This is a genomic window from Staphylococcus sp. LKG3-1, from assembly GCF_048568385.1.
Classification (GTDB): Bacteria; Bacillota; Bacilli; order Staphylococcales; family Staphylococcaceae; genus Staphylococcus; species Staphylococcus saprophyticus.
In genome coordinates, this window is the sequence record NZ_CP183796.1 from 2,306,857 (window position 1) to 2,364,527 (window position 57,671).

The following is a 57,671-nucleotide window of genomic DNA, read 5'->3' on the forward strand; positions in this document are numbered from 1 at the left end:
CCGTTTGGAATTGTAGGCACAAACACACCTTTTAAAATACCAACAATATCTGGTTGAATTACTATCATCGTGGTAATAAAGATAATGCCCATGATAACCATAAGCACAAGCATAATTTTTTCTAAAAAACGATAGTTTCCAAATAACCCAATGAGTAAAATGATGATACCGATGACAGGTGCTACCCAATGCTCTGGTAAATTTAATAAATAAGAAGCACCTAACGAAGTCCCGATTAAGTCACCACTGATATAGGCAGCACAACCAATTGTAACTGCTATTAATGTAAACCATACAATGATAAGTTTACCGATTCTATGTTTAAATAAATCTTGTATTGCTTCACCTAAACCTTCACGTGTGACGAGAGATAAGCGAATGATCATTTCCTGCAGCACAATTGTGGCTACAATAGAAAATACAACGGCCCACAATAAACTATAACCGAAACCGGCACCACCTTGTGTCATTGTGGTCACTGTACCTGGACCGATAAATGAGGCAGTGATAATCATTCCTGGACCGATTGATCTTAAAATCTTCCTAGCTTCTTTAAACAATAGCACCACTCCTCAAATTATTTTGTTTGATTTAAATAAGCGACGTGGCCAGCAAGTACATATAACACTGCTGTAGAGACAAAATGAGCTGAGTTTTGATTGGCATCCATCATAGGATATACTTCCACGTAATCCATGCCACAAAGGCCTAGTTTTCCGAATTCATGAATCATCGTAAGAAGTTCATAAGAAGATAAGCCATTACCATCGACAGGACCACCAGGATTAAAGGCGAAGTCAAGTACATCACTACAGATAGTTAGGTAGACAACATCCACATCCTTGCTCGCTTGCTCGTAGATTTCTTGTGCATATGCTTTCAAGTCTTTAGCCGCTCGAATATCATTAATAGTTAAAGTTACTGCACCAGCTTCTTGAGCAAAGCGACCAGTTTCAGGCTTATTTCTAGGACCGTGTATACCAGTGTGAATAATGCTTTCGTTGCGTATACCATCCGTTTCATAAAGTCTCATAAAAGGGGTGTTACGCGCATAAGGTTCACCTTCGTAATCAGGCATGTTGTCATAGTGCGCATCTAAATGAATGATGCCTACTTTTTTGCCTGTTTCCGTTAGTGCTTTCAGTATTGGATATGTCACACCATGCTCTCCACCAAAGCCAACTAAGAATTTACCACTATCCCAAAGCTTTTTAGCAAAATCACTAATATTGTCGTAACTTTGCTTATTATCGTGTGCTACAAAGGGCACATCACCAACGTCTCCCATCGTTAGGTGTTCACTGATATCAATGTGATTGAGCTCAGGTAGATATTGACTATAGCGAGCTGAGCAAACACGAATTTGTTTCGGACCCAGTTCTACACCCGTATAGTCGCCCCAAGTACTTTCACCTTCAAATGGTGCGCCATAAACGATGACGTCTGTATCTAATGTATTTGTCTGATTGAGATTCTTACTATTTAAAAAACACGGTACATTACCATAAATATTGTTCTTCATAATTGTACATCCTCCCTTTTGTTGTAAATAAGTATATAGATTATTAATTTGTATTTCAAATAAATCAGAAAATTCTAATTTTTGAAAAGCGAAGGTATGCACTAGTATTAAGGAGGTAGAAAGGAAGGTGTGATGGAGCAGCTTAAAATAAAAAAGTGAGCCTCAGATATAACAATGAAGCGCAATATAAAACAGCGGATATGTAAAACGCTTAGATGCTATAACTAAAAAAGCTATGAAGTCCTCTCGTGTCATAGATGACTTCATAGCTAAGTTAAGTATATTATGAAAATTTGATTGATAACAATACATCATTTGATTATTCGTCGGATATAGTCCCTTAATTTATAGGAATTACGCCCAACCACGGAAACGAGATGCTTCAGCAGTTCGTTTGATACCTAAGACATAGGCAGCTAAACGCATATCCATTTTTCTATCTTCTGCTAAATCATATATCGTATTAAACGCTTCAACCATTTTATCGCGTAATTTTGTGTTTACTTCTTCTTCTGACCAATAATAACCTTGATTATTTTGTACCCATTCGAAATAAGATACTGTCACACCACCAGCACTCGCAAGCACATCTGGAATAATTAAGACGCCTCGCTCAGTTAAAATACGTGTTGCTTCTGGTGTTGTTGGGCCATTTGCGGCTTCTGCTATAATTTTTGCTTTAATATGATGTGCATTCACTTCGTTAATTTGATTTGAAAGTGCGGCAGGGACCAAAATATCGCAATCGACTTCAAATAATTGTTCATTAGGAATAACGTTGTCATACAAATGTGTAACGCGACCGTGTTGTTCCTTTAGTTCAACGAGTCGGTCTACATCTAACCCATTAGGATCATGTAATGCACCAAAACTTTCAGAAATAGCTACAATTTTAGCGCCCATATCATGTAAAATTTTTGCGATAAAGCTACCCGCATTACCGAAACCTTGAATTGCTACGCGAGAGCCTTTAATGTCAATGTTTTTACGCTTGGTCGCTTCTTCAATTGTGATTACTGCACCTAATGCAGTTGCACGATTTCGTCCTTGTGAACCGCCTAATGAAAGTGGTTTACCTGTAATAAATGCAAACGCGTTTGAGCGATTAATCTTACTATATTCATCCATCATCCAAGACATAATTTGGGGGTTTGTATAAACGTCTGGTGCTGGAATGTCACTTTCGGGACCAACAAATTGAGAAATTGCACGAACATAGCCACGAGATAAACGCTCTAGTTCTTGGTTACTCATTTGTCGTGGATCGCAAATAATACCCCCTTTACCGCCACCAAATGGGAGGTTAGTGATACCACATTTCATAGTCATCCACATAGATAGTGCTTTGACTTCTTCCTTATTAACATCAGGATGGAAACGAATACCCCCTTTAGTAGGACCCACAGCATGATTGTGTTGGGCACGATAGCCCGTAAAAGTTTTTACAGTACCGTCATCCATGCGAATAGGGATGCGGACTTCTAAAAATCTTAAAGGTTCTTTTATAAGTTCATACATACCTTCATCAAAACCTAATTTATGTAAAGCTTCTTTGGTAATCTCTTGAGTAGAAGTTACTAAGTCATTATATTCTGTCATTATAAAACTCCTCTATTTATTACTTAGATATTTTAAGTGATACATAGTTTATGTTAATAGCGTTGAGAATGAAAAGCAATATAAAAACTGAATTTTTATAAAAGTTTGAAAATTCAGTTAATATGATAGCGCTTTCTTTTAAGCTAGATGAATAAACCCAATTAATAATTTAGCAGTGGGATATCAAAGATACTATAACTTACTATTGACTAAATTTTCAGAAATCAATAAAATGTTTAATTATATCAAAAATCTATATTGAGTACTTAAAGATAAGGAGCACATTCAATGGAACAAACATCATTTAAACGTGCCATGAAACAGCGCCATCTCATGTTATTAAGCTTTGGCGGTGTTATTGGTACAGGATTATTTTTAAGTTCTGGGTATACTTTACAACAAGCTGGACCTCTAGGGACTGTCTTATCTTATATAGTAGGTTCAATACTTGTTTATCTCGTCATGCTTTGTTTAGGACAATTGGCTATTAAGCACCCTGTGACAGGTGGTTTTCATACATATGCGAGTAAATATATACATCCATCTATTGGCTACATTGTTGCGTGGTTTTATTGGTTGACCTGGACAGTAGCATTAGGTTCTGAATTTACAGCAGTGGGTATTTTGATGCAAAGGTGGTTTCCAGAAATACCTGAATATATCTTTGCTGCAAGTGCAATTATATTAGTATTAATTTTTAATATCATATCGACACGCTTTTATGCAGAAGTTGAATTTTATTTTTCTTTAGTTAAAGTGGTTACTATTATTGTATTTATTATCTTAGGCATATGCGTCATTTTAGGTTTGATACATTACAATGGTTATGAAGGAATACATACAGTGACTAACAGATATACGAATCCTACTTTTCCTAACGGTATAGGTGCGGTGTTCTTAACGATGTTAGCAGTTAATTACGCATTTAGTGGTACGGAATTGATCGGTATTGCTGCGGGAGAAACTGAAAATCCTAAACAAGTCATTCCTAAAGCGATACGTGCAACTTTATGGCGCTTAATTATCTTTTTTATCGGTACAATGGTTATTATTTCTATTTTAATTCCAAGTTATCAAGGGAAATCTTTGGAAAGTCCATTTGTAGTCATCTTTCAAAAAATGGGGATACCTTACGCTGGAGATATCATGAATCTAGTCATTATCACAGCCTTATTATCTGCCGCTAATTCTGGATTATATGCAGCAAGTAGAATGGTATGGAGTTTAGCCAATGAAGGGGTATTTCCAAAATGGTTCGGACAGTTGAATAAATATCGCATGCCTATCAACGCAACATTATTTAGTATGGTAGGTGGTCTGTTGGCTTTATTATCAAGCATCTATGCAGCGGATTCACTCTATGTTGTGCTGGTGTCCATTGCAGGACTCGCTGTAGTCATCGTGTGGATGAGTATATGTGTTGCTTATTTCAATGCTAAAAGGTATGATCCTAGCCTTAAAATTCATCAATCTATACCTATTATAGGATTTATTTTATGTTTAGTTTCATGTATAGGAATGGTTTTTGATTCTAATCAGGCACCTGCACTTTATTTCGGTGTACCATTCGCTGTCATAGCACTCATATATTATTTCATTAAGTATCATAAGAAAAGAGGTAATTAAATGCGGTTATTAGAAAAATTGAAAGCTCAATCGCCATTGGTACTAGATGGCGGTTTGGCAACAACATTAGAACAAGCAGGCTGTAGTTTGAAAACTTCATTATGGTCCAGTGAAGTTTTAAAAAATAACCCTACACAAATTAAACAAGCACATCAAGCATTTACGGATGTGGGGGCAGACATATTGCTTACAAGTACGTATCAAGCGAGTTACCAAACTTTTTCTGATATTGGGATGAAGGCAACTGAAATAGATCAGCTATATAATACTGCAGTAAATCAAATTATGGAAGCCACGACGGATACACAAGTTATCGTGGGTAGCTTAGGGCCATACGGTGCCTATTTAAGTGATGGTTCTGAGTACACAGGTGCATACGATTTAAGTAAGGAGGATTATTTTCAATTCCATAAAAAGCGTATAGAAGCATTGGTTAAAAGAGGTATCAATGATTTTGTATTTGAGACCGTGCCTAATTTCGAGGAAATTAAAGCGATTGTTGAATATATTGTGCCACATTATACAAATCAGACATTTTGGTTATCTGTCACAGTTAATGAAGACGGTGATTTATCTGATGACACAGAATTTGAAAAGTTATGTGCTTATATTAAGCAATATGCTGAACGCATACCGGTGTTTGGTATTAATTGTTCATCCGTCGCGGGTATAAATAAAGCTATAAGCAAAGGACTGAAAAATGTACCTCAAACAATAGCGCTTTATCCTAATGGCGGTGCACAGTACAATGCAGTGGAGAAAGAATGGGAAAGTGTAGGTAATCAAGGTTTAATTGTTGAACAAATACCTGATTGGTTAGACCAAGGCGTCAAGATTATTGGAGGGTGTTGTCAAACAACACCAGAGAACATTAAATCTATTAAAGAGGCTATAGAAACGCAATAAGTGCTTATAAAATATTTGTTCAAAGGTACGTTCATCGTATGTGAAATCAGAGCACACTTTTTATTTTAACGATGTCGTTAAGTAATAAAAGTGTGCATTTTTTATTTCATCAAGGCACATGATATTTAATGGTTAAAAAAGAAATTCAAATATTAAAAATGAGATTATAGTTTATTGTTTTAATCAATTAAAGAGTTAAAAAATCAAAAATGTAAAAATACAAAATTATCAAAAACGATTTATAGCATTAGTTGTAATTTTCAGAAAAAAAGAATATTATACAACCAAGCATTATTGAGATATATGCATGTAATCATTACATTAGTTTATTAATTGATAACAAAGGGGTTAATAAGCTAAGGCGATATATTAATGATGCTTTAAAAACAATTGGAATTGGGGCAAGATTTATGACAAATACTTTGAACAGAGAGTTGAGTAATAGACATATTCAACTTATTGCGATTGGTGGAGCTATTGGAACTGGCTTATTTTTAGGGGCTGGTCAGTCCATTAGTTTAACGGGGCCATCGATTTTACTCACGTATATTATTGTCGGTTTTGTATTGTTTATGTTTATGCGTGCAATGGGTGAGATGTTACTTTCTAATAAAGAATATAAAACATTTGCAGATATTGCGCACGATCAGATTGGTCCGTTTGCAGGATTTGTAACCGGATGGACGTATTGGCTAACTTGGATTACTTCAGGGATGGCAGAAATTACTGCAGTTGCAAAATATGTAGAATTTTGGGTACCCGATTTACCAAATTGGATCACATCTTTGTCTTGTATTTTGATTCTTATGGCCTTTAATTTAACAAGTACAAAAATGTTTGGTGAATTAGAATTTTGGTTTGCAATTATAAAAGTTGTAACAATCATTGCATTGATAGTTATTGGTATTGTCATGATTGTATTTGCAATTCAAACACCTTTTGGTAAGACGGGGGTCTCTAATGTTTATAATAATGGTGGTTGGTTCCCTCATGGTGCATCTGGCTTTTTCATGTCATTCCAAATGGTTGTCTTTTCATTTACAGGTATTGAAATATTAGGTATAACAGCTGGAGAAACAAAAAATCCTGAAAAAACGATACCGAAAGCAATTAACAGTGTACCAATCAGAATATTATTATTTTATGTTGGTGCATTAGCGGTGATGATGTCCATTATTCCATGGCAAGATATTGATCCAAATAATAGTCCATTTGTAAGTTTATTTGCACTTATTGGTGTGCCATTTGCAGCGGGGTTAATAAACTTTGTGGTATTAACTGCAGCATCATCGGCATGTAATAGTGGTATATTTGCAAATAGTAGAATCTTATTTGGGTTATCTGAGAAAAAACAAACACATCATTTATTAATGAAAACAAATAAAAAAGGTGTGCCTTATATAGCAATATTGGTAACATGCGCTTTGTTATCTATTACGGTGTTATTAAATTATTTAATACCGAACGCAACACAAGTGTTCTTTTATGTCACAGCAATTTCAACAATTTTATTAGTCGCTGTATGGATGTTTATTGTTCATGCCTATGCAAAATACGTTAAAACACATCCTGAATTACATAAAAAGAGTGACTTTAAATTGCCCGGTGGTATTCATATGGCAAGAATGGTACAGCTATTCTTTGTATTCGTATTGATTATCTTACTTGTTGTACCAGAAACAAGAATGGGTGTTGTATTATCACCACTGTGGTTTATCTTACTTGGCTTGATTTATTTAAGATATACAAGAAAAGCGCGAAAATTAGAAGTGAATAACCAATCAGACCTAGGATTAAAATAAAATAAGATGGGAATAGCAGTACTATCAATTCATATGTGTTTCAAAATGAGGCGATTGTAAATCGAAAGGGGCATATTCATATGGAAGCTGTATATTCTAAAGATGAACAAGGTGCATATCAAACATTAAAAATAATCATTGAACAAGATGTAGCAACAGTGTTTAAACTTTTAAGCACAACAGAAGGTATTCAACAATGGTTTCCACAATTATCATTTGAAGACCGTCAAGTTGGTGGTAAGATGAAATTCCAAATGGATGGGCAAGACGACGAAGAAATGGAAATTACAGCCTTTGAAGAAAATGAAACAATTGGCTATACATGGGATATTGGTACAGTAAGGTTTGATTTACATGATACTGGTAAAGAAACGGTATTGATTTTCGATGAATGTTTACCGTTTGCATTTCCACATATTATACTTGATTTTGCAGGCTGGCAGTTCCAAATGGAAAACATTAAGCAGGTTGCTGAAACTGGATCATCTATAGATCAACAAGCATTAGACTTTGATAGTAAAAAGCAAGAAATTGCAGAAAAATTAAATTTAAAATAATTCTTAAATATAAATAAAAGCATCTGTCAGTACAATTAATGTACTGACAGATGCTTTTATTTATATTCAAGATAATTTAGAAAGCTTAAAATTTATCTTTTAAGTCTTTTGCTTTATCTTGAGCTTGATCTTTAACTTCTTTTTGTTTATCTTTGTCGTTTTTCACTTCGTCTACTTTGTCTTTTGCTTGGTCTTTAAAATCATCAAATTTACTCATTATAAAAGCCTCCTTTATGATTTGTGACACAAGTACTTTTCCACTTATATCATTAAATAAACATTTTTCTGATTATTTTTTGGGAATTTAAAAAATAAAAATAAAAATTGAATTTGAATTTATTTTTAGAATGAAATAAGCTTTGTAGCGGTTGTGGATGGCTGAAGAAAAAATAAAAAAACAGAACAAACTTTAATAAAAAAAGTGGAGAAAATAGAGTTTATATTTTATAATATGGTAGATTATCAGCTAAATAATAACTTATCGGAGGTTTAATTATGGAATATACTTTACCTAATTGCCCAAAATGTGAATCTAGTTACACATATGAAGATGGTAACCTACTTGTTTGCCCAATGTGTGGTCACGAATGGTCTGAAACTGAAAATAAAGAAAATATGGAAGCGCAAATTACAAGAGATGTGAATGGTCATGAACTAGTAGATGGTGATTCGGTCACTGTGATTAAAGATTTGAAAGTAAAAGGCACTTCATTTGTCATAAAACAAGGTACTAAAGTGAAAAGTATCCGTATCGTAGAACCTGAAGATGGTCACGATATTGATGCTAAAGTGGATAAGATTGGTCTAGTTGGATTGAAATCGTCACTTGTTAAAAAATTAAAAAACTAATATTGGATAAAAATAGGGAGTGCCGCAGAAATGTTATTTTGTGGCACTCCATTGTTATATGTTACTTTTAATCATTTGATTTCTGTTGGATGTATTAATGATTATAAGTTTATCAATTGCTGGTGCTTGTGTAATGTATCGCTTTTCTACCATGCATAAAGTAGTAAAGGATAATGGATGCAATGACTACAATAGCCATCGTGATATATAGATAACGATATCCCATGATTGGCACCATGATGCCTAATACGAATGGACCAATACCAGCGCCAAAGTCAGCAAACATGTAGAATGTTGAGGTTGCTAAACCAATTTTATCAACAGGTGATTGTTGAATGGCAATGGCTTGCGCACTTGGGACAATCGTTCCATAACCGATACCTACAAATATAGCTGAAATAAGTAACAATAGACTTGTGTGTGTGATTGCTAACAGTACTAAGCCAATTGCAAAGCTACATAAGACAGGGTACATGACTTTATTTTCACCATAGGCATCATAAATTTTTCCTGTAAATGGACGTGTAACAAAGGTACTGACTGCATAAACAATAAAGAAGAAACTAGATGCAGTCGCTAAATATATTTGTTCCGTATAAACAGTTAAGAAAGACAATACACTTGAATAAGCAATGCCGACGAATATAACGACAAATGAAATAGGTAGTGCTTCTTTTTGAATATATGCACGAATTCCTTTATTTTCTCTTTCATTGTTGTTCTCAACAGGTGGTTTTGGTAGTCCTTTAATAAATAGTGCAGCAATGAATGCAATGATGATGATAACTAAACTAACAATGAAAATAGATTCGAAACCGAATCGTTGGTTTAATACAATGCCACAAAAAGGACCAATTGCTGATGCTGTGGTAACACTGAGGGCGTAGTAACCGATGCCCTCGCCTTTACGTTTTTCAGGAATAATTCTTGATGAAATTGTTCCAGTTGCTGTCGAAGCCAAACCAAACGCTATCCCATGTAAGAGACGGACAAGCATTAATAAAAATAGACTGCTAATAAGGAAATATAAGCCAACAGTAATAATTGAAAAGATAATGCCGAAGAGCAATACTTTTTTAGGTTGTAGATTGTCAATTACGCGCCCGGATGCTAAACGACCGAAAAGCATACCGATGATAAAGATACCTGCAGCTAAGCCACCCATACTTTCGGATGCATGGAATTTATCAATGGTAAATATAGTTACGGTAACAATTAATGTATAATGAATTAAATACATTAAAAAATTCACAAAGGTAATAGAGATAAAATCTTTAGACCAGAGTTTATCATACATAAGAAGACCGTCCTTTAATTAATTTTTTCATGCACTATTTATTATAATGATTAATGTGTGCTAATGTAAAATTAGTATTTTTAATATTTATATAAGAAACACTTATGTAAAAAGGGGTGAAGGTATGAATTTTGAACAATTAGCTTATGTTAAAAAAATTTATGAAACGGAATCCATCGTTCATGCTTCGGAAGCGATGCATATTAGTCAATCTGCAATGAGTCAATCGATCGCAAATTTAGAAGCAGAACTTGGCTATAAACTGTTTGATCGATCTCGAAAAGGCACGTTGCCAACTGAGGTAGGTAAAAAATTAATCCCTTTAATCATTGATATTTTAGAAGCAAAAGCACATTTAATATCAGAGGTTGATGTCATGCATTCAAATATTGTAGGCTCACTTAAAATTGCGACGATACCGACATTATTTAACAAAATCATACCGAAAGCATTGTCTACCTTTAAAAAGGATTATCCACACATTGAGGTTGAAGTGATTGAAAGTGACAGAGACAAAATTATGAAAATGGTAAAGGACAATGAGGTGGATATTGGCTTGATTGGGAAGACTGAAAGTGAAACATTCGGGCAGACCATCGTCTCTAATTCGCTTAATATATCTACAAATTTCAGATTGATTGTACCTAAAAAATCTAAATTATCATTACAAGATACGGTTGAAATGGAAGCTATTCAACAATATCCATTTGTATTATATGACCGCAATTTTTATCATCATAATTTTAAGCAATTTGAAGATGAAAATGGTCCGCTGAAAATTGTTTTTCGTACAAATAATCCTAGCGTTTTGATAAAAACAGTATCTGAAGGGTTAGGTGTCAGTATTGTTTCTAGTTTGATGCTTGAAGATGATCCGTTTCTTTTAAATGGTCTTATTGAAATGTTACCTATTGGCGCGCCTTTTGACTATTATATTTATTTTACTGCTATCACCCATTCAGATAGAACAAATGAACAAACGATTCGAACGTTTATTGATTATTTAAGAAAGTGAGTATGGAGGCCTAATAAAAACTGACTTTGTCGGCAGTTTTTTGTGCACGCTTTCCACAGGCACCGCCTTAGCCTGTAATCTTCGGTTAGCGTTTTTTCCAGAAGTCGTCCCTAAAAACTACCTTTATGATATGAAAAACATGATACGCCATAAATTAAAAGGTATTGATAGTTAATTTAAGTAATAACATAAATATAACAATAGACAAATCTGCCACAAATGAATAGGTGGGGTTGTCTATATCAAAAAAAGGCCCTAATAATAGGGCCCGTTTTTGGTTTATTGAATCTTATTCAAAAAATGATGGAAGTGCGATAAATCGGATATTTGGTGATTACATAAGGTGCTATCAAAACAAATGTAGTCACCTTTTTTGGTATATTGACCATCATTGCCAGTACGTGTTTTTCGCATAAATAGAGCAACACGGGATTCTTTATTGCAAATAGAGCAGAAACCTTTGACAGTTTGGTTAGAAATGTCTCCGTATACACCGTTTAATTTTCCAAAGTTATCATAATAAATGATGAATTTTCTATTTGAAGCAATATCATTCCAACCGATATACGTACTTGTTTGTAGCACTTCATCACTGATAAGTGGTGTTTTTAGCTTTTTAACTTTTTTAAAAAGGTTAGTGACTTGTTTATTACTCGGATGTTCAAATGGCTTAACATACATTTGTATGGTCGTTAAAATTTTTTGAGCTTGTTCTTTGGTAAGTTGTACATTCATGAGCTTTTCAACGTTTGAACGAATGGTAGTGTCTCTTGAGTTAAATGTACTAAGTATTTCATCACGTGTGACATCTTTGATTGAAGCGATTGTATTGGGATCGTTGACCGAATTATAAGCATTGACTAAATGTGCAACGCGTTCTTTTATATAGTTAAATTGATAAGGGTAAAGTTGTTTTTCCATTTTTATTAGTTCCTCTCACATAAATATAGCTTACATGCATAAGTTAGATGCCTTGTGATAAGGAATTAAATTACAAAGCATCGACTACGTTAATCGAACACTTTGTATTAATAATGTAGCATTTTTGTGCAACATATCATCATCTCCATATATGTTTAATAATTATCTTATAACAGGCTATCGTTTATGTGTCAAATCCGGTTTAATAATATAATATTGAAATCGCAATCAATTATTGTGTGGACTATATATTTTTAAAATAAATGTTCTTTCGATATATACAATAAAGCGTTTTTATAATATAATATAGGTGAAAATAAGGTTATTGTCCACTAGGGAAATACATTACAGTTTCTGTAATATACAAGGGAGATAGAAATATGAAAAAAATTATGATTACTGGTGCATTAGGACAAATTGGAACTGAGTTAGTTGTAAAATGTAGAACATTATATGGAAATGACAATGTCTTAGCCACTGACATTAGAGAACCTGAAGAAGGCTCTGCATTGAAAGATGGTCCATTTGAAATTTTAGATGTAACAGACAAAGCACGTATGGATGAATTAGTCGAATCATTCAAACCAGACACAATGATGCATATGGCTGCATTATTATCAGCAACTGCTGAAAAAAATCCATTATTTGCGTGGGACTTAAATATGGGTGGTTTAATGAATGCATTAGAAGTAGCACGTGAATATAAATTACAATTCTTCACACCAAGTTCTATTGGTGCTTTTGGTCCATCAACACCTAAAGTTAATACACCCCAAGTAACGATTCAACGTCCTACATCAATGTATGGTGTGAATAAAGTTGCTGGAGAATTACTATGCCAATATTACTTTGAAAAATTTGGTGTAGATACACGCAGCGTTAGATTCCCAGGTTTGATTTCACATATTAAAGAACCAGGTGGCGGTACGACAGATTATGCTGTAGATATTTATTTTAAAGCAGTTAGAGAAGGGCAATACTCAAGCTTTATCGCGAAAGATACATTTATGGATATGATGTTTATGGAAGATGCCATTAATGCGATTATCCAACTAATGGAAGCAGACGGCGTTAAATTAATTAATCGAAATGCTTATAATTTAAGTGCGATGAGTATTGAACCAGAAATGGTTAAAGAAGCGATTCAAGAATATTATCCAGACTTTAAATTAGACTACGATGTAGATCCAGTTAGACAATCCATCGCAGATAGTTGGCCTAATAGTATTGATGTAAGTTGTGCGAGAGCAGAATGGGGCTTCAATCCTCAATATGACTTAAGTGCAATGACTAAAGTGATGCTAGATGCTATTGAAGGCAAAGAGAAAGCAGAAGTAAAATAAATCATCTATTTTTTGAAGATAGAACTTCGTTCGATATACGGTTGTTAAGCATTTCACTATTTTAGGTGATGACATTAACGAAGTGTATGTCGACTATAGGTTCGGCTTCTTTTTTGTTTAAATAACAGCGATTTTAATACAAAATGCGAGCAATTAAACCATAAATTAATGTACGAACAGTGGTTTGATTATCCAAGATACATATTGTTGGTTTATTTGAAATTTTTTGAAAATTATTGAACACAGACTAGTGGATTGGTATAATTTAATATAATACTTAAGAATAAACATTGGGAGGAAGCAATCATGTCAGAAAAAATTAAATTTGTACAGCGTGAAACACTTAAAGAAAAACCGGATCCAAGTGAATTAGGTTTCGGGAAATACTTCACTGATTATATGTTGAGTTTCGACTATGATATCGATCAAGGATGGCATGATTTAAAAATTGTACCTTATGGTCCAATAGAAATTTCTCCAGCAGCACAAGGTATTCATTATGGTCAATCTGTATTTGAAGGCTTAAAAGCTTATAAACATAATGGAGAAGTTGATTTATTCCGTCCATCAGAGAACTTCAAGCGTATTAATAAATCGTTGGCACGCTTGGATATGCCACAAGTAGACGAAGAAGTGGTATTAGAAGGTTTAAAACAACTTGTAGATGTTGAACGTGATTGGGTACCGGAAGGTGAAGGACAATCATTATATATTCGTCCATATGTTTTTGCGACAGAAGGTATTTTAGGTGTACGTCCTTCATACTCTTATAAATTATTAATTATATTATCTCCATCGGGTTCATATTATGGTGGTGCATCACTCAACCCAACTAAAATTTATGTCGAAGATCAATATGTGCGTGCCGTACGCGGCGGTGTAGGTTATGCTAAAGTTGCAGGTAACTATGCAGCAAGCTTATTAGCGCAATCTAACGCTTCAGCTCAAGGTTATGATCAAGTACTTTGGTTAGATGGTGTTGAACAAAAATACGTGGAAGAAGTCGGAAGTATGAATATCTTCTTCGTTGAAAATGGTAAATTGGTAACACCAGAATTAAATGGTAGTATTTTACCGGGTATCACACGTAAGACGGTGATTGAATTAGCTCAAAATTTAGGCTATGAAGTGGAAGAACGCAAAGTATCTATCGATGAATTGATTGAAGCGCACAATAAGGGCGAATTAACAGAAGTATTCGGTACAGGTACAGCAGCAGTCATTTCTCCAGTAGGCCAATTAAAATACGGTGAGACAGAAATCGTAATTAATAATAATGAAACTGGTGAAATCACACAAAACTTATATGATCATTATACAGGCATTCAAAGTGGTAAACTTGATGATCCACAAGGATGGAGAGTCGTAGTACCAAGATATTAAAATTAATCCTAAAAAGGTTGGTAACGCATGCGCGTTACCAACCTTTTTTATGATGATATTTATTTGAATGACAGCCGCTGAACGATGTTAATCTTTTGAAATGTCATTAAAGACATCTTCGTTGATGCCTTCTTTAAAACCTTGTTTTACTGCATCAAAACTATCAAAAAAGCTAACAACAAATAAGGATAAGATAATGACGGCAATGCCTTTATACCAACTCGATGGTGACATCGGTTTTTGTCGTTTTGAAAAATAAACGCCGATTAGAATGCTAACGATAATAAAAGTAATTGCATAAATCATGATACGCTTACCCCTTTATTAATATGTATGAAATGATTTTAACTTTTTATTTTTAAATTTTTTCTTCATTTTTTGCTTTATGCTCGCCATTTTCTCCACCTTGCTTAATGTCATCTACATGATAGAATCCACTGACAATGACCATGGCAAATGCAATGACACCGATGCCTTTAAACCAACTGGATGGTGACATTGGCTTATCTCTTTTTGAAAAATAGATACCAATACATACTGCAATAATTACAAATACTATAAAGTAACCTATTTTAAAAACCCCCCTTGTAACATTTAAATGTTTTGCAGAATTTATATTTGTCGTCATTATGATAACATAATACGTATAGAACGCAAATTAAGTTAAGTATCAGATACATGCAATTAAATCAAATTCAGTTACAATATTTGTTTCGTGTGACATTTTTGTACTAAAATATAAAGCATGAATTATTTTAATTAAGCGAAATTATAGGAGCTGTTCAAGCATGAAATGGATTTTATTTGATAAAGATGGCACGATTATATATTTTGATCGTAGTTGGATGAAGATTGGTCTACAATTAGTAGATGATTTTATGGAAGCGTATGATCAAGATATTGATGATAAGTCAGTAGCATATGCACATTTAGGTGTGGTTGACGGTGAAATACAGCCGGGTACAATCATGGCTTCAGGTGCACTGGATGAAATGGTGCAAGCGTTTTGTGATATTGCTGGTCAAGATGTCACGAAATGGGCACAAGCACGCAGTCAAACCTTAGTAGATAATAGAGTGCCTGAAAATGTATTGGTTGAAGGTATCGAGGATACGTTAAAAACATTACAGAATCAAGGATATAAAATGGGCATTGTTACAAGTGATTCGAAGAAAGGTGTCGAGCAATTTTTAGAGATTGCTCAATTTAATCACTTTTTTGATGTCGTTATTTCAACCGAAGCGAATGCAGTCGAAAAACCAAATCCAGAAGTATTAAATCCATTATTTAATCAATATGATGTTGCTCCTGAAGACGTCGCTATTGTTGGTGACACTGCAAATGATATGCAAACCGGTGTTAATGCACAGCTCGGATTAAAAGTTGCGGTGTTAACTGGTGTAGGATTAGCAGAGGAATTTACCCAAGCGGATTATACTGTAGAAACAGCAAATGATATCGTAAATATATTAAAAAAATAGGCGCAGTGTCTAAATTATGTCATAATATGCTTAACGTATATTATGACTTTTTTAATATTTAATTTTAAATATTGAGGTGATCAAAATGATTGATGGGAAGTATGCAGATTATCATGGCGAGACGTTTAAAGTTGTGGAAATGATAAGTAATGATGTGGTGTTGGTTACTGAAGATGAACGAGCGTTAGATTTAGGGTTTGAAGCTAAAACAATAAAACATTCTAAACATACATTATATTTTAAACAAGTAGCACGTGATGATATCGATGAGCTTTACGCATTATATCAAGAAGCGCGATACGGTGGCGCAATTTTTGATTTGTATCAAGATACGGAAGGACAACTATATATCGGAACCGAAGACCAAGATAAGGCAAGTACCTTTGGTTTAGTACAAACGGATGAACATTATTACAGTAAATATGTGACAGACGATGAAATTGAAAAAATTATTTACCGTAGCCATATTGAGTAATTTACGGCTATACACATAAAAAGTCACTCCGACCAAAACTTAGTGGAGTGACTTTTTTTTTAATATATTGAATTTAACGTTGATCGACTTTACGATATGTTTCGATGACGTTGCGAATTTTGTCAATAACTGGGTTGAGTGTTTCAGGATCTTCGTGCAGATCATATTCATTAATATTGACTCGAACAACTGGACAAGCATTAAACTCGCTAATCCAATCTTCATAACGTTGATATAATTTTTGCCAGTATGCGGTATCCGTTTCAATTTCCATTTGACGGCCACGTTGTTTAATACGATTGATGACATCGTCATAATCGCACTCTAAATAAATTAATACATCTGGTTTAGGGAAGTAAGGTGTCATGACCATTGCGTTAAACAATTCAGAATAAGTTTCAAAGTCTTCAGGACTCATCGTACCTTGTTCTTGATGCATTTTCGCAAAAATATCGACATCTTCATAAATAGAACGGTCTTGAATAAAACCGCCACCATATTCAAACATTCGTTTTTGTTCTTTGAAACGTTCTGCTAAAAAATAAATTTGTAAATGAAAACTCCAACGCTCAAAATCATTATAAAACTTATCCAGATAAGGGTTGTGGTCTACGTTTTCAAATGAAGTTCTAAAATTAAAGCGCTCTGCTAAAGCTTTTGTTAATGTTGATTTACCAACGCCTACAGTTCCGGCGATAGTAATGACAGCATCTTGCGGGATACCGTAATTATTCATGCTCATGTCCTCCAATCAGTGGCTTCACTAATTCTAAAATATAATTATAATCGTTTTCATACTTCATAAAATCAAGGTGTGTCGTATCAATACGTATGACACGTTCACCATCGTTCTTTAAAGATTCGTAATAGTCATTGTAATCACGTTTTAAATTTAATAAATAATCATCTGCAATTTGATGTTCAAAGCTCCGATTACGGTGCGCAATACGTGATTTTAGTGTCGCCAAATCAGCGTCTAAAAAGATAATCATATTAGGCATTTCTAAATCTTCGGTTAAAATATCATAGATTCTTGAAAATTTATTGTATTCCGTTGTAGTTAGGGTATTATTTGCAAAAATTTTATTTTTATAAATATGGTAATCACTGACAATACCGTTTTCAATTAATGCGAGATCTTGAAATTGTTTATATCGATTACATAAAAAGAACATTTCTGTTTGAAAGCTCCATTTGGAAATATCTTCATAAAAATCCGATAAAAATGGGTTTTCTGTGATGATTTCTTTTTCTTCGTAATATTTATAAGTTTGACTAAGTTTATGTGCTAAAGAAGATTTTCCGACTCCAATCGGACCTTCCACAGCAATAAATTGTTTTTTCATATTTACCGCTCCAATGTTAAAATAGACAATAAATATTGTACCATATGTGAGGTGTGTGAGATACATGACAAATCATGAATTTTATATGGAAGTTGCGATTGAAGAAGCAAAAAAAGCTGGCAATATAGGTGAAGTACCTATCGGTGCAATTATTGTAAAAAATGATGAAATTATTGCTAGAGCGCATAATTTACGTGAATCTGAACAAAATCCAACTGCACATGCTGAACATATTGCGATTCAACGCGCCGCAGCTGCTTTAGGAAGTTGGAGACTAGAAGGCTGTACTCTTTATGTAACTTTAGAACCGTGCGTGATGTGTGCGGGGAGTATAGTGATGAGTCGTATTCCTTCTGTGATATATGGAGCTAAGGACCCCAAAGGTGGGTGTGCCGGTAGTCTAATGAATCTGTTGCAAGAACCAAGATTTAATCATCGGGCAACAGTAGAATTTGGTATTTTAGAAGAATCATGTAGTCAGTTATTAACTGCGTTTTTTAAAAGTATAAGAAAAAATAAAAAAAACATTCGAACAGCCGATAATACAAAAAAGTAAACATTTGATAGAATATGAATATGTTACAAAATTATGGCAAATGAGAATCATATATAATTGATTTTGTGTTATCGATCTTAGAAGGGAAAGAGGTAAACAAATGATAAATTTAATTGCTACAGATATGGATGGGACGTTACTAAATGCTGCACATGAAATATCGGAAGAAAATATAAAAGCTATAAAGTATGCACAATCCCAAGGTATTACAGTTGTTATAGCAACAGGACGTGCTTTTTATGAGGCGAATTCACCGGTAAATCAAACAGATTTAAAACTACCTTATATTTGCTTGAATGGTGCCGAAGTTAGAGATGAATCATTTAATATTATGAGTACATCCAATTTAAATCGTGAATTGATTAATCGAATTACAAATGAGTTAAAGTCAGAAGATATATATTATCAAGTATATACAAATTTAGGTATTTATACTGAAAACCCTCAACGAGATTTAGAAATCTATATCGATATTGCAGAACGTGCAGGTCAAAAAGCGGATGTTGAAAAGATTAAAGCAGGTATTCAAAAGCGTATTGATAATGGCACATTAAAAGTTGTAGATAATTACGACAAAATTGAGGATACACCGGGTGAAATTGTGATGAAAATATTGGCATTTGATAGTGATTTAGCAAAGATTGATCGTGTGAGTGAAAAATTAGCACAATCAGAAAGTCTTGCCATCTCATCCTCATCTAGAGGTAATATTGAAATCACACATTCAGATGCTCAAAAGGGCATTGCATTGGAAACAATTGCTGAGCGATTAAATATTGATATGGAAAACGTAATGGCCATTGGAGATAACATGAATGATATTTCTATGTTAGAGCGAGTAGGTTATTCGGTATCTATGGCAAATGCAGCACCAGAAGTAAAAGCAGTCGCGACGTACACAACGGATTCAAATGAAGAAAGTGGTGTCGGTAAAGCGATTATGAAACTACTTCAAGAAAATAACAAAAAATAGTATGAGGTGAAGTAATAAATGAAAGGTTTAATTATAGTTGGTAGTGCTAAAGTGGGGTCACATACAACAGCACTATCTCAATATTTGAAAGGTCATTTTGAAGAACATGACTTTGATGTTGAAATTTTTGATTTGGCGGAGCAACCTATCCACCAACTTGATGTTTCTGGAGCATCTAATCCAAGTGAAAGTTATAAAAATAATTTACAAACATTAAAAACTAAAGCAAGAGAAGCTGATTTTTTCGTACTAGGTAGTCCTAATTATCACGGTTCTTACTCAGGTATTTTAAAAAATGCTTTAGACCATTTAACAATGGATGATTTTAAAATGAAACCAGTAGGATTAATAGGTAATAGTGGTGGTATTGTCAGTTCTGAACCATTGTCACACTTACGTTTAATTGTACGTTCGTTATTAGGTATTGCAGTACCTACACAAATTGCTACACATGATACGGATTTTAAAAAATTAGATGATGGTACATATTATTTAGCTAATGAAGAATTTCAATTACGTGCGCGTTTATTTGTAGATCAAATTATTTCATTTGTAAAAAACAGTCCATATGAACATTTAAAATAAGCCAGTTCAATAAGCAAGAAAGAAGCGCTTATAGGTTATCTATCAGATATAGGTAATCTATAGGCGCTTTTGATTAACTGTTTATTTTTAAGATATTAGAAACAATCGAATGATACTGTCGTATAATTTTAGTGATTTTGTCAAAATCAATACTATGTAAATAGATACGTCGTTCATCATGTTCATGGCGTGATTTTGTAAATAAACCGAAGTTACTCAGGTTATTTATTTGAATCGAAATCGGTGTATTGTCAATGTTTAAATGTCTTTTAAGTTCTACTGCATCAATTTTGTCTTTATTTAAGTATTTCAATTGTTCTAAAATAATAATTTCTAAAAATGTTAAACCTAAATCTTTCTTGATTGCCTTTTTTATGATGTTTCTGTTTTTTTCATATAAAATTGTATTCATATCTAACCTCTCATTTCTTTTAAACCCGCTAATGAATGTATAGAGTCATAACGCATTTGCTTTCATAAGTAATTTTAGGAAAATGGATTAGTTTTCCTAGAAAAGGAGATGCCATGTTTGGTCATAATCCATTTTATTATTATCAACAATTTGTATGATTAAATTGAGATAGAAATACTGCCATAATAATTTTAATATGTAAATTGTCTATAGAACATCAGCGAAATTTAATTATTAATATCTATTGTTTTAATATTAATAGATTATTGCAAAATTTAGGGTGTAAATTTTAGCATAACACATTAAAATTTTACTTTGATAAAAATTGAGATGAATTTAGAATGAAAATAAATTAAATGAAAAATGACAAAAAAGCATATGCGCAACCGAATCAAGAGGGTTACACATATGCTAAGTCATAATGATTATTTTCTATATTTTAATTTTGCGAATGCATCGTGTTGATGAATAGATTCTTCATTACGGCATTCAATATCGAAGCCATCGAGCCAATCAAAATCGACTAAATCTGCTGCGATTAAGCGAATGAGGTCTTCAACAAATCTAGGATTTTCATATGCACGTTCCGTTACGCTCTTTTCATCCGGTCTCTTCAAGATAGGGTATAATATAGAGCTTGCATTGGCTTCCATGGCATCTAAAATCACATCTTTGTAATTATCAATCAGCTCAATGTCTTTATTAATGTATGCCTTCACAGTTACAATACCACGTTGATTGTGTGCAGAATATTCACTGATTTCCTTAGAGCAAGGACATAGTGTCGTTACCGCTGCTTCAATCGTAATTTCTTTACGTGTCACATTTTGTTTATCAATTGCTAAACCATAAGTGACGTCCGCATGTCCAACTGCTTTAATTTGTGTTATTGGGCTAAAACGGTCAAAAAACCATTTTGCTGATACGTCTAATCCTGCAGCATTTTGATTCATACGTTCTTGTAGGCTGCGTAATAATTGGTATAGTGCATCAAAATCTAATTCAATACCGTTATGGTAATGTTTTTCAACACTTTCTAAAATACGGCTCATGTTAATTCCTTTTTCGTCTAGGTTTAAACTAGTTGAAAAGCTAAAATTACCAGCAGTCTGGAAACGATCAACAAGTACTGGATAAACCAGATTCTTAATACCGACTTCTTCTATTTCAAATAAGAAGTTTTTATGGGTGCTTTGTAAATCTTTCATTTCTTCTTTTATTGTTGGTTTCGTACCTTCTATTGGGTCGACGGATCCAAAATGTTTCCAACGACCTTCACGTGTAGATAAGTCAAATTCTGTCATGCTATTGCCTCCACTTAAGATTCAAAGTTATAAGTCCAATAAGGTTCTACTTCTAAGAAACTTTGTGCTTCTCCAGATACTTCAGGTGTGGCTAATTGTTTTAAAAAAGGACCTGTCTGAGATGAATGGGCTTCAAATGCGCGAAGTTTTACCTCTTTATAATCACTGATCTCATTTAGTATATCAGGGGCACCTAGTTTTTCTGGTGCATCATTACTAAATGCTACGAGTTGTAAACGTGGTCTTTCAGATGCTGGCATGCGACCAACTGTTCTAACGACAGCCTCTGCAGTCGCTTCATGGTCTGGGTGCACAGCAAATTGCGGGTAGAATGAGATGATAACAGATGGGTGTAATTCATCGATTAGCGATTGAACCATTGCGTCCATCTCATCATGGGGTTCGAATTCCACCGTTTTATCTCTTAATCCCATTTTACGCAAGTCAGTTATGCCTATGGCTTCCATTGCGTTTTCTAATTCTTTTTCACGAATATCCGGAAGTGTTTCGCGTGTTGCAAAAGGCGGATTACCTAAATTACGGCCCATTTGACCTAATGTTAAACATGCATACGTAACCGGTACGCCATGATCAATATATCGTGCTAATGTGCCTGCAGATGAGAATGACTCATCATCTGGATGCGGAAAAATGACTAATACTTGGCTTTCCTCTGACATGGTATGCCCTCCTTACGCTTTAAATGGTGTTGTACTGATTTCTAAGGCAGCGGCTAATTGTCCTTCATAATTAAATCCAGCTAATAGAAATTCATCATTTTCATTGACTTCGAAATGCGTTAATCCTTGTACATAAACCCAACCATTATCTTTTAGTTTGAGTCCAACACGATAAGGGTCTTTGTTACCACCTTTGAGTTGCGCATGTTCATAAGTAACTTGAATATTTCTTAAAAAAGTACCGGCATTAAATACGCGTTGGTCGAAGTGGGCAGCATATGCACCATTTGTCGTTTCAACGTGAAGGTATACAGGTTTATGCTCATATGATGAAAGTAAAGTTTGTACTTTGTCATAATCGATCTCTTCCAAATTCATTGCCTCCTTGCTTTCAGAACCTAATTTTACAAAATTCATTTATTGAAATCATTTTTCGGTATCGTATTCATTAATAAATCAGTCCATATCTTAGTGTAAACCGACTTTTATACATTTTCTACCTGAAAAGTAAATTTTATAGATAAGATTGTATTTTTTGATTATCTTTCCATTCTACTAAAAAGTACATCATAAATGTATCTCTATGCTCAATAAATCGTAAGTATTTTATAATTTTTTGTTAAGTATGATGTAGGAATTCGATTTCTGTCAAAAATAAGATAATCACGTATAATAAGTAAGTGTAAGTATATGTAAGTATATGGATAGATTAGAGTCGTTTTGTATTTATTTACGGGGAGGGCACGTATATGAAAATAACAAATCTTGGTACAAGCGGATATGCTTCATTTTATGTGGCGTGTGAATTATATAAACAAATGAGCCAACAAAATCATAGTAAATTAGGACTAGCTACAGGTGGCACGATGGTAGACGTATATCGTTTTTTGGTGCAATTATTAAGAAAAAACAAATTAGATGTTAGTGAAATTGAAACGTTTAATTTGGATGAATACGTCGGACTCGATGCACAGCATGAGCAAAGTTACCATACTTATATGAATGAGATGCTATTTAAACAATATCCTTATTTTAATCCATCATTACTTCATATACCAAACGGGAATGCCGACAATTTAAACGATGAAACGAAACGCTATGAACAATTGATTAATCAAAAAGGTCCAGTAGATATTCAAATTCTAGGTATTGGTGAAAATGGTCATATTGGTTTTAATGAACCAGGCACAGATATTAATAGCGCAACGCATGTCGTTGATTTAACAGAAAGTACAATTAGTGCAAATAGTCGTTATTTCGATAACGAAGTAGATGTGCCCAAACAAGCAGTTTCTATGGGATTATCTACCATATTAAAAGCGCATAGAATTATTTTATTAGCTTTTGGTGAGAAAAAAAGAGCTGCTATTGAAAAATTAGCAGAAAATGAAGTGAACAGCGATGTGCCCGCTACGATATTACATGCACATCCAAATGTAGAAATATATGTTGATGACGAAGCGGCACCTCGATTATAGAAATTCGTTTTAAATTTTATGAAACGGGTAGACATTTTAAGTAAATGATTTTAATGAGTAATCAGTAAGTTTAGCCATGTTATGGCTTTGATAATTTAATTCAAGAAGGGATGATCATTTTGGAATTACAACTAGCAATTGATTTATTAAATAAAGAAGAAGCGGCAGAGCTTGCAAATAAAGTAAAAGATTATGTAGATATCGTAGAAATTGGTACACCTATTGTGATTAACGAAGGTTTACCAGCAGTACAATATCTAAACGATAATATTGATGGCGTAAAAGTTTTAGCAGATTTAAAAATTATGGACGCAGCAGATTATGAAGTAAGCCAAGCAGTTAAATTTGGTGCTGATGTAGTAACAATCTTAGGTGTTGCTGAAGATGCATCTATCAAAGGTGCAATTGAAGAGGCGCATAAAAATGGCAAAGAGCTATTAGTGGATATGATTGCAGTACAAGATTTACAAAAACGTGCTAAAGAATTAGATGAATTAGGTGCAGATTATATCGCTGTACACACTGGCTATGATTTACAAGCTGAAGGTGAATCACCATTAGAAAGCTTACGCCAAGTTAAATCAGTTATTAATAATTCTAAGGTAGCTGTTATTGGTGGTATCAAACCAGATACAATTAAAGAGGTTGTAGCAGAAGAACCAGATTTAGTTGTCGTAGGTGGCGGTATTGCTAATGCAGATGATCCAGTAGCAGCTGCAAAAGCATGTAAAGATGCGATTGAAGGCAGATAATATGACTGAAATTACAAATTATCGATTAATTTTAGATGAATTAGACCATACACTATCGCATGTCAGAGATAATGAGGCGGAAGCTTTTTTAGCACAAGTAGTCAAAGCGAATCAAGTCTTTGTAGCGGGTAAAGGTCGCTCTGGATTTGTAGCGAATAGTTTTGCTATGCGTTTAAATCAATTAGGCAAATATGCGCATGTGGTCGGAGAGTCAACAACACCATCGATTACGAAAGATGATTTATTTGTTGTTATTTCTGGCTCTGGTTCTACAGAGCACTTGCGTATCTTAACTGAAAAGGCTAAAAGTGTTGGAGCTGAAGTTGTATTACTAACGACAAGTCCTAATTCAGCGATTGGTAAACTTGCAAATGCAGTGATTGAGTTACCAGCTGGCACGAAATATGATGCTGAGGGATCAACGCAACCTTTAGGTAGTCTTTTTGAACAGGCATCACAGATATTATTAGATAGTATTGTTTTAGATTTAATGTCTGAACTGAACGTGGATGAAGAAACAATGCAACAAAATCACGCTAATTTAGAATAATTGAGTAGCGATTAAACATTTAAGCAGTGTTGCTTAGATTTTCGAGAGTCGACAAAGTTATAAATGCTTTGTCGACTTTTTTATGCTCAGGTTTAAACAATTTTTAATTACTATTTTGTATTTAATCGTTTTGCAAGTTAGTGACACAAATGCAACGGTTTAGAGTGGTTATTTTAGGTTGATTACCAAAATGGGATGACTCCCCATAATTAATGAAATGTAATTCGAATATTGACTTATCATTACCCAAATGAACGCTTAATTGAGGTGAAAATGGAAAATATAAGTTCATATTTACCACAAGGAAAGATTCATGCTATTTAGCAGTTTTAATGTTAACATATTTGTTGTGAAGGTTAACAAATAGTGGGGGAATCATAGTGGAATTATTAAAGAAAATGGATGATTATGCGAAAAAACAACCCAATCAATATGCTTTAGACTTTGGACGAGATAAACAAACGTATGCAGGGTTAGTACAAAATATGAAATGGTATAAACAACAGTTTCAGCATATACCACAATATAGTTATGTGGGGTTACTAATTGAAGATCCTTTAACCACCATAGAATTATATTTAACCATGCTTCATCATCAATGTATTCCTTGTATATTGGACTATCGTTGGTCAGAAGAACAGATTAAAACACTGATAGATCATTATGGCATCCCATTTTTAATAAATAGTGAATTAGAAGTGATAAAAACGCAAAATGAACAGGGACAACTCAAGTGGCACGAAGATGTATTACATATTGGCTTTACTTCTGGAACGACAGGTTTGCCTAAAGCTTATTATAGAAATGAATTATCTTGGATATATTCTTATGAAGAAACAGAAAAATTAATGAAAACTGAAATAGATACTATGATTGCACCTGGCCCCTTGTCACATTCATTATCTTTATTTGTGTGTGTCTTTGCGCTATACACAGGACGAACGTTTATTGGACAACAGCAATTTGATGCTCAGACATTAGCGGACATGATGCAAAATGATCATACAATCCATCATTGTGCTTTGTTTGTAGTTCCAACAATGTTAGATGCCTATGTATCTGGACAATTGGAAATACAACAAATTAAATATATTTTTTCTACTGGTGATAAATTACCTTATAGTTTGAGAAATCGTGTTGCTACGCATTTTCCTTATGCAACGTTAATAGAATTCTTTGGAACATCGGAAGCAAGTTTTATAAGTTATAACTATGATAATGAAGCCCCTAGCCATTCGGTGGGTAAGCTATTTCCAAATGTGAAAATTGATCTTGAGCAGCCTGACGACAAAGGTATTGGTAAATTAAAAGTTAAGAGTAACATGGTCTTTAGTGGATATGTTGATGATGCACATCAAAGTGATTGTTGGATAGGCATAGGTGATTTTGCATCTATGGATGCCCATAACTATCTATATTTACACGGTCGTGAGCATGACCGCATGATTATTGGTGGGAGAAATGTTTATCCAATAGAGGTTGAACGTGCTGTACAAGATTTCGAAAGTTTTCATGAGGTTTTAGTGATTAGTACACCGCATACAAAATTTGGAGAAATTGCTGTTTTATTATATACAGGCACAGAACACGTGACTTACAGCGAACTAAGAGCATTTTTATCGAAGCGATTAGCGAGATATCAAATACCTTCCAAACTGTTAAAAATAGAAAAAATGGAACATACCCAAAGTGGGAAAATTGCACGTGAAACTATGAAACAGCGTTATATGAAAGGAGCACTTTAAACTATGACAGAAGTTGTTATTGTGGCTGCGAAACGTACGGCATTTGGTAAATATGGCGGTTCATTAAAACATTTGGAACCTGAAGCATTATTAAAACCATTATTTCGTCATTTAACTGAAACCTATTCAGAAGCGATGGCTCATATTGATGATGTAATCCTTGGAAATGTAGTAGGTAATGGTGGAAATATTGCTAGAAAAGCTTTGCTTGAAGCAGGGTTAAGTGAACATATACCAGGTTTAACGATAGATAGACAGTGTGGTTCAGGATTAGAAGCGGTCATTCATGCATGTAGAATGATACAAGCGGGTGCAGGTCATATTTATATTGCAGGTGGTGTAGAAAGTACGAGTAGAGCACCATGGAAAATTAAAAGGCCACAATCGGTTTATGATACACATTTACCGGAATTCTTTGAACGTGCTTCGTTTGCACCAGATGGACAAGACCCATCAATGATTGAAGCAGCAGAAAATGTTGCTAAAACCTATGGAATTACAAGAGAAGAACAAGATCAATATGCTTTAAATAGTCATAAAAAAACAATAGAAGCCTATGAAAACAATATCATTCAACAAGAAATTATAAATTTAAGTGCTAAAGGTGAAATATTTAATAGAGATGATAGCATCAAAGAAAGATTAAACGTACGTACATTAAGTCGCTTAAAACCTTTATTGTCAGAGGGGACAGTTACTGCTGGAAATTGTTGTATGAAAAATGATGGGGCAGTATTACTTATGATTATGGATAAAAAAACTGCTTTAGCACATAAATTTAAGGAAGGCTTAATATTTAAAGATAGCATTACAATAGGTGTAGAACCGACATTGCTGGGTATGGGTCCAGTACTTGCAGTTTCTAAGTTACTTCGCAAAAACAAGATGACGATAGAAGACATCAACGCAATAGAATTAAATGAAGCATTCGCGTCTCAAGTAGTAGCCAGTCAAAGATGTTTGGATATTCCAGCACATAAGTTGAACAAATATGGTGGTGCTATTGCTACTGGTCATCCGTATGGTGCAAGTGGGGCTGCACTTGTAACTCGCTTATTTCACATGAAAAATGATAAACGTACTATTGCAACAATGGGTATTGGAGGAGGAATGGGCAATGCAGCCTTATTTGAAAGATGGTTATGAGACAAAAGTAATCATATTTAATGCTGAAGCAGTACGGCAATATAATGCGTTTTTTAATATTTCGGAAGAAGATGTCGTTCAACCACTTTATTGCGCCAAGTTATGGCCCGAATTTACGTTATTTCAACCGTTTCAAAAAAAAGAAATCATACTTAGAGAAACCCAAGTTACTCAAATACACGATATAAAGGTGAATATACACTATTTAGCACAAATGTGCGTGATAGAGCAGAAAAAGGTACGCCAATTTATGAAATATGTCTTGGAATTGCAAATTTATAAAAATAAATCTAAATGTATAACTATCAGACAAACGTTTATGGAGAAATTTTAAAATGTTAAGTATAAACGCTAAAGAAATAAACACCTATTTAAAATTAATCAATGACCAAAATCCGATTCATGCACATATTGTACCTGGACAAATGATTGTGCAAATGGCACTTCAAAGTCAACGATTACAGTGGACATCATATCGCGTTAAATACATTGAAACTGTTTGTATAAATGAGTTGATACAATTCCAAATGATTTCCGAAAGTATCGTAGTTATTTTAAATCAACATGATGAAACCCTAATTAAAATAATTAAAGTTTAAAAAAATAATCCATTAATTTTAGTTTTATTTATTTGTAAAAATCAAATGCATATGATGAATTTTTGCAATCATCAATATACATTTTTTGTATAAATATGATTTAGAAATCCTTTGTAAAACTTAATTCAATTTGACAATATTAATTAACTACGTATAATTATATAACATGTTAAGGGAGTGGACACATTCATGGATTATGAAAAGGATTTTGATAAAAGTAATATAAATAAGGTTGATCCTAAAGCAGCTAAAAAAACTGTGTTTGCCACAGGTATCGGAAACGCGATGGAATGGTTTGACTTTGGTTTGTATTCTTATTTAGCGGTCATACTAGGGCAAAATTTTTTCAGTTCGGTTGAAAATGATCAACTCAAGACTATTTTTACATTTGCGACATTTGCGATTGCATTTTTACTTAGACCCGTTGGTGGTATTATCTTCGGTATTATTGGAGATAAATATGGTCGGAAAGTCGTATTAACGACAACTATTATTATGATGGCGTTCTCAACGTTACTCATTGGATTATTACCTACATACGATCAAATTGGCGTTTGGGCACCGATATTACTCTTACTAGGTAGGGTATTACAAGGTTTCTCAACTGGTGGAGAGTACGCAGGTGCTATGGTTTATGTAGCAGAATCATCACCAGATAGAAAACGAAATACATTAGGTTGTGGCTTAGAAATCGGTACATTATCCGGTTATATTGCAGCGTCTGTTTTAAGTGGACTATTATTCTTCTTCTTAAGTGATGACCAAATGGCGACATGGGGTTGGAGAATTCCATTTATCTTAGGTTTATTCTTAGGTATATTTGGTTTTTATTTAAGAAGAAAATTAGAAGAGTCACCTGTTTATGAAAATGAACTTGCATCGAAACCGAAGAGAGATAATATTGGTTTCTTAACAATTGTCAGATACTACTATAAAGACATCATTGTTTGTTTTGTGGCAGTTGCGTTCTTTAACTGTACAAACTATATGTTAACTTCATATATGCCATCATATTTACAAGAAATTGTGAAATTAGATAGTACAACAGTATCCGTATTAATTACTGTAGTCATGGCAGTGATGATTCCATTAGCATTAATGTTTGGACGCGTTGCAGATAGAATCGGTGAGAAGAAAGTATTCTTAATTGGTCTTATCGGTACAGCTGTATTGAGTATTGGTGCCTTTGCATTAATTCAAACAACAACAATTATCTTTGTAATCGTTGGTATCTTCGTTTTAGGTTTCTTCTTATCAACTTACGAAGCAACGATGCCAGGTTCTTTACCTACAATGTTCTATACACATATAAGATATAGAACACTAGCAGTAACATTTAATGTATCTGTATCACTATTTGGTGGTACAACGCCATTAATTGCATCATCACTTGTAGCGAAGACAGGAGATCCATTATCTCCAGCATATTATCTAACAGCAGTAAGTATTGTTGGTATTATCGTTATCTCATTATTACATGTAAGTACCTCTGGTAAATCACTTAAAGGTTCTTATCCTAATGTTGAAAGTGATGAAGAGTACGAGTATTATGCCAATAATCCTGATAAAGCAATGTGGTGGGCAAAAGACAAACGTGTTTAATTAAATAAATATTTTTAAATTAAAAAATTGAATTTTAAGCTGTCATCAAGTTTAGCGACTTTATGGCAGCTTTTTTGTATAAATGCCGCTTGAGTCAATATTTTTAAATCAAAGTGATGATAGTATTGTTCTTAAATTAAAAAAATATCAAAATAACAATTGACACTAGAAAAAAACAGTGTATTATTATCGTTAGATATCTAATTAAATGAGGTGCTTGTTTGGAACAGTCATATGGATATTTATTTAGAATGATAAGCCATGAGATGAAACGCAAGGCAGATCAGCGTTTGAAAATGTATGATATTACAAACGAACAAGGTCACGCGCTAGGTTACTTGTATGCACACCAAGCGGATGGACTTACACAGAACGACATTGTGAATGCCTTACAACGTAAAGGTTCAACAGTAAGTAATTTACTTAAGAACTTAGAAAGTAAGAAGCTCATATACCGTTATGTAGACGCTGATGATACTAGGCGAAAAAATTTAGGTCTAACTGCATCAGGTAGGAAATTAGTTGAAGGGTTTACAGGTGTATTTGACGAGATTGAAGCACTCATGTGTGCGCAGTTATCAGAAGCAGAGAATGAAACAATGAAACAAAATCTATCTAAAATGCTTAGCAGTTTAGAAGATTAGTTACTATAAGTGGCTGTTATAAATTGAAAAATTAACAGCCACCATATTTTTGAATATATAGTTAGATATCTAATTATTAGGTGTCTAAATAAAAAGGAGTAATATAGAAATGAAAGACGAACAGTTATATTATTTTGAAAAATCTTCAGTATTTAAAGCGATGATGCATTTTTCAATTCCTATGATGATAGGAAGTTTATTAAGTGTAATTTATGGTATTTTAAACATTTATTTTATTGGATTTTTAGGTGATAGTCACATGATATCAGCCATTTCACTCACTTTACCTATATTTGCAGTGTTAATGGGTTTAGGTAATTTATTTGGTATCGGTGGAGGAACTTATATTTCCCGGTTATTAGGTGCGAAAGATTATGTGAAAACGAAATTTGTGAGTAGTTTTTCTATTTATGGCGGCCTTATATTAGGAGTTATTGTTATTTTAATGACTATTTTCGCTACTGAACAAATTGCTCATTTATTAGGTGCACGTGGTGAAACACTTGGTTTTACAAGTGCATATTTAAAAGTAATGTTCCTAAGCGCACCATTTGTCATATTGTTCTTTATCTTAGAACAATTCGCTCGATCCATTGGTGCACCAATTATCTCAATGATTGGTATGTTGGCTAGTGTGGTTTTGAATATCATTTTAGATCCTATTTTAATATTTGGTTTTGATTTAAATGTAGTAGGTGTTGCTTTAGGTACAGCTATTTCAAACGTTGTTGCGTCGCTATTTTTTATCATTTATTTTTTGAGGAAAAGTGACATAATTACAATGAGTTTGAACTATGTAAGACCGACGAAAGAAATATTAGTAGAAATTTTTAAAGTAGGCTTTCCAGCATTTCTAATGAGTATTTTAATGGGTGTTACAGGATTAGTTTTAAATTTATTTTTAGCTGGCTATGGTAACTTTGCCATTGCGGGTTATGGTATTTCATTTAGATTAGTACAGTTTCCTGAATTGATTATTATGGGGCTATGTGAAGGTGTAGTGCCATTAATTGCTTACAATTTTATGTCTGATAAAGCACGTATGAAAAATATTATTAAAGTCGTAATTATGACAATCGTTGTGATTTTTGCAGTGTGCATGGTCATTGTGTTTACGACAGGTCATCAATTGATAGGTATTTTCTCTAATGATGCGGCTATTGTAGGAATGGCGACATTTATGTTGAAAGTAACAATGACCTCATTATTATTAAATGGCATTGGTTTCTTATTTACTGGTATGTTGCAAGGGAGTGGTCAAGGACGTGGTGCAACAATCATGGCTATTTTACAAGGTGTAGTCATTATCCCAGTTCTATTTGTATTGAATGGATTATTCGGTTTAACTGGCATCGTATGGTCATTATTAATTGCAGAAACAATTTGTGCTTTGGCTGCGATGCTCATTGTTTACTTATTACGAGATAGATTGACAGTAGATAAAGCAGAATTATTAGAAGGTTAATCTTTCTAATTTAATATAATAATACAAAAATCTTTGTGCATTCAAAATGTCTGCGCGAAGATTTTTTCGTTTTGTGTTATTTTTAAATAGTAACGAACTATTTATAAATATGGGGGATTTTATATGGCTTTGACAGTAGAGCAGTATTGGCGCAAATTTATTGAAGCATTTCCAAAATACAAAGGTGTACAATTTGAAGCATGGTCTTTTGGTGTTGATGAAGATGAATTAGCTAATTTAGTAAAACAAGGTGAAAAAACAGCAACAACCAGTGGTTATGAGACATACAAAGTAGAAGGTGAACCGTTACCGGAAGTAGGAGATGTCAGTGTTGTATTAAATGAGAAAGGTCATCCACAATGTGTGATTGAGACGACACGTGTATACCAAACGCCGTTCAATGAGGTGACAGAACATCATGCTTTCTTGGAAGGTGAAGGAGATAAATCGTTAACATATTGGCGTGAAGCGCACACAGCATTCTTTAAACCGTATTATGAATCATTAGAAATCGATTTTAATGAAACTTCAATGATGGTTTGTGAAGAGTTTAAGCTACTGTATGTATAAAAAGAGTGGTACATCAGTTAGAACTGCTTCGAGGTTGCTCTCCAAGCAAACAAAGGGGACAATCTTTGTCTAACTGTGTACCACTTAGGGTGTGTGTTTATAGGGATGTGTTATTCAAAGTATGTTTAAGGGGACAACTTAGACATACTTTTTTTAATTTCATATTTCTTAATAAGGGGAGTTAATTGTATATCGTTTCTTCTAATTTCAATTTATTGCATCTTCTGTGTTGTCTTCGATGAGTCGAAAATAACTTAATAACTTAATTTCATGTTATCAACATCATTTTCTAGTAGAGAGAGTAACTTATATAATTCATTCGTGTTGAAGCTTTCATCGAACTTAACAGAAATCGTTTTGAAAGTCTTGGTGATAATTTCATATATTGGGTTACCATTTTCAAAAGCCTGTTTGTAGATAATCATGTTGAGTTTCCCTCCTTCATCTCTCTACACTACATATAATAATAGAAATTCATGCGAAATACATGAGTCTACAGTATCAACTTTTTATCAGTCTAACGTCGTATAACATCAGAAAGGCTGATGTAAAGCGTTTTCTGATGATTTGTTAGACAATTACAAAAGTTAGGTTATCTAATAATCAAAATAATAAATCGTATATTTAGTTTAAATTTGCACTTTTAGTAATATTTCTGTAACATTGTAATCGAATCGTAATCTGATTCAAAAAATCTTTAAATGGAGTGATACCAAATGAATAAGATAGCAAAGACTTTTGTAGCTGGTAGCATTGTATTTGGGACTGCATTAGGCATAAGCGTTTCTAATGAAGGTGTATCACAAACCGAAGCACAAGCAGCAACGACGCAACCTTGGTATGAGTATAGTGGTTATACTTCAAAAGGTGGGGATTTTGTACTAGATCAATCATTTTATAATGGTTTAAAAGCAGGTAATGTTGAATTTAATGGTATTAAAGTGAATAGTCAATATACTTCTGATACAGCGACTAAAACAATATATGATCAAACATTCCAACAAATTAATGGAAATAAAGCGAATAGTGTAACTTTTGATATACAAAATAAAGCAGTAAGTTTTAAAGATATACGTGTGCAATATGGTCAAAATTATGAATATCAAGAACCCATGAATGGTGAGAAAAAAGCAAGTGGCGATGGCTTATACGGATATGATGTAGGCAAAGGTCATATTGTATTTTATGTAAGTAATGGTTACGTGAAAAGTGCAACGCTCTCATAACCCATAAATAGAATTTGGAATATAAAAGCCCATCGTTAACATTACAAGTTAACGATGGTTTTTTTAAATTATTTAAGCTTCTGTCACTTCTACGTCTATGTGTTCAACACGATTATAGGCACCGTGGTCTACTGGACCGACAAAGTCATTCATTTTCCAACCGTTCTTAATTGCAGAGGCAACAAATGCTTTAGCTGCGATAACGGCTTCTCTCGGTGATTTGCCATTTGCTAAATAAGCTGTAGTAGCGGCAGCAAATGTACAACCAGCACCGTGGTTATAACTTTGTTGGAACATGTCTGTTGTTAATTGATAGAATTTTTGACCATCATAGTATAAGTCATAAGATTTATCTTGATCTAATGCTTTGCCACCTTTAATGATAACGTGCTTAGCACCTTGCTCATGAATTACTTCAGCAGCTTTTTTCATATCTTCAATTGATTTTAATGTTCCTAAATTAGCGAGTTGACCAGCTTCAAATAAATTTGGTGTGACCACTGTCGCTTTTGGTAGTAAGTATTCAATCATAGCGTCCGTATTTCCTGGGTTAAGTACTTCATTTTCCCCTTTACATACCATGACTGGGTCTACAACAAAATAATCTGCGCCAGATTCAACATAGGCGTCGCCAGCACGTTTAATGATTTCTTGTGTACCTAGCATACCTGTTTTAACAGCATCTGGACCAATGGAAATCGCCGTTTCTAATTGTTTTTCGAATACATCAAATGGAATCGGTGTTACATCATGTGACCATGATTTTTTATCCATCGTGACGATTGAAGTTAGGGCTACAATACCGTATGTGCCTAGCTCTTGGAAAGTTTTTAAGTCGGCTTGCATGCCAGCACCGGCACTTGTATCTGAACCGGCAATTGTTAATGTTTTTTTCAATGCCATGGAATTTCACTCCTAAATATCTTTTGCATATATCATACCACGTTTGTCGAGTATTCTAAATAAAGGAAGTTTGTAGTGAAGTTAAATTTATCACTATTGAAAAAAGATATTATTATAGAAGTAGTTGGACTAATAATCTCGATGTCGAGAAAGTAACGAATAAAGGAATACCTGAGCTAAAGCGCAAAAGGTATAAGAACATATGAACTAAAGTTCATACGTAAGTGGTACTAAACTTGCTTAAAGCAAGAAGTTCCACTAATAATTTTTGCGAAGCAAAAAAGTAGTGCTTTATGTTATTATATCAATGAGGTGAGAGGTATATGGAATGGTCGGATGTTTTTCATGAAATAACTACGCGACATGATTTTGCTGCAATGCATGATTTTTTAGAAAAAGAGTATACTACAGAAATTGTTTATCCAGATAGAAAAAATATTTATCAAGCCTTTGATCTAACGCCATTTGAACAAGTGAAGGTGGTTATATTAGGGCAAGATCCTTATCATGGACCGAACCAGGCACATGGTTTAGCATTTTCTGTGCAACCAGATGCGAAATTTCCGCCCTCTTTAAGAAATATGTATAAAGAACTGCAAGATGATGTGGGATGTATTAGAAAATCGCCGCATTTGCAAGATTGGGCACGCGAAGGTGTATTGTTATTAAATACTGTGTTGACAGTACGACAAGGTGAAGCACATTCACATAAAAATGTTGGGTGGGAAACGTTTACCGATGAAGTAATACAAGCTGTATCAGAACATTTAACACACGTTGTGTTTATATTATGGGGAAAACCCGCACAACAAAAAATTAAATTAATCGATACATCGAAACACCATATTATTCAATCACCACATCCAAGTCCATTGTCAGCGTATAGAGGATTCTTTGGTTCTAAGCCTTATTCGCAAGCAAATACATATCTACAAGCCAATGGTAAACAACCCGTGAATTGGTGCGAGAGTGAGGTTTAAAAATGGAAAAAGATAAAATTATTCAATTAATTGAACAAGAATTAGTACAAGCAGATGAAGCAAATAGTAACGCAGAATTTGAAAAGCATATTTATGCGATTCATACGTTAACGTCATTAGTGAGTGACAGTTCATCTAATAAGAAAGTATATAGTGGCAACAGTTTTAATGTGTCTTCTTCTTTTAAAGCGTCTAAGTCACAGAATGTCTCATCTAAGCAGGGTGTATCTGAGGATGAGATTCGCGCAATGGGTGGAAAAGTATCAGGTGTTTCTTCATCTAATACAAGCACAAATTCATCACTTACTGCGAATAAATTAGTAACAGATGATGAAATAGGCAATGGTGATTCCATTTTTGATTTTTAAATAATTTTAAATAGTAAAGGATATGAATAGATCATGATGAAAGTGTTTATTATTTTAGGCGCATTAAATGCAATGATGGCTGTAGGTACCGGTGCGTTTGGTGCACATGGATTAGAAAATAAGCTGTCTGCAAAATATTTATCAGTATGGGAAAAAGCAACAACTTATCAAATGTATCATGGGCTTGGATTACTAGCCATAGGTATTATTAGTGGTACAACTTCGATCAATGTAAATTGGGCGGGTTGGTTACTTTTCTTTGGAATTGTATTTTTCAGTGGTTCTTTATATATCTTAGCGTTAACACAAATTCGCATACTAGGTGCAATTACACCTATTGGTGGCGTACTGTTTATTGTAGGTTGGTTAATGTTAGTGATAGGTACGTTTAAAATATAAATTTATAATTGTTATAGAATTCATCTTGTGGGTATAATACACTCCATGAGGTGAATTTTTTATGAGTCAAAATAATCAGCAAGTAGATAGAGGAGATTTAAAGAAAAATCTATCTGAAAAATTTGTGTGGGCGATTGCTTACGGGTCTTGTATCGGTTGGGGTGCATTTATTCTACCGGGTGACTGGATAGGACAATCGGGACCAATTGCAGCAGCGATTGGTATTGTCATAGGTGCATTGTTAATGATACTTATTGCAGTGAGTTACGGTGCATTAGTTGAACGATTCCCAGTTTCGGGTGGCGCGTTTGCTTTTAGCTTTTTAGGATTCGGAAGATATGTAAGTTTCTTCTCATCTTGGTTTTTAACATTTGGTTACATATGTGTAGTGGCATTAAATGCTACTGCGTTTAGTTTGTTAATTAAATTTTTACTGCCAGATATTTTAGAAACAGGAAAATTATATACTATTGCAGGTTGGGACGTGTATATCACTGAAATTCTCATTGCATCGTTATTGCTTATTGTATTTATGTTTATAGCGATTAAAGGTGCTAGTGTGTCAGGATCACTACAATACTACTTCTGTGTAGCGATGGTTATTACTATATTACTATTGTTCTTTGGTTCGTTCTTTGGAGGTAATTTCTCTTTAGATAATTTACAACCATTAACCAATGAAAAAGAAGGTTGGTTTACTTCCATCATTATGATTGTTGCTGTCGCACCGTGGGCATATGTTGGATTTGATAATATTCCACAAACGGCAGAAGAATTTGATTTTGCACCAAATAAGACGTTTAAATTAATTGTATATAGTTTATTAGCAGCTGCATTTACTTATGTTTTAATGATTTTATATACAGGTTGGTTAGGTACAACATCAACAAGCCTAAACGGTAATTTATGGTTAACGGGTGCTGTTACGCAAGAAGCCTTTGGTTATATTGGTTTAGCTGTATTAGCAATTGCGATTATTATGGGTATATTTACTGGCTTAAATGGATTCTTAATGAGTTCAAGCCGTCTCCTATTTTCAATGGGACGTTCAGGTATTATGCCTTCTGTATTCAGCAAGTTGCATAAAAAATATAAGACGCCTTATATAGCAATTATTTTCTTAGTAACCATTACATTAATTGCACCTTGGTTAGGTCGTACAGCACTAACTTGGATTGTTGATATGTCTTCTACAGGTGTATCAATAGCTTATTTCATTACTTGTTTATCAGCAGCTAAATTATTTAGTTATAATAAATCAAGTAACACGTATGGACCTATTTATAAAACATTTGCGATTTTAGGATCAATTGTATCATTTATCTTCTTGTTGTTATTATTAGTTCCAGGTTCTCCGGCGTCACTTTCAGCACCTTCATACATCGCATTAGGCGGCTGGTTAGTGATTGGTTTAATCTTCTTTATTGTGCGTTATCCAAAATTAAAACGCATGGATAATAATAAATTGAGCTTGCTTATCTTAAACCGTTCGGAAAGTGAAGTTGTAGATTTAATTAATGAGAACAAGGCTGAAAACACGAATAAATAGTTTTTCTTGTGATTATTTTATGAATAAAGCATAGAAAACTTAATAAATAGTGAATTAAAACAAGTAGTATTCCTTTACGGTGTGCTGCTTGTTTTTTATTGGGTTAAATCTATAAATTGGTTTATCCATCAAAAAGATAATAAATCACAGTTTGCAGAAGAATCTGTGTCATAAATGAAACATATAGGTTTTGATAGCTAATAATTTATGACTAAATGAATTTATAATAAATTTTTAATAAAATAAGCCACACATGCACTCTTTTCAACGCATGTGTGGCTATTTATATAAATATTAGATTCTTTTTTTACGTATTTTTGTACCTGAAATAATTAGTTTAGAAATTTGATCTGCAAAAAGTAGACCTAAGGCGATAGCACCAGCAATAAGCGTTACTTCAAGCATTGTATTAATGGCTTTACTAAATTCTAAAAGTACTAAATTTTTCGTAGCATCAAATGCTAAACCACCAGGTACGAGTGGAATAATACCGGGAATCATAAAAATGATGACAGGTTCTTTTTTAGAGCGTGCCATAATATGACTTAAGCAGCCTAATGCAAGACTACCAAAGAAACTTGAATAAATTGTATGTGTATTTAAACCATCGAAAAATATGGTATAGACCATCCAACCGCATGCACCTACGATACCTACCGTGTTATATAAGCGTTTTGGGACATCAAATATAACGCCGAAGAATAGGGAAGCGGTATAACTAAATATAAAATTTAATATCCAAAACATAGACATAACTCCTAAAATATAATAAGTACTGTACTAACGCCAGCTCCAATACCGAATGCAGTAACGAGCGATTCTAATGATTTGGTGGTAAACATTAACATATGACCGCCAAACAAATCTTGAATTGCGTTTGTAATTAATACACCAGGTACAATAGGCATGACTGCTGCAATTATAATGGTAGAAATTGAACCACCGGGTATGAGATTATGACCGATAATGGTGACTAATCCAATAACTAATGCGCCCATAAATTCTGGGATAAATTGGGCATGCAATTTTTGTTGTAATATTTCGACTACAATATAACCGAAGGAACCAGCTAATAACGCTGTTAATACATCAGTTAAATGGCCGCCTTGTAAATATAAAAAACTGACAGATATGACGGCAGCAGCAATGAATTTATAAAAAAGGTAGTGGTTTTTTATACTTTGTTCTTGATATATTTTTTGAAGTTCTTGAAATGCATCTTCTAAAGAAATGTCACCGAGCGCCAAACGTCTAGAAATGCCATTTGTTCTGGAAATGCGGTGTAAATTCGTATCGCGCGTTCTAATTCTATACATACGTGGATATGACTCATCATGAAGCATGAAGTTGATAACGGTATTTGTAACAAAGCTATTACTTTCTTTGTGTCCCAAAGTGATAGCGATGCGTGTCATCGTATCTTCTACTCGAGAGCCTTCTGCACCAGATTCTAATAATATTCTTCCTGCTAACATGATGACATCTTTTGCCATCTTTTCATCATAACTTTCTATAGCTTGATTATATATTGTCATTTAATCACCAATTAATATTTATTTGAGCAACCCTGACAATCACTGCCTACAGGTTGAGTATAAGTTGCTAAAGTAATATTTTTTATTGTAACACTTTATGATCGTTATTTGTTATTTGAATTGGAACAAGTGCTTAAATGAAGGGAAACTGTATTTTGTGCAATTAACTCAATACATTTATGTTTCAAATATTTCAAATAGGTTAGAATAGTATTAGTTAACTGTTACAGACATGTATTGAGTAGCGACAATATACAACAGTTAATATTAAATTAAGTAGTGATTAAAAGTTCTCCCAAACACACTACATTCAACAAAGGCACACTTATTTATGTGATGAGCGTGCCTTTGTTTATTGCGCTGATTCACACTTAATAAAATTTGAGAATTCTTTTTATGATTAAAGTGAATTGATAACACGTGTACATCGGAAATTGAGAAGATGTATGAAAAAATATATAAAGAAGGTAGCGACATCAATTGCCGCTACCTTCTTTAGTTTGAGAAATACGATAAATCCATTGAATGATTTTATAAAGCAAATAAATCTTGTAAGTTATCTTTAGTCACAATATGACCTACATAAAAGCTTCCGAAGTCGCCATAACGTGCAGTTGTTTCATCGAATCTCATTTCATAAACAATTTTTTTGAATTGTAATGGATCATCTGCAAATAAAGTGACACCCCACTCAAAATCATCAAAGCCCACTGAACCAGTGATGAATTGTTTGATTTTACCAGCATATTGTCTACCTATTTTACCGTGAGCATACATTAATTCTTGGCGTTTTTCTAGCGGTAACATATACCAGTTATAAGTTTCATTACGACGTTTATCCATAGGATAGAAACAAATATATTCAGATTGTGGTAATTCTGGGAATAATCTTGGTTTGATGTGTGGATTTTCATAAGGATCTTCGTCAGATTTTCCTGCAAGATAATTACCTAATTCGATGATTGATACATAAGAATAGGTTGGAATTAAGAAATCTGCAATCTTCAATTTATTAAATTCGTTTTCAAAAGCATTTAAATCTTTCATTTCTGGACGCAATGCCCATAAAAGAATATCTGCTTTTTGACCTGTAATATTATAAAAAGCATGATCACCTACGTGATTTGTACGCGCTTCTTCATGTTTATTTAAAAATGTTTGTAATTCATCTACGATTGTTTGACGCTCTTCTGTTGGAACTAAGCGTAAACTTGACCAATCAATAGCGTATAATAAATGTAAACTATACCATCCATCTAACGTTTCTGGTGCTTGTGGCATTTAAATCGCTCCTTTTTCATGAAAAATTCTATGTCTTCACTACAAAATTCTACCATAAAGGAACACTTAAAACATAAGTAAATGATTACAAATTGGTGACATGGAATTCTAAGAAACAATAACGTATAATGAGAAACGTAAAATAATTAAGAAAAGAAATTTGAGGAGGCCCCTAATGACTTTATTAGATGTATTACAAGAAAAACTTACGGGAAAAAACGTGGAAATCGTTTTACCAGAAGGTGAAGACGAGCGCGTATTAGAAGCGGCAACACAATTACAAGGTACTGATTATGTTTCTCCTATATTATTAGGAAATGAATCGAACATCAAAGCCTTAGCTAGTGATAAAGGTTTAGAAATTTCAGATTTAGAAATCATTGACCCAGAAACAAGCGAATTGAAACAAGAACTTGTTACTGCATTTGTTGAACGCCGTAAAGGTAAAGCGACTGAAGAACAAGCGCAAGAGATGTTGAAAGATGTTAACTACTTTGGGACAATGCTTGTTTATACTGGTAAAGCAGAAGGTTTAGTAAGTGGTGCGGCACATTCAACTGGTGATACGGTACGTCCAGCGTTACAAATCATCAAAACAAAACCAGGTGTCTCTAAAACTTCTGGTATTTTCTTCATGATTAAAGACGATAAACAATATATCTTTGGAGATTGTGCAATCAATCCAACACTTGAAGCACAAGATTTAGCAGAAATAGCTGTGGAAAGTGCAAAATCTGCTAAAAGCTTTGGCATGTCACCACGCGTTGCAATGTTAAGCTTCTCAACTAAAGGTTCTGCCAAATCAGATGATGTTGAAAAAGTTGCAACTGCTGTTAACTTAGCTCAAGAGAAAATTGAAGCAGATCATTTAGAAGATGTTGTTGTAGATGGTGAATTCCAATTTGACGCAGCAATTGTACCTGAAGTTGCTAAGAAAAAAGCACCTGATGCAAAAATTCAAGGCGATGCAAATGTATTCGTATTCCCAAGCTTAGAAGCAGGTAATATTGGTTATAAAATTGCACAACGTTTAGGCGGATTTGATGCAGTAGGTCCAGTATTACAAGGTCTTAATTCTCCAGTGAATGATTTATCACGTGGCTGTTCTAAAGAAGACGTGTATAATTTATCAATCATTACTGCAGCACAATCATTACAATAATGGATTTAGCAAGTAAATATTTTAATGGTATAGATTGGCGTTATATTGATCATTCCTCAGGATTAGAACCAATGCAGTCTTTTGCATTTGATGATACTTTTTCAGAAAGTGTTGGAAAAGATTTATCGTGTAGTGTAGTGCGAACGTGGGTACATCAGCATACTGTTATACTGGGGATCCATGATTCAAGATTGCCTCATTTACAAGAGGGGATTCGCTACCTCACAGAAGAGCGCGGTTACAATGCAATCGTTAGAAATTCTGGAGGTCTTGGTGTTGTATTAGATCAAGGCGTACTTAATATATCGCTGCTCTTTAAAGGTAAACATGATATTACCATTGATGAAGCTTTTACTGTAATGTATTTATTAATTGCAAAAATGTTTGAAGATGAAGATGTAGATATCGACACACATGAAATCGAAAGATCCTATTGTCCCGGTAAATTTGATTTGAGTATTAATGGTAAGAAATTTGCTGGTATTTCTCAAAGACGCGTCCGTGGTGGAATAGCAGTGCAAGTTTATCTCTGTGTGGAAGGTGATGGTAGTGAACGTGCTGATATGATGAAATCATTTTATGCGCGTGCGTTACAAGGTGAAGAAACAAAATTCACATACCCTGACATTGAACCGCAATGCATGGCCTCACTTGAAACATTATTAGGCAGAACGATTACTGTGCAAGATGTCATGTTTCAATTATTATACGCAATTAAAGATTTAGGTGGCCGTTTGAATATGGACCCTATTACCGATGAAGAATGGTTAAGTTATGAAGGTTATTTTGAAAAAATGATTGAACGTAATGCGAAAATAAACCGCTCTATGGATTGACGTTAATTAAAGAACAGGTGAGATACTTCAAATCGAAGTAATTCACCTGTTCTTTTTGTTTTGCGGATTTCAGCATAATTTGTGGTAATGGATTTTTATATCTGTTGAATTATAGAAATGAAATAAGTAATATAGTGAAAGTATGATTAAAAAATGCAGTACTAATAAAATTCCTTGAATTTAACGTGAGTTTTTTGAATATATGGCTAGTGCGTTTTATAATAGGGAAGTATTGAAAATAATTAGTAGCTGGTGTTAACTTTTTGTAACAACGATTTACAGTGCATTTGAATCATTAATTTCAAGTCCTTTGCTAAAATAATGCATCTATGACTAGAGTCGTATGGTAATATATGAAATTTATGAGATAATATGTAATGGTATGTGCAAAAATAGAAAAAGAACGATTGTTTTAGAATGAATATTAAAGATGCTTTAAATAATTAAGCGAGGCATCGTTAATGAACGCTGTGAAAACAGTTTATTTCCCAGGGAATATAGTTCATTGCATAAGCAGAATTAGGATGCGGGTATACACAAAAAAGGTGTAGTACACAGAAAATATAAAATTAAAGAAAATACTAAAGGTGATTGAGAATATGGCACAACAAGGATACGGGGAAGCGAATGGAAAGGTAATATTAATAGGCGAACATGCTGTTACATTTGGCGAACCAGCTATTGCAATTCCATTTACAACTGGAAAAGTTAAAGCGAAAATAGAATCTCTAGAGACAACAAACGCTTCATATATAAAAAGTGATGTATACGATGGAGAATTACAAAAGGCACCAGAGCATTTGAAAGCAGTCATTACACGTTTTATTGAAAAATATAAGATAGCGACGCCTATTAAAGTTTCAATCGATACGAACTTGCCACCTTCTAGAGGATTAGGTTCTAGTGCTGCGATGGCAGTCGCTTTTGTGCGCGCAAGTTTTGATTATTTGGATGAGCCACTATCGGATGAAATGTTAATAGAAGAAGCAAATTGGGCTGAACGCATTGCTCATGGTAAGCCGAGTGGTATAGATACACAAACAATCGTCTCAAATAAACCCGTATGGTTCAAACAAGGTAAGGTTACAACATTGAAACCTTTAGATTTAAATGGTTATATGGTAGTTATCGATACTGGTGTTCGAGGTTCTACTAAACAAGCTGTTGAAGATGTACACCAATTATGTGAAGGTGATAGTACATATCTGCAATATGTTGAACATATTGGTAAACTTGTACATGAAGCAAGTGAATCAATTGAACATCATAATTTTGAACAATTAGCTAAGGTGTTTAATCTGTGTCAAAAAAATTTAAGAACACTTACAGTCAGTCATGACAAAATAGAAGAAATATTAGATGCCAGTAAAGCGCAAGGTGCGATTGCAGGTAAACTAACTGGCGGTGGCCGTGGTGGAAGTATGATTGTACTTGCAACTAATGAAGAGACAGCTAAGCGTATTGCAGAAAGTGCAACGCAATTAGGTGCGCATCATACATGGATTGAATATTTAGGAGGGTAATGAAGTTGGTGAATAGTGGTAAGGCACGTGCACATACAAATATTGCACTGATTAAGTATTGGGGAAAGGCTGACGAAACATATATTATTCCAATGAATAATAGTTTATCTGTTGCGTTAGAACGCTTTTATACTGAAACGAAAGTTACGTTTGATGAAAGCTATACGAAAGATACACTTATACTAAATGGTGAAACAGTTACTGCAAGTGAATCAGCTAAAATTAGTCGTTATATGGATATTGTTAGAGCGACATCAGGCACAACAATGTTTGCATATATAGAGAGCGACAATCATGTTCCAACTGCTGCTGGTTTAGCATCATCAGCAAGTGCGTATGCCGCATTAGCAGCTGCTTGTGACAAGGCTTTAAACCTTGGATTAACGGGTAAAGCATTATCTAGGTTAGCACGTAGAGGCTCTGGGTCAGCATCAAGAAGTATCTACGGTGGCTTTGTAGAATGGGAAAAAGGGCATGATGATGAATCATCGTACAGTTTTCCCATTGAAGCAGATCATTGGGAACAAGAGTTAGCAATGATTTTTGTAGTTATTAATAATAAAACAAAAAAAGTATCGAGTCGTGCCGGTATGTCACATACACGTGATACATCTCGCTTTTATCAATATTGGTTAAATCATGTAGATGAAGACATAGCGTCAGTTAAGCATGCCATTGAGCGAAAAGACTTTATGCAAATGGGTGAAGTCATTGAAGCTAATGGTTTACGTATGCATGCAACCAATTTAGGTGCACAACCTCCATTTACTTATATGGTTGAGGATAGCTATCTTGCGATGGATATTGTTGATCAGTGTAGAAAAGCTGGATATCCATGTTATTTTACAATGGATGCAGGACCTAATGTGAAAATTTTAGTAGAAAAGAAAAATCAACAAGCAGTTATTGATGCGCTACATAAATCTTTTGATAAAGATCAAATTATTGCAAGTGACATTATAAGTACAGGCGTTGAAATTATTGAGTAAGGAAGAGATAAAATGATTCAAGTAAAAGCACCAGGTAAACTCTATATTGCAGGTGAATATGCAGTTACTGAACCAGGATATAAATCCGTATTAATTGCGGTTGATCGATTTGTAACTGCTTCAATTGAAGACTCAAATGCCCCTCAAGGTACCATACATTCTAAAACACTACATCATGATCCAGTGACTTTTCAAAGAAGAGAAGATCAAATCGTCGTATCCGATGTACATGCAGCTAAACAACTTAAATATGTCATTACAGCAATTGAAGTATTTGAACAGTATGTGCGCAGTAACCATATCAGTTTAAAACATTTCAATTTAACGATTGATAGTAATTTAGATGACGCAAATGGCCATAAATACGGGTTAGGTTCAAGTGCAGCCGTGCTTGTTTCTGTAGTTAAAGTATTGAATGAGTTTTATGAAACGCATTTATCAAATCTTTATATTTATAAACTAGCGGTAATCGCGAATATGAAATTGCAGAGTTTAAGTTCATGTGGTGACATCGCTGTTAGTATTTACACTGGTTGGTTAGCGTACAGTACATTTGATCATGAGTGGGTCTCTCAACAAATTGAAGATACATCTGTTAATGAAGTATTGAATAAAAACTGGCCAGGTCTGCATATTGAACCGTTGCAACCACCGGAAAATATGGAAGTATTGATTGGTTGGACAGGATCTCCTGCATCGTCTCATCATTTAGTGAGTGAAGTGAAACGCTTGAAGTCAGATCCAACGTTTTATGGTAAGTTTTTAGAACGTTCCCACCTATGTGTTGAAAAGTTGATCCATGCTTTTAAAACAAACCATATTAAAGGTGTACAACAAATGATTCGTACCAATCGCGAAATTATTCAATCTATGGATAAAGAAGCTACGATAGATATAGAAACGGCACATCTCAAAGTGTTGTGTTCTGTAGCAGAAAAATATGGCGGTGCTGCTAAAACCTCTGGTGCAGGTGGCGGTGACTGTGGTATTACGATTATAAATAGTGATATTAATAAGAAATTGATATATCAAGAATGGTTAGAGAATGAAGTGAAACCATTAGAATTTAATATTTATCATGGTCAATAAAGTCATGACAACTTGAGCAGTATACTAATCTACAGATTAGGTACTGTTTTTATTATTCCAATTTTTCTCTTTGTTATTGTTATTTAAAAGTTTAGTTTTAGAAAACGATATTCAGGAAAAATTACCTTTTAATGAAAATAAAATCATTCAAAGGTACATAGTGTCAAAATCCCCTAGTTATATTGATGTTATATAAACTAAAGCATATCATCACCTTAAGAGAACGCTTACATTAACTGCGTGGAAAAAGGGTGATTATTATGAACATTGGACGGAATTTTGGTAATGCTATACGTAGATTTGGCGGGGCAATGATTGTTCCAGTATTATTGTTTCCATTCTTTGGAATCATTATAGGTATAGCTACACTTTTCAAAAATGAAGCCATAATGGGACATCTTGCGGATCCAGAAGGTTTATGGTTTCAAGTATGGTCGCTAGTTGAAAATGGTGGATGGACTGTATTTGAAAATATTGAACTTATTTTTGTCATTGGGTTACCTATTTCATTAGCGAAGAAATCGGCGGGGCATGCGGTCATGTCTTCAGTGGTTACTTATATGATGTTTAATTATTTTATCAATAGCATATTAACAACTTGGGGGCCAGCTTTTGGTGTGGATTTTAAAGGTAGTCCTGACGATGTAACTGGGATAACTGAGTTAGTTGGTATTAAAACATTAGATACTAATATCATTGGTGCATTAATTATTTCTGGTATCGCCATATGGTTACATAATCGGTATTACGATAAGAAGTTACCTGAATCTTTAGGTATATTTCAAGGTTCTCCATTTGTGGTAATGCTTGCGTTCTTTAGCATGATTCCTTTGGCTTTTCTAACAAGTTGGGGATGGCCAATAGTTCAAGGATGGATCGCATCGTTACAAGTATTTCTTGCTTCATCTAGCTATGTTGGGGTTTGGCTCTTTCATTTCTTAGAAAGAATACTAATTCCAACAGGATTACATCATTTTATTTATACGCCATTTGAATATGGACCTGCAGTTGTGAATGGTGGCATTAAATCATATTGGATTTCGCACCTTACTGAATATTCAGAGACCAAGAAATCATTGAAAGACATCTTCCCTGGCGGCGGATTTTTATTACAAGGGAATACTAAAATATTTGGATCAATAGGTATAGCACTTGCAATATATTCCACTGCCAAACCTCATAAAAAGAAAGAAGTCGGTGCGTTATTATTAGCAGCTACATTGACGGCAGTATTTGCTGGTATTACAGAACCATTAGAATTTACCTTTATTTTTATTGCACCTTTCTTATTTTTAATACATGCCATACTAGGGGCAACAATGGTTACGACTATGCATGCATTTGGATTAGTTGGTAACTTAGGAGGCGGTTTTATTGAAATTGCAGCAACAAATTGGATTCCATTATTTGGTTCACATTGGGGGACATATGTAGCGCAATTTATCATTGGTATCATTTTTATCTTTATTTACTATTATTTATTTAGATTTATCATATTGAAGTTTGATATACCGATGCCAGGTAGAGAAAAAGACGACAATCAAGATACTAAATTATATACGAAAAAAGATTATCGTGAAAATAAAAATCAAAGCAACGTCTCTAATAGTTCTAACGAATATCAAAGAAAAGCTGAAGTATATATTGAAGGTTTAGGTGGCACAGAAAATATAGTGGATGTTACCAATTGTGCAACGCGATTACGTGTAACAGTGGCAAACCCTGAACAAGTAGCGGCAGATGATTACTTTAAATCAAATGGAGGCGCACATGGATTAGTGAAGAGTGGTAAAAACGTTCAGGTCATTGTTGGACTTTCAGTTCCTCAAATAAGAGAGGAAGTAGAGCAACTACTTAATAAAACTGCTAAACACTAAAGTGTACATGTTAGTGGAAGTGAGAAAAGAAATATCAACTTGATCAATTTCTTTTCTTACACTTTATTGAAATGAAGCATGGCACCTTGAGTGAAAGTAGCCTATATTATTTAGAAAAACACATATGCATCTATAATGTTTTCTAGACTTAGATGAATTATTACAGGAATGAGTTATTATTGATTTTATAGTTATGGTACGTTCTAGCTATAAAATCAAATACAACATAGTAAGGTGTAAAACTATAGTATGTTGTAGTATTAAAAAATTGAATAGGTGCACTATTAACATATACATTAAACGCAGCATTTTTAGCGATATAGTTATCATGCAAAGTCGTAATAGATACGTAATGCAATTCACGAGATTTAATGAGTTGTATGGGATCAATTAAATTCTTGGTTTCTCCTGATAATGAGATGATAAACAGTAAATCATCAGCAGACATTTGATCTATGGCTAAACGCAATTCGGTTTCATCATTTATAACGATTGCTCTTTTTGAAATAGATAACATATGTCGTTGCGCTTCACGTGCAACATTTTGCTGTGCCATACCAGTACCAAATATATAGATAAATGGAGCAGTTTCGATTAATTGATTAAGCGTGTGATAGTCAAACATTTCAAGATGTTCTACGGTTCTTCTCACATCTTCAATAATTGGATCGGCGCTTGCAAGTTGAGGTGATTCATTATTTGAATCCATTTTTATATAAAATTTAAAATTACTATAACCTTCAAATCCCATTTTTTTAACAAGTCTATGGATAGTGGAGATGGAAGTATGGGTCAGTTTACTTAAATCATGAATTTTCATATTTGAAATTTGATCAATATTTTGTCTAATAACATTGATAATATGTAAATCATTTTCTGTTAGTTGTTCAAAGTGTTTATTAATAAGATGATCTAGAACCATATAAAAAGATGCCACCTATTCATTGGAAAAATTTCCGAATTTTGAAAATATATTCTAATGTTAATATATAAATTCTAAATATGTCAAATTTATTGGTGTTTTTACTTATTTAATTTACTATTAACTTAATTTAGATTTAAATTATTAAAAGTATATTTTTTTTGCTATTTGTAAGCGTTTACTTCAAAGAAATTGATTAATGTTATATAGGAGATGAGACGATGACAATAAAAGTTGGTGTTATTGGTTGTGGCGGTATAGCTAATGGAAAGCATTTACCAAGTTTAGAAAAAATCACTGAAGTAGAGATGGTTGCTTTTTGCGATATTGACATTGCTAAAGCATATAAGGCTGCAGAAAACTATGGTAGCAATAATGCAAAGGCATATGAAGATTATAAAGCATTATTAAAAGACAGCAATATAGAAGTGATACATGTTTGTACTCCGAATAATACACATCAAGAAATTACAGTTGCAGCATTAGATGAAGGTAAACACGTAATGTGTGAAAAACCTATGGCAAAAACTTCTATTGAAGCGCAGGCAATGATTGATGCGTCAGTCCGTAATAATAAAAAATTGACAATAGGTTATCAAAATAGATTTCGAGCAGACAGTCAGTATTTGCATAAAGTAACACAACGTGGAGATTTAGGAGAAATTTACTTCAGTAAAGCTCATGCTATTCGCAGACGCGCAGTTCCAACGTGGGGTGTTTTTCTAGATGAAGAAAAGCAAGGTGGTGGCCCCCTAATTGATATCGGGACACATGCATTAGATTTAACGTTATGGATGATGGATAATTATGAACCTGAATCGGTGATGGGCTCAACATTCCATAAATTAGGGAATCATGCGAATGCAGCAAATGCATGGGGACCATGGGATCCAAGTAAATTTACTGTGGAGGACTCTGCATTTGGATTTATCAAAATGAAAAATGGTGCCACGATTATATTAGAAACGAGTTGGGCGCTTAATTCCTTAGAAGTTGATGAAGCTAAATGTTCTTTATCAGGTACAGATGGTGGAGCAGATATGAAAAATGGTCTACGTATTCATGGTGAAGATTTAGAAACGTTGTATACATCTGAAATTGAATTAGAAAATACAGGGGTAGATTTTTATGAAGGTGAAACAATAGACGAAGCAGAGGAAGAAGCACGTGCTTGGATAAATAATATCATTCACGATACAGAACCCATAGTTAAACCACATGAGGCTTTCGTTGTCACTCAAATTTTAGAAGCTATATATGAATCAGCGAAAACAGGTAAAGCTGTATATTTAAACGATAAATCAAATGAATAGGAGACATTTTATGAATATTACAATTTGGAATGAATATCGACATGAGAAAGAAAATGAAACAGTAAAAGCAGTTTATCCCGAAGGTATACATCATGCGCTCGCATCGTTTTTGAATGTTGAGCATAACGTAACTACAGCAACATTAGATGAACCACAACATGGTTTGACTGACGAAGTATTATCGCAGACAGATGTACTTGTTTGGTGGGGGCATAAGGCACATGATGAAGTAGAGGATTTAATAGTAGAGAAGGTGAAGCAGCGTGTATTAGACGGCATGGGGCTTGTAGTCTTACATTCTGGACATTTTTCAAAAATTTTCAAATCCTTAATGGGTACGTCGTGTGATTTAAAATGGAGGGAGGCAGATGAAAAAGAACGTTTGTGGGTTGTTGATCCAACACATCCCATCACAAGAGGCATAGAATCACATTTTGAACTAGAAAAAGAAGAAATGTATGGAGAACATTTTGATATTCCAACGCCAGATGAAACAGTATTTATAAGTTGGTTTGAGGGCGGAGAAGTATTTAGAAGTGGTGTAACGTTTAAAAGAGGTAATGGCAAAATATTTTATTTCAGGCCGGGACACGAAAGCTACCCAACATATTACAATACGAATGTCCAACAAGTTATAAAAAATGGCATAGTATGGGCTTACAGTAGTGGGACACCTAAACATGAGTATGGTAATGCGATACCGTTAGAGAAAATATCAGAAAAATAATTCTGGGGGCATCTTGTTATGGAAAAATTAAAGATAGGTATTATTGGGTGTGGTGGTATTGCACGTAATAGGCATATACCAGCTTTTCAACAATTAAATCATTTGGCTGATGTTGTAGCAGTTCAAGATATTAATTTTGAATTAGCTAAAAGCGTTGCTCAAAGTCATCAAATTCAAAATGTGTATGAAACTTATCACGCTATATTTGAACATGTAGACGCTGTCGCTGTATGTACACCTAATAAATATCATGCAGAAATTAGCATTGCTGCTTTAGAAGCTGGTGTACATGTATTTTGTGAAAAGCCAATGGCTATGAATCCATCAGAATGTGAAAAAATGATAAATACTGCAGAAAAAGTCAATAAAACACTTGCTATAGGCTATCATTATCGCTTTACAGATGCTGCAATCAATGCCAAAAATGCTGTTGATAAGGGTGTTTTAGGCGATCCATTAGTAACACGTGTACAAGCAATGCGTAGACGTAAAGTACCCGGATGGGGTGTTTTTACAAACAAAGCACTACAAGGTGGAGGTAGTTTAATTGATTATGGATGTCATATGCTTGATTTATCACTTTGGCTATTAAACGATATCGCACCAGTAGAAGTGATTGGAAAAACATACAATCGACTTAGTAAAATACCCAATCAAATAAATGATTGGGGCGCATTTGATAATGAATCATTTGATGTAGACGATCACGTGACAAGTTATATTACTTTTAATGATGGCTCAACGCTTTTATTTGAATGTTCTTGGTCAGCCAATATTAAAGAAGATATGAGACATTTAAGCATTTCTGGTGTAGATGGTGGCTTAAATCTATATCCTTTTGAAATTTATCAACCCAGACTAGGCACTTATTTTATTGAACAAGCACAAGCAGAACATGATGAAGAAATAGCTGCACAACGACAAGCAAAGAATTTTGTGGATAGTTGCCTTGGTTATGAGTCTCTTGTTGTTCAACCAATGCAAGCGATGCAAATCAATATACTGATAGACGCGATTTATCAAAGTAGCAAAATTGGACAAAGTGTTCGACTGGCAAAGGTATAACTTTTATGGAGGTTTTTTTATGAAAATTGGTGTGTTTTCCGTGTTATTTCAAGACAAAGAATTTGAAGAAATGTTAGATTACGTAGCAAAATCAGGTGTGAAAATGCTTGAAATAGGGACAGGAGGCAATCCAGGAGACCAGTTTTGTGCATTAGATGACCTACTAAATGATGAATTTCAAAGAAAATCATTTATTGAAGCGATTCAGCAGCGTGGATTAGAAATTAGTGCATTGAGTTGTCACAATAACCCTATTTCGCCAGATCAAAGAGAAGCTCAAGAAGCGCATGATACTTTATACAAAACGATAAAATTAGCGTCGCTGTTAAACGTACCAGTGGTAAATACGTTTTCGGGAGTGGCTGGTTCGGATGACTCAGCAAAGTATCCTAATTGGCCTGTTACACCATGGCCAACAGTGTACACTAATATTCTAGAATGGCAATGGGATGAAAAACTTGTCCCTTTCTGGAAAAATGTTGCTGACTATGCAAAGTCACTCGATATAAAAATTGGTATAGAACTTCATGCTGGTTTTTTAGTTCATACACCGCATACACTATTAAAATTAAGAGCGGCAACCAATGATGCTATTGGTGCGAATTTAGATCCAAGTCATCTGTGGTGGCAAGGTATTGATCCAATAGCTGCAATAAAAATATTGGGAAAAGAAAATGCAATTCATCATTTTCATGCAAAGGACACATATATTGACCAAGAGAATGTGAATATGTACGGTTTAACGGATATGCAGCCATATGGCAATATACAAACGAGAGCCTGGACATTTCGAACAGTAGGATATGGTCATAATATTCAAGAATGGGGAGACATGATTAGTGCATTAAGAATAAATGGTTATGATTATGTGGTGAGCATTGAACATGAGGATCCAATTATGTCAATTGAAGAAGGATTTAATAAAGCAGTGAATAATTTGAAATCGGTTAATATTGAAAATCATGCACCAGATTTATGGTGGACGTAAATTCTATCAATAGTTATATTAAGTATAAAGGGACAAGTTAGTATCGTCATTTACATTGTGATGATACTAACTTGTCCCTTTGAATGTTGATATTAAAAGAATATAAACTTGAAATTTTAATAAAATAGAGTAAAATAATTAGAGTTGTAAAATCTAAAATACATATTAAGTAAGGCATCATAAACCTTATGATGATACATATAAATGAATGTTTACATTGTGAAATGATATTTAAGCTGTTTTGATAAACTGTAAACCATAAGAAAGGAATGGGTGTAGTTGCAAAATAAATTTTTAATTTGTGATGATTGCCAAGGGGTAAACTGTAAGTCATTAGAAAAAAAGTTAACGAAATTAGATCCTGAAGCTGAAATAGAAATTGGCTGTCAGTCGTATTGTGGACCGGGTCGCCGAAAAACGTTTGCTTTTGTTAATAATCGTCCACTCGCTGCACTCACAGAAGATGAACTTATGGAAAAAGTGGAAAAACAATTACAGAAACCGAGAGACCCTGAAGAAGAAGAACGATTAAGAAAACGTAATGAAGAACGTAAACGTCGTAAAGAAGAACAAGATAGAAAATTAAAAGAAAAGTTAGCGCAAAGAAAACATAAATAATAGCTGGGAAGGCTTTAATAAAATAAAGTACGAAAATAAAATGAATACTATATAGTTCAAAAGCCGGACGTGGATGGGATTACGAAATCAACCAATTATATTTGATGCCGTAATCCCATTTTTTCAATATACGCTTTTAAAAAACATAATAGGTATGAAAATTTGATGTCGTAATCAAGCAAATATGTTTAGTTTTATAGCGTAATCATGCTAAATTTTAAATAGATATCATATTAGATAATATCTATTACTTACGTTTTTATTTTAAATATAAAGAAAGAGGGTAGAGTATAACTACTTGTAAAAATAACAGTGATATATGGTTAAATCAATTGCTGTGGATAGCACATACATCGCTATGTGTAAAATATAAGAGAATTATAGAAGGAGTTGGGCTAGATTGACTAAGAAAACAAAGATTGGTAAGTCAAATGTTGAAGTAACACCTATCGCATTAGGTGCAAATGCAGTAGGCGGACATAATTTCTATAATGATTTAGATGAAGAACAAGGTAAAGAAACTGTACGTACCGCAGTGAGAAATGGTATAACGTTGATAGATACAGCTTATATTTATGGACCAGAGCGTTCAGAAGAACTCGTTGGTGAAGCGGTCAAAGAATTTGGTAGAGATGATTTTGCAATTGCTACTAAAGGCGCACACTATTTTGATGATGATGGTAATGTAAAATATTCAAATGATCCTCAATTTTTAAAAGATCAGGTTGAGCAAAGTTTAAAACGTCTGCAGTTGGACTATATTGATTTATATTATATACATTTCCCGGATGAGGACACGCCTAAGAATGAAGCTGTCGCAGCATTAAAAGAGCTCAAAGATGAAGGTAAGATCAAAGCGATTGGGGTGTCCAATTTCAATTTAGAACAATTAAAAGAAGCGAATAAAGATGGCTTGGTAGATGTTGTACAAATGGAATATAATTTATTAAATCGTGAAAATGAGCATATTTTTGAATATACTTCAGAACACGACATCACGTTTATTCCATATTTCCCACTCGTTTCTGGTTTATTAGCAGGTAAATATAATGAAAATTCGACATTTGATGATATTCGTGCTAAAAATCCAGAATTCCAAGGTGAAAAATTCAAAGAAAATTTAGAGAAAATTGATCAACTACGTGATATTGCTGATAACCACAGAGTGGATGTTGCACACATTGTGTTGGCATTTTATTTAACAAAATCGTCATTAGATATTGTTATTCCAGGTGCTAAGCGTCCAAATCAGGTCGTTGATAATTTAACAACTTTAGATGTTGAATTAACTGAAGAAGAGATTGAAAAAATCGAAAAATTATTTCCTATAAAATAAAAAAATAAAAGTAGGTGAACATGTATTATGTTTATCTACTTTTTATATTTATAAAGATCTTTTTAAAAATATACATTTATAGTAGGGGTTATAAGTTCAATTTTTGAGCAAATAATTTAATTTATTATTCTATTTTAAGTAAACTGTTTAGTAATTGTACTTTTTAGTGTAGAATTATTAATTAAGTTTAATGATTTTATGGAAATGTATATTTATAATTTTTGAAGGGAATATAAAATGAGTAGTAGAAGGAGATTATTATGATCACAGTTTTATTTGGAGGCAGTCGACCAGAAGGGAATACTGCACGTTTAACTAAGATGGCCATAGCTGGATACGACTACGAATGGATAGACTTAACGCAATATCAATTAAATCCGGTTAGAGACTATAGACACGTAGACAAAAGCATAGATTCATATGCGGATGACTATAAGACGATTATAGATAAAGTATTAGCAAGTGACACAGTTATAATTGCTTCGCCAGTTTATTGGTATAGTTTATCGGCATCAATGAAGGCATTTTTTGATCATTGGTCTGAAACTTTATTGGATTTAAATTATAAAGACTTTAAAGATAAGATGTCTAAGAAAGATTTTAGACTTATTATCGTTGGTGGCGATTGTCCTAAAGTCAAAGCCAAACCATGCATCACACAAGTTAAATATAGTTTAGAGTTTCTAGGTGCGAGTCTAGGGGGCTATATTATTGGTACAGCTGAAAGACCGGGAGATATTGAAAAAGATGTTTATGCACTGTCACGTGCAAAAGAATGGCAACTAACACTTGGGAAGAACTAAATATAACATAGATAGTTTGGGTGAATTATAATATTGCCCAAGCTATTTTTATATAAATAGCTAAAGTATTTTGAATACTAAAATTATGATATAATGTAGCTATTATGACCTATCTAAATAGGGGGAGAACAACATGCATAAAATTAGAAAAGCAACACCGCAAGATGTTGTAGGCATCAGAGATGTAGCAACAAAAGCTTGGTATAATACGTACATGAATATTTATGCGGCTAAAACTGTAAATGAGTTATTGGCTGCTTCATATAATGAACAACATTTATTAAAACGATTGGAAGATCAATTGTTTTTAGTCGTAGAAGAAGATGAAAATATTATTGGTTTTGCGAATTTTATTTATGGTTCTGAATTATTTTTATCAGCACATTATGTAAGTCCATTGTGGCAACATCATGGCTATGGTTCTGAATTATTAACTGAAGGTTTAAGTTATTTCAACGATGAATATAAAGAAGTCTTCTTAGAAGTCGATAATAAGAATGATGAAGCTGTTTCGTTTTATGAGCAAAAAGGCTTTGAAAAATTACGTTCATATACGCATGTTATGTATGGTGAAGCCATGGATTTAGCGTTAATGCGTAAGATAATAAATTAGTCTGCATAAGTATAGGATATGGATAGGAGGACTACATTGACATTTACAACATATGCTACACAAAAATTACCAGAAGAAAAAGTGTTTAAAGATCCAATTCATAGGTATATCCATGTCAGAGATCAAGTGATTTGGGATTTGATTAAGACGAAAGAATTTCAAAGACTAAGACGTATAAAGCAATTAGGCACATTATATCTTTCATTCCATACGGCAGAACATAGTAGATTTGGCCACTCGTTGGGTGTATATGAAATTGTACGTAGGTTAATTGATGATTCATTTAATGGAAGAGAAGCATGGAATAACGAAGATCGCCCGTTAGCCTTATGTGCAGCATTATTACATGATTTAGGACATGGGCCTTTTTCTCATAGTTTCGAAAA

At 33.8% G+C, this 57,671-nt stretch carries 64 protein-coding genes (2 of these 64 only partly in view); 44 read left to right on the plus strand and 20 right to left on the minus strand.

Translation table 11 applies throughout. From position 1 onward, the window contains the following. From ACM595_RS11380 to ACM595_RS11390, 3 genes are all read right to left on the minus strand, one after another. Window positions 1–560 carry the beginning of an Nramp family divalent metal transporter gene (locus ACM595_RS11380; RefSeq protein ID WP_115340712.1) on the minus strand. Its footprint begins 661 nt before the window's first position, so the window shows 560 of its 1,221 coding nt (coding positions 1–560); the start codon lies at window positions 558–560; its stop codon lies beyond the left edge, outside the window. A 17-nt stretch (window positions 561–577) separates the two neighbouring features. Next, a complete protein-coding gene (locus tag ACM595_RS11385; RefSeq protein ID WP_002484116.1) occupies window positions 578–1,522 on the minus strand; it encodes an agmatinase family protein in 945 nt (314 codons plus the stop codon). Window positions 1,523–1,876: 354 nt separating this feature from the next. Beyond that, the gene (locus ACM595_RS11390; protein WP_041079793.1) at window positions 1,877–3,121 is read right to left on the minus strand and encodes a Glu/Leu/Phe/Val family dehydrogenase; all 1,245 of its coding nucleotides are present in this window, start codon (window positions 3,119–3,121) and stop codon (window positions 1,877–1,879) included. 288 nt (window positions 3,122–3,409) lie between these two features. On the opposite strand from ACM595_RS11390, the gene ACM595_RS11395 reads away from it, so the two are divergent. The 4 genes from ACM595_RS11395 to ACM595_RS11410 all read left to right on the plus strand — a co-directional run bounded on the left by ACM595_RS11395 (window position 3,410) and on the right by ACM595_RS11410 (window position 8,012). After that, a complete protein-coding gene (locus ACM595_RS11395) occupies window positions 3,410–4,747 on the plus strand; it encodes an amino acid permease (protein ID WP_069821719.1) in 1,338 nt (445 codons plus the stop codon). After that, complete coding sequence (gene mmuM, locus ACM595_RS11400; protein WP_419744309.1) at window positions 4,748–5,653, plus strand: homocysteine S-methyltransferase; 906 nt, start codon at window positions 4,748–4,750, stop codon at window positions 5,651–5,653. Window positions 5,654–6,063: 410 nt separating this feature from the next. After that, window positions 6,064–7,455, plus strand: a complete 1,392-nt coding sequence (locus tag ACM595_RS11405; protein WP_419744310.1) for an amino acid permease — start codon at window positions 6,064–6,066, stop codon at window positions 7,453–7,455. A gap of 80 nt (window positions 7,456–7,535) precedes the next feature. Then, entirely contained in the window at window positions 7,536–8,012 is a 477-nt protein-coding gene (locus ACM595_RS11410; RefSeq protein ID WP_002484111.1) for an SRPBCC family protein, read from the plus strand. 85 nt (window positions 8,013–8,097) lie between these two features. Here the strand turns inward: ACM595_RS11410 and ACM595_RS11415 are convergent, their stop codons facing one another. Next, on the minus strand, window positions 8,098–8,229 hold the full coding sequence (locus ACM595_RS11415) for a hypothetical protein (protein ID WP_002484110.1): 132 nt from the start codon (window positions 8,227–8,229) through the stop codon (window positions 8,098–8,100). A gap of 278 nt (window positions 8,230–8,507) precedes the next feature. On the opposite strand from ACM595_RS11415, the gene ACM595_RS11420 reads away from it, so the two are divergent. After that, window positions 8,508–8,861 (plus strand): zinc ribbon domain-containing protein YjdM, encoded by a 354-nt coding sequence (locus ACM595_RS11420; RefSeq protein WP_011303800.1) that lies wholly within the window; start codon window positions 8,508–8,510, stop codon window positions 8,859–8,861. Window positions 8,862–8,973: 112 nt separating this feature from the next. On the opposite strand, the gene ACM595_RS11425 is transcribed toward ACM595_RS11420, so the two are convergent. Further along, complete coding sequence (locus ACM595_RS11425) at window positions 8,974–10,158, minus strand: MFS transporter (protein ID WP_041079790.1); 1,185 nt, start codon at window positions 10,156–10,158, stop codon at window positions 8,974–8,976. 124 nt (window positions 10,159–10,282) lie between these two features. Between ACM595_RS11425 and ACM595_RS11430 the strand changes: the two genes are divergently transcribed. Continuing rightward, window positions 10,283–11,173: a LysR family transcriptional regulator gene (locus ACM595_RS11430; RefSeq protein WP_419744311.1), complete on the plus strand. Its 891-nt coding sequence runs from the start codon at window positions 10,283–10,285 to the stop codon at window positions 11,171–11,173. 279 nt (window positions 11,174–11,452) lie between these two features. On the opposite strand, the gene ACM595_RS11435 is transcribed toward ACM595_RS11430, so the two are convergent. Continuing rightward, the gene (locus ACM595_RS11435; protein ID WP_041079788.1) at window positions 11,453–12,094 is read right to left on the minus strand and encodes a FusD family fusidic acid resistance EF-G-binding protein; all 642 of its coding nucleotides are present in this window, start codon (window positions 12,092–12,094) and stop codon (window positions 11,453–11,455) included. 380 nt (window positions 12,095–12,474) lie between these two features. Between ACM595_RS11435 and ACM595_RS11440 the strand changes: the two genes are divergently transcribed. Continuing rightward, window positions 12,475–13,437: an NAD-dependent epimerase/dehydratase family protein gene (locus ACM595_RS11440; protein WP_002484105.1), complete on the plus strand. Its 963-nt coding sequence runs from the start codon at window positions 12,475–12,477 to the stop codon at window positions 13,435–13,437. Between the two features lie 306 nt (window positions 13,438–13,743). Next, on the plus strand, window positions 13,744–14,820 hold the full coding sequence (locus tag ACM595_RS11445) for a branched-chain amino acid aminotransferase (protein ID WP_002484104.1): 1,077 nt from the start codon (window positions 13,744–13,746) through the stop codon (window positions 14,818–14,820). Between the two features lie 87 nt (window positions 14,821–14,907). Here the strand turns inward: ACM595_RS11445 and ACM595_RS11450 are convergent, their stop codons facing one another. Next, complete coding sequence (locus ACM595_RS11450; RefSeq protein ID WP_037539066.1) at window positions 14,908–15,126, minus strand: hypothetical protein; 219 nt, start codon at window positions 15,124–15,126, stop codon at window positions 14,908–14,910. 52 nt (window positions 15,127–15,178) lie between these two features. Continuing rightward, window positions 15,179–15,448, minus strand: a complete 270-nt coding sequence (locus ACM595_RS11455; RefSeq protein WP_228481216.1) for a hypothetical protein — start codon at window positions 15,446–15,448, stop codon at window positions 15,179–15,181. Between the two features lie 160 nt (window positions 15,449–15,608). On the opposite strand from ACM595_RS11455, the gene ACM595_RS11460 reads away from it, so the two are divergent. Together ACM595_RS11460 and ACM595_RS11465 are read left to right on the plus strand one after the other, a co-directional pair. Then, window positions 15,609–16,301 (plus strand): HAD family hydrolase, encoded by a 693-nt coding sequence (locus ACM595_RS11460; RefSeq protein WP_419744312.1) that lies wholly within the window; start codon window positions 15,609–15,611, stop codon window positions 16,299–16,301. 85 nt (window positions 16,302–16,386) lie between these two features. Then, window positions 16,387–16,776 (plus strand): hypothetical protein, encoded by a 390-nt coding sequence (locus tag ACM595_RS11465; protein ID WP_041079785.1) that lies wholly within the window; start codon window positions 16,387–16,389, stop codon window positions 16,774–16,776. A 73-nt stretch (window positions 16,777–16,849) separates the two neighbouring features. On the opposite strand, the gene ACM595_RS11470 is transcribed toward ACM595_RS11465, so the two are convergent. Continuing rightward, window positions 16,850–17,512 carry a deoxynucleoside kinase gene (locus ACM595_RS11470; RefSeq protein ID WP_002484099.1) on the minus strand — a complete coding sequence of 221 codons (663 nt, stop codon included), beginning with the start codon at window positions 17,510–17,512 and terminating at the stop codon, window positions 16,850–16,852. Next, entirely contained in the window at window positions 17,505–18,122 is a 618-nt protein-coding gene (locus ACM595_RS11475) for a deoxynucleoside kinase (protein WP_002484098.1), read from the minus strand. The genes ACM595_RS11470 and ACM595_RS11475 overlap by 8 nt, the downstream gene beginning before the upstream one ends. A gap of 64 nt (window positions 18,123–18,186) precedes the next feature. Here ACM595_RS11475 and tadA point away from each other — a divergent pair, with 64 nt between their 5' ends. The 3 genes from tadA (at window position 18,187) to ACM595_RS11490 (ending at window position 20,236) form a co-directional block, all read left to right on the plus strand. Continuing rightward, window positions 18,187–18,678: a tRNA adenosine(34) deaminase TadA gene (gene tadA, locus ACM595_RS11480; RefSeq protein WP_115343916.1), complete on the plus strand. Its 492-nt coding sequence runs from the start codon at window positions 18,187–18,189 to the stop codon at window positions 18,676–18,678. 100 nt (window positions 18,679–18,778) lie between these two features. Then, on the plus strand, window positions 18,779–19,651 hold the full coding sequence (locus ACM595_RS11485) for an HAD family hydrolase (RefSeq protein ID WP_041079782.1): 873 nt from the start codon (window positions 18,779–18,781) through the stop codon (window positions 19,649–19,651). Window positions 19,652–19,669: 18 nt separating this feature from the next. Further along, window positions 19,670–20,236, plus strand: coding sequence for an NADPH-dependent FMN reductase (locus ACM595_RS11490; protein WP_041079781.1), 567 nt, complete (start codon window positions 19,670–19,672; stop codon window positions 20,234–20,236). 73 nt (window positions 20,237–20,309) lie between these two features. On the opposite strand, the gene ACM595_RS11495 is transcribed toward ACM595_RS11490, so the two are convergent. From ACM595_RS11495 to ACM595_RS11510, 4 genes are all read right to left on the minus strand, one after another. Further along, window positions 20,310–20,648, minus strand: coding sequence for a transcriptional regulator, SarA/Rot family (locus ACM595_RS11495; RefSeq protein WP_037539060.1), 339 nt, complete (start codon window positions 20,646–20,648; stop codon window positions 20,310–20,312). A gap of 425 nt (window positions 20,649–21,073) precedes the next feature. Continuing rightward, entirely contained in the window at window positions 21,074–21,952 is an 879-nt protein-coding gene (folE2, locus tag ACM595_RS11500; RefSeq protein WP_002484093.1) for a GTP cyclohydrolase FolE2, read from the minus strand. Between the two features lie 14 nt (window positions 21,953–21,966). Further along, window positions 21,967–22,632, minus strand: coding sequence for a bacillithiol biosynthesis deacetylase BshB2 (bshB2, locus tag ACM595_RS11505; protein ID WP_002484092.1), 666 nt, complete (start codon window positions 22,630–22,632; stop codon window positions 21,967–21,969). Window positions 22,633–22,644: 12 nt separating this feature from the next. After that, a complete protein-coding gene (locus ACM595_RS11510; protein ID WP_002484091.1) occupies window positions 22,645–23,010 on the minus strand; it encodes a YojF family protein in 366 nt (121 codons plus the stop codon). 371 nt (window positions 23,011–23,381) lie between these two features. Between ACM595_RS11510 and nagB the strand changes: the two genes are divergently transcribed. The 11 genes from nagB (at window position 23,382) to ACM595_RS11565 (ending at window position 33,183) form a co-directional block, all read left to right on the plus strand. Continuing rightward, complete coding sequence (gene nagB, locus ACM595_RS11515) at window positions 23,382–24,110, plus strand: glucosamine-6-phosphate deaminase (RefSeq protein WP_115347527.1); 729 nt, start codon at window positions 23,382–23,384, stop codon at window positions 24,108–24,110. A 119-nt stretch (window positions 24,111–24,229) separates the two neighbouring features. Then, window positions 24,230–24,862: a 3-hexulose-6-phosphate synthase gene (gene hxlA, locus ACM595_RS11520; RefSeq protein ID WP_037539054.1), complete on the plus strand. Its 633-nt coding sequence runs from the start codon at window positions 24,230–24,232 to the stop codon at window positions 24,860–24,862. Between the two features lies 1 nt (window position 24,863). Beyond that, on the plus strand, window positions 24,864–25,412 hold the full coding sequence (gene hxlB, locus ACM595_RS11525; RefSeq protein ID WP_002484088.1) for a 6-phospho-3-hexuloisomerase: 549 nt from the start codon (window positions 24,864–24,866) through the stop codon (window positions 25,410–25,412). Between the two features lie 380 nt (window positions 25,413–25,792). After that, window positions 25,793–27,157, plus strand: coding sequence for an AMP-binding protein (locus ACM595_RS11530; RefSeq protein ID WP_081324751.1), 1,365 nt, complete (start codon window positions 25,793–25,795; stop codon window positions 27,155–27,157). Between the two features lie 3 nt (window positions 27,158–27,160). Continuing rightward, window positions 27,161–28,303 (plus strand): thiolase family protein, encoded by a 1,143-nt coding sequence (locus ACM595_RS11535; protein WP_002484086.1) that lies wholly within the window; start codon window positions 27,161–27,163, stop codon window positions 28,301–28,303. Then, on the plus strand, window positions 28,275–28,637 hold the full coding sequence (locus tag ACM595_RS11540; RefSeq protein WP_037539051.1) for a hypothetical protein: 363 nt from the start codon (window positions 28,275–28,277) through the stop codon (window positions 28,635–28,637). The genes ACM595_RS11535 and ACM595_RS11540 overlap by 29 nt, the downstream gene beginning before the upstream one ends. Before the next feature lies 1 nt (window position 28,638). Continuing rightward, window positions 28,639–28,902, plus strand: a complete 264-nt coding sequence (locus ACM595_RS11545) for a hypothetical protein (protein ID WP_002484085.1) — start codon at window positions 28,639–28,641, stop codon at window positions 28,900–28,902. A 189-nt stretch (window positions 28,903–29,091) separates the two neighbouring features. Then, window positions 29,092–30,504: an MFS transporter gene (locus ACM595_RS11550; RefSeq protein WP_002484084.1), complete on the plus strand. Its 1,413-nt coding sequence runs from the start codon at window positions 29,092–29,094 to the stop codon at window positions 30,502–30,504. Between the two features lie 221 nt (window positions 30,505–30,725). After that, the gene (locus ACM595_RS11555) at window positions 30,726–31,148 is read left to right on the plus strand and encodes a MarR family winged helix-turn-helix transcriptional regulator (RefSeq protein WP_041079775.1); all 423 of its coding nucleotides are present in this window, start codon (window positions 30,726–30,728) and stop codon (window positions 31,146–31,148) included. Between the two features lie 109 nt (window positions 31,149–31,257). Then, window positions 31,258–32,613 (plus strand): MATE family efflux transporter, encoded by a 1,356-nt coding sequence (locus ACM595_RS11560; RefSeq protein ID WP_002484082.1) that lies wholly within the window; start codon window positions 31,258–31,260, stop codon window positions 32,611–32,613. Between the two features lie 123 nt (window positions 32,614–32,736). Beyond that, entirely contained in the window at window positions 32,737–33,183 is a 447-nt protein-coding gene (locus tag ACM595_RS11565; RefSeq protein ID WP_002484081.1) for an ASCH domain-containing protein, read from the plus strand. A 254-nt stretch (window positions 33,184–33,437) separates the two neighbouring features. Here ACM595_RS11565 and vraX read toward each other — a convergent pair whose 3' ends face one another. After that, window positions 33,438–33,608, minus strand: a complete 171-nt coding sequence (vraX, locus tag ACM595_RS11570; RefSeq protein WP_002484080.1) for a C1q-binding complement inhibitor VraX — start codon at window positions 33,606–33,608, stop codon at window positions 33,438–33,440. A gap of 291 nt (window positions 33,609–33,899) precedes the next feature. On the opposite strand from vraX, the gene isaB reads away from it, so the two are divergent. After that, on the plus strand, window positions 33,900–34,409 hold the full coding sequence (gene isaB / locus ACM595_RS11575) for an immunodominant staphylococcal antigen IsaB family protein (protein WP_002484079.1): 510 nt from the start codon (window positions 33,900–33,902) through the stop codon (window positions 34,407–34,409). 72 nt (window positions 34,410–34,481) lie between these two features. Here the strand turns inward: isaB and thiD are convergent, their stop codons facing one another. Beyond that, window positions 34,482–35,312 (minus strand): bifunctional hydroxymethylpyrimidine kinase/phosphomethylpyrimidine kinase, encoded by an 831-nt coding sequence (thiD, locus tag ACM595_RS11580; RefSeq protein ID WP_115343913.1) that lies wholly within the window; start codon window positions 35,310–35,312, stop codon window positions 34,482–34,484. Between the two features lie 323 nt (window positions 35,313–35,635). On the opposite strand from thiD, the gene ACM595_RS11585 reads away from it, so the two are divergent. The 4 genes from ACM595_RS11585 to ACM595_RS11600 all read left to right on the plus strand — a co-directional run bounded on the left by ACM595_RS11585 (window position 35,636) and on the right by ACM595_RS11600 (window position 38,608). Beyond that, the gene (locus ACM595_RS11585; RefSeq protein WP_002484077.1) at window positions 35,636–36,292 is read left to right on the plus strand and encodes a uracil-DNA glycosylase; all 657 of its coding nucleotides are present in this window, start codon (window positions 35,636–35,638) and stop codon (window positions 36,290–36,292) included. Window positions 36,293–36,294: 2 nt separating this feature from the next. Beyond that, on the plus strand, window positions 36,295–36,660 hold the full coding sequence (locus ACM595_RS11590) for a DUF5327 family protein (protein WP_115343912.1): 366 nt from the start codon (window positions 36,295–36,297) through the stop codon (window positions 36,658–36,660). Between the two features lie 36 nt (window positions 36,661–36,696). Beyond that, a complete protein-coding gene (locus ACM595_RS11595; protein ID WP_002484075.1) occupies window positions 36,697–37,059 on the plus strand; it encodes a DUF423 domain-containing protein in 363 nt (120 codons plus the stop codon). Between the two features lie 61 nt (window positions 37,060–37,120). Continuing rightward, complete coding sequence (locus ACM595_RS11600; protein WP_002484074.1) at window positions 37,121–38,608, plus strand: APC family permease; 1,488 nt, start codon at window positions 37,121–37,123, stop codon at window positions 38,606–38,608. A 294-nt stretch (window positions 38,609–38,902) separates the two neighbouring features. On the opposite strand, the gene ACM595_RS11605 is transcribed toward ACM595_RS11600, so the two are convergent. The 3 genes from ACM595_RS11605 to hemQ form a co-directional block, all read right to left on the minus strand. Further along, window positions 38,903–39,355: a threonine/serine exporter family protein gene (locus tag ACM595_RS11605; protein ID WP_011303765.1), complete on the minus strand. Its 453-nt coding sequence runs from the start codon at window positions 39,353–39,355 to the stop codon at window positions 38,903–38,905. A gap of 11 nt (window positions 39,356–39,366) precedes the next feature. Next, window positions 39,367–40,137, minus strand: a complete 771-nt coding sequence (locus ACM595_RS11610; RefSeq protein WP_372059134.1) for a threonine/serine exporter family protein — start codon at window positions 40,135–40,137, stop codon at window positions 39,367–39,369. A gap of 537 nt (window positions 40,138–40,674) precedes the next feature. Beyond that, complete coding sequence (gene hemQ, locus ACM595_RS11615) at window positions 40,675–41,424, minus strand: hydrogen peroxide-dependent heme synthase (protein ID WP_002484071.1); 750 nt, start codon at window positions 41,422–41,424, stop codon at window positions 40,675–40,677. Window positions 41,425–41,599: 175 nt separating this feature from the next. Between hemQ and pta the strand changes: the two genes are divergently transcribed. From pta to ACM595_RS11645, 6 genes are all read left to right on the plus strand, one after another. Next, window positions 41,600–42,586, plus strand: a complete 987-nt coding sequence (gene pta, locus ACM595_RS11620; RefSeq protein ID WP_115343911.1) for a phosphate acetyltransferase — start codon at window positions 41,600–41,602, stop codon at window positions 42,584–42,586. Further along, window positions 42,586–43,422 (plus strand): lipoate--protein ligase family protein, encoded by an 837-nt coding sequence (locus ACM595_RS11625; protein ID WP_037539047.1) that lies wholly within the window; start codon window positions 42,586–42,588, stop codon window positions 43,420–43,422. The genes pta and ACM595_RS11625 overlap by 1 nt, the downstream gene beginning before the upstream one ends. A 599-nt stretch (window positions 43,423–44,021) precedes the next feature. After that, entirely contained in the window at window positions 44,022–44,945 is a 924-nt protein-coding gene (gene mvk / locus ACM595_RS11630; RefSeq protein WP_011303760.1) for a mevalonate kinase, read from the plus strand. Between the two features lie 5 nt (window positions 44,946–44,950). Then, a complete protein-coding gene (gene mvaD, locus ACM595_RS11635; protein WP_037539081.1) occupies window positions 44,951–45,934 on the plus strand; it encodes a diphosphomevalonate decarboxylase in 984 nt (327 codons plus the stop codon). 12 nt (window positions 45,935–45,946) lie between these two features. Beyond that, window positions 45,947–47,023: a phosphomevalonate kinase gene (locus ACM595_RS11640; RefSeq protein WP_041079769.1), complete on the plus strand. Its 1,077-nt coding sequence runs from the start codon at window positions 45,947–45,949 to the stop codon at window positions 47,021–47,023. A gap of 260 nt (window positions 47,024–47,283) precedes the next feature. Beyond that, the gene (locus tag ACM595_RS11645; protein WP_037539044.1) at window positions 47,284–48,900 is read left to right on the plus strand and encodes an alpha-glucoside-specific PTS transporter subunit IIBC; all 1,617 of its coding nucleotides are present in this window, start codon (window positions 47,284–47,286) and stop codon (window positions 48,898–48,900) included. A 160-nt stretch (window positions 48,901–49,060) separates the two neighbouring features. Here ACM595_RS11645 and ACM595_RS11650 read toward each other — a convergent pair whose 3' ends face one another. After that, entirely contained in the window at window positions 49,061–49,822 is a 762-nt protein-coding gene (locus tag ACM595_RS11650; protein ID WP_002484064.1) for a MurR/RpiR family transcriptional regulator, read from the minus strand. 221 nt (window positions 49,823–50,043) lie between these two features. On the opposite strand from ACM595_RS11650, the gene ACM595_RS11655 reads away from it, so the two are divergent. The 9 genes from ACM595_RS11655 to ACM595_RS11695 form a co-directional block, all read left to right on the plus strand. Beyond that, window positions 50,044–51,135, plus strand: a complete 1,092-nt coding sequence (locus tag ACM595_RS11655; protein WP_002484063.1) for a Gfo/Idh/MocA family protein — start codon at window positions 50,044–50,046, stop codon at window positions 51,133–51,135. A 10-nt stretch (window positions 51,136–51,145) separates the two neighbouring features. Next, window positions 51,146–51,862 carry a ThuA domain-containing protein gene (locus tag ACM595_RS11660; protein ID WP_002484062.1) on the plus strand — a complete coding sequence of 239 codons (717 nt, stop codon included), beginning with the start codon at window positions 51,146–51,148 and terminating at the stop codon, window positions 51,860–51,862. Between the two features lie 18 nt (window positions 51,863–51,880). Beyond that, window positions 51,881–52,927 carry a Gfo/Idh/MocA family protein gene (locus ACM595_RS11665; RefSeq protein WP_002484061.1) on the plus strand — a complete coding sequence of 349 codons (1,047 nt, stop codon included), beginning with the start codon at window positions 51,881–51,883 and terminating at the stop codon, window positions 52,925–52,927. A gap of 19 nt (window positions 52,928–52,946) precedes the next feature. Further along, window positions 52,947–53,915 (plus strand): sugar phosphate isomerase/epimerase family protein, encoded by a 969-nt coding sequence (locus tag ACM595_RS11670; RefSeq protein WP_002484060.1) that lies wholly within the window; start codon window positions 52,947–52,949, stop codon window positions 53,913–53,915. A 279-nt stretch (window positions 53,916–54,194) separates the two neighbouring features. Then, window positions 54,195–54,533: a DUF1450 domain-containing protein gene (locus ACM595_RS11675; RefSeq protein WP_002484059.1), complete on the plus strand. Its 339-nt coding sequence runs from the start codon at window positions 54,195–54,197 to the stop codon at window positions 54,531–54,533. Window positions 54,534–54,933: 400 nt separating this feature from the next. Next, window positions 54,934–55,869, plus strand: a complete 936-nt coding sequence (locus ACM595_RS11680; protein WP_041079767.1) for an aldo/keto reductase — start codon at window positions 54,934–54,936, stop codon at window positions 55,867–55,869. Between the two features lie 260 nt (window positions 55,870–56,129). Then, on the plus strand, window positions 56,130–56,672 hold the full coding sequence (locus ACM595_RS11685; protein WP_115343910.1) for a flavodoxin family protein: 543 nt from the start codon (window positions 56,130–56,132) through the stop codon (window positions 56,670–56,672). Window positions 56,673–56,805: 133 nt separating this feature from the next. Continuing rightward, complete coding sequence (locus ACM595_RS11690) at window positions 56,806–57,285, plus strand: GNAT family N-acetyltransferase (RefSeq protein WP_115343909.1); 480 nt, start codon at window positions 56,806–56,808, stop codon at window positions 57,283–57,285. 18 nt (window positions 57,286–57,303) lie between these two features. Continuing rightward, window positions 57,304–57,671, plus strand: the 5' end (the start) of a protein-coding gene (locus ACM595_RS11695) for an HD domain-containing protein (RefSeq protein WP_172606394.1). Its footprint extends 952 nt past the window's final position; only the first 368 of its 1,320 coding nucleotides appear in the window; its start codon is at window positions 57,304–57,306; its stop codon lies off the right edge, out of view.

Excerpts from the sequence above, each read along its gene's own strand:
- vraX (WP_002484080.1), bottom strand. The coding sequence starts at position 33,608 with ATGATTATCTACAAACAGGCTTTTGAAAATGGTAACCCAATATATGAA.
- ACM595_RS11660 (WP_002484062.1), top strand. The coding sequence starts at position 51,146 with ATGAATATTACAATTTGGAATGAATATCGACATGAGAAAGAAAATGAA.
- ACM595_RS11565 (WP_002484081.1), top strand. The coding sequence starts at position 32,737 with ATGGCTTTGACAGTAGAGCAGTATTGGCGCAAATTTATTGAAGCATTT.
- ACM595_RS11685 (WP_115343910.1), top strand. The coding sequence starts at position 56,130 with ATGATCACAGTTTTATTTGGAGGCAGTCGACCAGAAGGGAATACTGCA.
- ACM595_RS11545 (WP_002484085.1), top strand. The coding sequence starts at position 28,639 with ATGTTAAGTATAAACGCTAAAGAAATAAACACCTATTTAAAATTAATC.
- ACM595_RS11455 (WP_228481216.1), bottom strand. The coding sequence starts at position 15,448 with ATGACGACAAATATAAATTCTGCAAAACATTTAAATGTTACAAGGGGG.
- ACM595_RS11490 (WP_041079781.1), top strand. The coding sequence starts at position 19,670 with ATGAAAGGTTTAATTATAGTTGGTAGTGCTAAAGTGGGGTCACATACA.
- ACM595_RS11430 (WP_419744311.1), top strand. The coding sequence starts at position 10,283 with ATGAATTTTGAACAATTAGCTTATGTTAAAAAAATTTATGAAACGGAA.
- ACM595_RS11420 (WP_011303800.1), top strand. The coding sequence starts at position 8,508 with ATGGAATATACTTTACCTAATTGCCCAAAATGTGAATCTAGTTACACA.
- ACM595_RS11550 (WP_002484084.1), top strand. The coding sequence starts at position 29,092 with ATGGATTATGAAAAGGATTTTGATAAAAGTAATATAAATAAGGTTGAT.
- ACM595_RS11405 (WP_419744310.1), top strand. The coding sequence starts at position 6,064 with ATGACAAATACTTTGAACAGAGAGTTGAGTAATAGACATATTCAACTT.
- ACM595_RS11655 (WP_002484063.1), top strand. The coding sequence starts at position 50,044 with ATGACAATAAAAGTTGGTGTTATTGGTTGTGGCGGTATAGCTAATGGA.
- ACM595_RS11535 (WP_002484086.1), top strand. The coding sequence starts at position 27,161 with ATGACAGAAGTTGTTATTGTGGCTGCGAAACGTACGGCATTTGGTAAA.
- ACM595_RS11425 (WP_041079790.1), bottom strand. The coding sequence starts at position 10,158 with ATGTATGATAAACTCTGGTCTAAAGATTTTATCTCTATTACCTTTGTG.
- ACM595_RS11665 (WP_002484061.1), top strand. The coding sequence starts at position 51,881 with ATGGAAAAATTAAAGATAGGTATTATTGGGTGTGGTGGTATTGCACGT.
- ACM595_RS11560 (WP_002484082.1), top strand. The coding sequence starts at position 31,258 with ATGAAAGACGAACAGTTATATTATTTTGAAAAATCTTCAGTATTTAAA.
- mvk (WP_011303760.1), top strand. The coding sequence starts at position 44,022 with ATGGCACAACAAGGATACGGGGAAGCGAATGGAAAGGTAATATTAATA.
- bshB2 (WP_002484092.1), bottom strand. The coding sequence starts at position 22,632 with ATGTCAGAGGAAAGCCAAGTATTAGTCATTTTTCCGCATCCAGATGAT.
- ACM595_RS11440 (WP_002484105.1), top strand. The coding sequence starts at position 12,475 with ATGAAAAAAATTATGATTACTGGTGCATTAGGACAAATTGGAACTGAG.
- nagB (WP_115347527.1), top strand. The coding sequence starts at position 23,382 with ATGAAAATAACAAATCTTGGTACAAGCGGATATGCTTCATTTTATGTG.
- ACM595_RS11605 (WP_011303765.1), bottom strand. The coding sequence starts at position 39,355 with ATGTTTTGGATATTAAATTTTATATTTAGTTATACCGCTTCCCTATTC.
- hxlB (WP_002484088.1), top strand. The coding sequence starts at position 24,864 with ATGACTGAAATTACAAATTATCGATTAATTTTAGATGAATTAGACCAT.
- ACM595_RS11600 (WP_002484074.1), top strand. The coding sequence starts at position 37,121 with ATGAGTCAAAATAATCAGCAAGTAGATAGAGGAGATTTAAAGAAAAAT.
- ACM595_RS11690 (WP_115343909.1), top strand. The coding sequence starts at position 56,806 with ATGCATAAAATTAGAAAAGCAACACCGCAAGATGTTGTAGGCATCAGA.
- ACM595_RS11645 (WP_037539044.1), top strand. The coding sequence starts at position 47,284 with ATGAACATTGGACGGAATTTTGGTAATGCTATACGTAGATTTGGCGGG.
- tadA (WP_115343916.1), top strand. The coding sequence starts at position 18,187 with ATGACAAATCATGAATTTTATATGGAAGTTGCGATTGAAGAAGCAAAA.
- ACM595_RS11475 (WP_002484098.1), bottom strand. The coding sequence starts at position 18,122 with ATGAAAAAACAATTTATTGCTGTGGAAGGTCCGATTGGAGTCGGAAAA.
- folE2 (WP_002484093.1), bottom strand. The coding sequence starts at position 21,952 with ATGACAGAATTTGACTTATCTACACGTGAAGGTCGTTGGAAACATTTT.
- mmuM (WP_419744309.1), top strand. The coding sequence starts at position 4,748 with ATGCGGTTATTAGAAAAATTGAAAGCTCAATCGCCATTGGTACTAGAT.
- ACM595_RS11445 (WP_002484104.1), top strand. The coding sequence starts at position 13,744 with ATGTCAGAAAAAATTAAATTTGTACAGCGTGAAACACTTAAAGAAAAA.
- ACM595_RS11470 (WP_002484099.1), bottom strand. The coding sequence starts at position 17,512 with ATGAATAATTACGGTATCCCGCAAGATGCTGTCATTACTATCGCCGGA.
- ACM595_RS11450 (WP_037539066.1), bottom strand. The coding sequence starts at position 15,126 with ATGATTTATGCAATTACTTTTATTATCGTTAGCATTCTAATCGGCGTT.
- ACM595_RS11590 (WP_115343912.1), top strand. The coding sequence starts at position 36,295 with ATGGAAAAAGATAAAATTATTCAATTAATTGAACAAGAATTAGTACAA.
- thiD (WP_115343913.1), bottom strand. The coding sequence starts at position 35,312 with ATGGCATTGAAAAAAACATTAACAATTGCCGGTTCAGATACAAGTGCC.
- ACM595_RS11410 (WP_002484111.1), top strand. The coding sequence starts at position 7,536 with ATGGAAGCTGTATATTCTAAAGATGAACAAGGTGCATATCAAACATTA.
- ACM595_RS11435 (WP_041079788.1), bottom strand. The coding sequence starts at position 12,094 with ATGGAAAAACAACTTTACCCTTATCAATTTAACTATATAAAAGAACGC.
- hemQ (WP_002484071.1), bottom strand. The coding sequence starts at position 41,424 with ATGCCACAAGCACCAGAAACGTTAGATGGATGGTATAGTTTACATTTA.
- isaB (WP_002484079.1), top strand. The coding sequence starts at position 33,900 with ATGAATAAGATAGCAAAGACTTTTGTAGCTGGTAGCATTGTATTTGGG.
- ACM595_RS11585 (WP_002484077.1), top strand. The coding sequence starts at position 35,636 with ATGGAATGGTCGGATGTTTTTCATGAAATAACTACGCGACATGATTTT.
- ACM595_RS11670 (WP_002484060.1), top strand. The coding sequence starts at position 52,947 with ATGAAAATTGGTGTGTTTTCCGTGTTATTTCAAGACAAAGAATTTGAA.
- pta (WP_115343911.1), top strand. The coding sequence starts at position 41,600 with ATGACTTTATTAGATGTATTACAAGAAAAACTTACGGGAAAAAACGTG.
- ACM595_RS11395 (WP_069821719.1), top strand. The coding sequence starts at position 3,410 with ATGGAACAAACATCATTTAAACGTGCCATGAAACAGCGCCATCTCATG.
- ACM595_RS11510 (WP_002484091.1), bottom strand. The coding sequence starts at position 23,010 with ATGAATTTGGAAGAGATCGATTATGACAAAGTACAAACTTTACTTTCA.
- ACM595_RS11385 (WP_002484116.1), bottom strand. The coding sequence starts at position 1,522 with ATGAAGAACAATATTTATGGTAATGTACCGTGTTTTTTAAATAGTAAG.
- ACM595_RS11495 (WP_037539060.1), bottom strand. The coding sequence starts at position 20,648 with ATGAATACAATTTTATATGAAAAAAACAGAAACATCATAAAAAAGGCA.
- ACM595_RS11540 (WP_037539051.1), top strand. The coding sequence starts at position 28,275 with ATGCAGCCTTATTTGAAAGATGGTTATGAGACAAAAGTAATCATATTT.
- ACM595_RS11650 (WP_002484064.1), bottom strand. The coding sequence starts at position 49,822 with ATGGTTCTAGATCATCTTATTAATAAACACTTTGAACAACTAACAGAA.
- ACM595_RS11640 (WP_041079769.1), top strand. The coding sequence starts at position 45,947 with ATGATTCAAGTAAAAGCACCAGGTAAACTCTATATTGCAGGTGAATAT.
- ACM595_RS11595 (WP_002484075.1), top strand. The coding sequence starts at position 36,697 with ATGAAAGTGTTTATTATTTTAGGCGCATTAAATGCAATGATGGCTGTA.
- ACM595_RS11625 (WP_037539047.1), top strand. The coding sequence starts at position 42,586 with ATGGATTTAGCAAGTAAATATTTTAATGGTATAGATTGGCGTTATATT.
- ACM595_RS11465 (WP_041079785.1), top strand. The coding sequence starts at position 16,387 with ATGATTGATGGGAAGTATGCAGATTATCATGGCGAGACGTTTAAAGTT.
- ACM595_RS11460 (WP_419744312.1), top strand. The coding sequence starts at position 15,609 with ATGAAATGGATTTTATTTGATAAAGATGGCACGATTATATATTTTGAT.
- ACM595_RS11485 (WP_041079782.1), top strand. The coding sequence starts at position 18,779 with ATGATAAATTTAATTGCTACAGATATGGATGGGACGTTACTAAATGCT.
- ACM595_RS11390 (WP_041079793.1), bottom strand. The coding sequence starts at position 3,121 with ATGACAGAATATAATGACTTAGTAACTTCTACTCAAGAGATTACCAAA.
- ACM595_RS11415 (WP_002484110.1), bottom strand. The coding sequence starts at position 8,229 with ATGAGTAAATTTGATGATTTTAAAGACCAAGCAAAAGACAAAGTAGAC.